General features: G+C 61.0%; 37 protein-coding genes and 1 tRNA gene (1 of these 38 running past the window's edge). 22 read left to right on the top strand and 16 right to left on the bottom strand.

Annotated elements, in window-relative coordinates; translation table 11 throughout:
• Nucleotides 1–611: site-2 protease family protein (locus ACILSE_RS16190; protein WP_395718456.1), on the bottom strand; the 611-nt coding region annotated here is incomplete at its 3' end.
• A 142-nt stretch (nucleotides 612–753) separates the two neighbouring features.
• On the opposite strand from ACILSE_RS16190, the gene ACILSE_RS16185 reads away from it, so the two are divergent.
• Nucleotides 754–4,740, top strand: coding sequence for a PQQ-binding-like beta-propeller repeat protein (locus tag ACILSE_RS16185; protein ID WP_395718455.1), 3,987 nt, complete (start codon nucleotides 754–756; stop codon nucleotides 4,738–4,740).
• A gap of 3 nt (nucleotides 4,741–4,743) precedes the next feature.
• Here the strand turns inward: ACILSE_RS16185 and ACILSE_RS16180 are convergent, their stop codons facing one another.
• A complete protein-coding gene (locus ACILSE_RS16180; RefSeq protein WP_395718454.1) occupies nucleotides 4,744–5,781 on the bottom strand; it encodes an aminopeptidase in 1,038 nt (345 codons plus the stop codon).
• A gap of 42 nt (nucleotides 5,782–5,823) precedes the next feature.
• On the opposite strand from ACILSE_RS16180, the gene uxaC reads away from it, so the two are divergent.
• Nucleotides 5,824–7,230, top strand: coding sequence for a glucuronate isomerase (uxaC, locus tag ACILSE_RS16175; protein WP_395718453.1), 1,407 nt, complete (start codon nucleotides 5,824–5,826; stop codon nucleotides 7,228–7,230).
• 12 nt (nucleotides 7,231–7,242) lie between these two features.
• On the opposite strand, the gene purH is transcribed toward uxaC, so the two are convergent.
• Both purH and ACILSE_RS16165 read right to left on the bottom strand, forming a co-directional pair.
• On the bottom strand, nucleotides 7,243–8,781 hold the full coding sequence (purH, locus tag ACILSE_RS16170) for a bifunctional phosphoribosylaminoimidazolecarboxamide formyltransferase/IMP cyclohydrolase (protein ID WP_395718452.1): 1,539 nt from the start codon (nucleotides 8,779–8,781) through the stop codon (nucleotides 7,243–7,245).
• A gap of 96 nt (nucleotides 8,782–8,877) precedes the next feature.
• Entirely contained in the window at nucleotides 8,878–9,309 is a 432-nt protein-coding gene (locus ACILSE_RS16165; RefSeq protein ID WP_395718451.1) for a hypothetical protein, read from the bottom strand.
• Between the two features lie 89 nt (nucleotides 9,310–9,398).
• Here ACILSE_RS16165 and ACILSE_RS16160 point away from each other — a divergent pair, with 89 nt between their 5' ends.
• Complete coding sequence (locus ACILSE_RS16160) at nucleotides 9,399–10,469, top strand: Gfo/Idh/MocA family protein (protein ID WP_395718450.1); 1,071 nt, start codon at nucleotides 9,399–9,401, stop codon at nucleotides 10,467–10,469.
• Here ACILSE_RS16160 and ACILSE_RS16155 read toward each other — a convergent pair.
• Entirely contained in the window at nucleotides 10,427–11,377 is a 951-nt protein-coding gene (locus ACILSE_RS16155; protein WP_395718449.1) for a LamG-like jellyroll fold domain-containing protein, read from the bottom strand. The genes ACILSE_RS16160 and ACILSE_RS16155 overlap by 43 nt on opposite strands.
• A gap of 110 nt (nucleotides 11,378–11,487) precedes the next feature.
• On the opposite strand from ACILSE_RS16155, the gene ACILSE_RS16150 reads away from it, so the two are divergent.
• Nucleotides 11,488–14,184 (top strand): DUF6797 domain-containing protein, encoded by a 2,697-nt coding sequence (locus tag ACILSE_RS16150; protein WP_395718448.1) that lies wholly within the window; start codon nucleotides 11,488–11,490, stop codon nucleotides 14,182–14,184.
• A 60-nt stretch (nucleotides 14,185–14,244) separates the two neighbouring features.
• Here ACILSE_RS16150 and ruvA read toward each other — a convergent pair whose 3' ends face one another.
• Entirely contained in the window at nucleotides 14,245–14,850 is a 606-nt protein-coding gene (gene ruvA / locus ACILSE_RS16145) for a Holliday junction branch migration protein RuvA (protein WP_395718447.1), read from the bottom strand.
• Nucleotides 14,851–14,952: 102 nt separating this feature from the next.
• Here ruvA and ACILSE_RS16140 point away from each other — a divergent pair, with 102 nt between their 5' ends.
• The gene (locus ACILSE_RS16140; RefSeq protein ID WP_395718446.1) at nucleotides 14,953–15,114 is read left to right on the top strand and encodes a hypothetical protein; all 162 of its coding nucleotides are present in this window, start codon (nucleotides 14,953–14,955) and stop codon (nucleotides 15,112–15,114) included.
• A 15-nt stretch (nucleotides 15,115–15,129) separates the two neighbouring features.
• Entirely contained in the window at nucleotides 15,130–15,567 is a 438-nt protein-coding gene (locus ACILSE_RS16135; RefSeq protein WP_395718457.1) for a class I SAM-dependent methyltransferase, read from the top strand.
• 61 nt (nucleotides 15,568–15,628) lie between these two features.
• Here ACILSE_RS16135 and htpG read toward each other — a convergent pair whose 3' ends face one another.
• Nucleotides 15,629–17,467 (bottom strand): molecular chaperone HtpG, encoded by a 1,839-nt coding sequence (gene htpG / locus ACILSE_RS16130; RefSeq protein ID WP_395718445.1) that lies wholly within the window; start codon nucleotides 17,465–17,467, stop codon nucleotides 15,629–15,631.
• A 114-nt stretch (nucleotides 17,468–17,581) separates the two neighbouring features.
• Here htpG and ACILSE_RS16125 point away from each other — a divergent pair, with 114 nt between their 5' ends.
• Together ACILSE_RS16125 and ACILSE_RS16120 are read left to right on the top strand one after the other, a co-directional pair.
• Entirely contained in the window at nucleotides 17,582–18,013 is a 432-nt protein-coding gene (locus ACILSE_RS16125) for a YidB family protein (protein ID WP_395718444.1), read from the top strand.
• A 42-nt stretch (nucleotides 18,014–18,055) separates the two neighbouring features.
• Nucleotides 18,056–19,246, top strand: coding sequence for an ABC transporter permease (locus tag ACILSE_RS16120; RefSeq protein ID WP_395718443.1), 1,191 nt, complete (start codon nucleotides 18,056–18,058; stop codon nucleotides 19,244–19,246).
• A 2-nt stretch (nucleotides 19,247–19,248) separates the two neighbouring features.
• Here ACILSE_RS16120 and ACILSE_RS16115 read toward each other — a convergent pair whose 3' ends face one another.
• Entirely contained in the window at nucleotides 19,249–21,030 is a 1,782-nt protein-coding gene (locus ACILSE_RS16115) for an ABC transporter ATP-binding protein (RefSeq protein WP_395718442.1), read from the bottom strand.
• Nucleotides 21,031–21,042: 12 nt separating this feature from the next.
• Complete coding sequence (locus ACILSE_RS16110; RefSeq protein ID WP_395718441.1) at nucleotides 21,043–23,247, bottom strand: hypothetical protein; 2,205 nt, start codon at nucleotides 23,245–23,247, stop codon at nucleotides 21,043–21,045.
• On the opposite strand from ACILSE_RS16110, the gene ACILSE_RS16105 reads away from it, so the two are divergent.
• On the top strand, nucleotides 23,246–23,560 hold the full coding sequence (locus tag ACILSE_RS16105) for a hypothetical protein (RefSeq protein ID WP_395718440.1): 315 nt from the start codon (nucleotides 23,246–23,248) through the stop codon (nucleotides 23,558–23,560). The genes ACILSE_RS16110 and ACILSE_RS16105 overlap by 2 nt on opposite strands.
• Before the next feature lie 9 nt (nucleotides 23,561–23,569).
• Nucleotides 23,570–24,685 carry a zinc-binding dehydrogenase gene (locus ACILSE_RS16100; protein WP_395718439.1) on the top strand — a complete coding sequence of 372 codons (1,116 nt, stop codon included), beginning with the start codon at nucleotides 23,570–23,572 and terminating at the stop codon, nucleotides 24,683–24,685.
• Between the two features lie 4 nt (nucleotides 24,686–24,689).
• Here ACILSE_RS16100 and ACILSE_RS16095 read toward each other — a convergent pair whose 3' ends face one another.
• Nucleotides 24,690–26,198: a N,N-dimethylformamidase beta subunit family domain-containing protein gene (locus tag ACILSE_RS16095; RefSeq protein WP_395718438.1), complete on the bottom strand. Its 1,509-nt coding sequence runs from the start codon at nucleotides 26,196–26,198 to the stop codon at nucleotides 24,690–24,692.
• A 34-nt stretch (nucleotides 26,199–26,232) separates the two neighbouring features.
• Here ACILSE_RS16095 and ACILSE_RS16090 point away from each other — a divergent pair, with 34 nt between their 5' ends.
• The 4 genes from ACILSE_RS16090 to ACILSE_RS16075 all read left to right on the top strand — a co-directional run bounded on the left by ACILSE_RS16090 (nucleotide 26,233) and on the right by ACILSE_RS16075 (nucleotide 30,882).
• The gene (locus tag ACILSE_RS16090) at nucleotides 26,233–28,074 is read left to right on the top strand and encodes a GDSL-type esterase/lipase family protein (protein ID WP_395718437.1); all 1,842 of its coding nucleotides are present in this window, start codon (nucleotides 26,233–26,235) and stop codon (nucleotides 28,072–28,074) included.
• 7 nt (nucleotides 28,075–28,081) lie between these two features.
• Nucleotides 28,082–28,975, top strand: coding sequence for a metallophosphoesterase family protein (locus tag ACILSE_RS16085; RefSeq protein WP_395718436.1), 894 nt, complete (start codon nucleotides 28,082–28,084; stop codon nucleotides 28,973–28,975).
• 92 nt (nucleotides 28,976–29,067) lie between these two features.
• Nucleotides 29,068–30,096: a sugar phosphate isomerase/epimerase family protein gene (locus ACILSE_RS16080; RefSeq protein WP_395718435.1), complete on the top strand. Its 1,029-nt coding sequence runs from the start codon at nucleotides 29,068–29,070 to the stop codon at nucleotides 30,094–30,096.
• Between the two features lie 66 nt (nucleotides 30,097–30,162).
• Nucleotides 30,163–30,882 carry a L,D-transpeptidase gene (locus ACILSE_RS16075; protein ID WP_395718434.1) on the top strand — a complete coding sequence of 240 codons (720 nt, stop codon included), beginning with the start codon at nucleotides 30,163–30,165 and terminating at the stop codon, nucleotides 30,880–30,882.
• A gap of 7 nt (nucleotides 30,883–30,889) precedes the next feature.
• On the opposite strand, the gene ACILSE_RS16070 is transcribed toward ACILSE_RS16075, so the two are convergent.
• Nucleotides 30,890–31,522, bottom strand: a complete 633-nt coding sequence (locus ACILSE_RS16070; protein WP_395718433.1) for an NAD(P)H-dependent oxidoreductase — start codon at nucleotides 31,520–31,522, stop codon at nucleotides 30,890–30,892.
• 163 nt (nucleotides 31,523–31,685) lie between these two features.
• On the opposite strand from ACILSE_RS16070, the gene ACILSE_RS16065 reads away from it, so the two are divergent.
• The 3 genes from ACILSE_RS16065 to ACILSE_RS16055 all read left to right on the top strand — a co-directional run bounded on the left by ACILSE_RS16065 (nucleotide 31,686) and on the right by ACILSE_RS16055 (nucleotide 35,853).
• Entirely contained in the window at nucleotides 31,686–32,249 is a 564-nt protein-coding gene (locus ACILSE_RS16065) for a DUF4339 domain-containing protein (protein WP_395718432.1), read from the top strand.
• Nucleotides 32,250–32,363: 114 nt separating this feature from the next.
• A complete protein-coding gene (locus tag ACILSE_RS16060; protein ID WP_395718431.1) occupies nucleotides 32,364–34,529 on the top strand; it encodes a DUF1549 domain-containing protein in 2,166 nt (721 codons plus the stop codon).
• A gap of 31 nt (nucleotides 34,530–34,560) precedes the next feature.
• The gene (locus ACILSE_RS16055; RefSeq protein WP_395718430.1) at nucleotides 34,561–35,853 is read left to right on the top strand and encodes a DUF1501 domain-containing protein; all 1,293 of its coding nucleotides are present in this window, start codon (nucleotides 34,561–34,563) and stop codon (nucleotides 35,851–35,853) included.
• A gap of 326 nt (nucleotides 35,854–36,179) precedes the next feature.
• Here the strand turns inward: ACILSE_RS16055 and ACILSE_RS16050 are convergent, their stop codons facing one another.
• Complete coding sequence (locus tag ACILSE_RS16050; RefSeq protein ID WP_395718429.1) at nucleotides 36,180–38,297, bottom strand: TonB-dependent siderophore receptor; 2,118 nt, start codon at nucleotides 38,295–38,297, stop codon at nucleotides 36,180–36,182.
• A 75-nt stretch (nucleotides 38,298–38,372) separates the two neighbouring features.
• Between ACILSE_RS16050 and ACILSE_RS16045 the strand changes: the two genes are divergently transcribed.
• From ACILSE_RS16045 to ACILSE_RS16035, 3 genes are read left to right on the top strand one after another with little or no spacing between them, the layout of a single operon-like run.
• Nucleotides 38,373–39,779, top strand: coding sequence for an ABC transporter permease (locus tag ACILSE_RS16045; RefSeq protein ID WP_395718428.1), 1,407 nt, complete (start codon nucleotides 38,373–38,375; stop codon nucleotides 39,777–39,779).
• Entirely contained in the window at nucleotides 39,776–41,137 is a 1,362-nt protein-coding gene (locus ACILSE_RS16040) for a DUF3526 domain-containing protein (protein ID WP_395718427.1), read from the top strand. The genes ACILSE_RS16045 and ACILSE_RS16040 overlap by 4 nt, the downstream gene beginning before the upstream one ends.
• Nucleotides 41,134–41,793 carry an ABC transporter ATP-binding protein gene (locus tag ACILSE_RS16035; RefSeq protein WP_395718426.1) on the top strand — a complete coding sequence of 220 codons (660 nt, stop codon included), beginning with the start codon at nucleotides 41,134–41,136 and terminating at the stop codon, nucleotides 41,791–41,793. Before ACILSE_RS16040 ends, ACILSE_RS16035 begins: the two co-directional genes overlap by 4 nt.
• A gap of 923 nt (nucleotides 41,794–42,716) precedes the next feature.
• Here ACILSE_RS16035 and ACILSE_RS16030 read toward each other — a convergent pair.
• A complete protein-coding gene (locus ACILSE_RS16030; protein ID WP_395718425.1) occupies nucleotides 42,717–44,153 on the bottom strand; it encodes a Gfo/Idh/MocA family protein in 1,437 nt (478 codons plus the stop codon).
• 153 nt (nucleotides 44,154–44,306) lie between these two features.
• Between ACILSE_RS16030 and ACILSE_RS16025 the strand changes: the two genes are divergently transcribed.
• Both ACILSE_RS16025 and ACILSE_RS16020 read left to right on the top strand, forming a co-directional pair.
• The gene (locus ACILSE_RS16025; RefSeq protein ID WP_395718424.1) at nucleotides 44,307–45,653 is read left to right on the top strand and encodes an alanine/glycine:cation symporter family protein; all 1,347 of its coding nucleotides are present in this window, start codon (nucleotides 44,307–44,309) and stop codon (nucleotides 45,651–45,653) included.
• Between the two features lie 64 nt (nucleotides 45,654–45,717).
• A tRNA-Gln gene (locus ACILSE_RS16020) sits at nucleotides 45,718–45,791 on the top strand.
• 18 nt (nucleotides 45,792–45,809) lie between these two features.
• Here ACILSE_RS16020 and ACILSE_RS16015 read toward each other — a convergent pair.
• The 3 genes from ACILSE_RS16015 to ACILSE_RS16005 form a co-directional block, all read right to left on the bottom strand.
• Complete coding sequence (locus ACILSE_RS16015; RefSeq protein ID WP_395718423.1) at nucleotides 45,810–46,079, bottom strand: hypothetical protein; 270 nt, start codon at nucleotides 46,077–46,079, stop codon at nucleotides 45,810–45,812.
• A gap of 152 nt (nucleotides 46,080–46,231) precedes the next feature.
• Nucleotides 46,232–46,510 carry a GIY-YIG nuclease family protein gene (locus ACILSE_RS16010; protein ID WP_395718422.1) on the bottom strand — a complete coding sequence of 93 codons (279 nt, stop codon included), beginning with the start codon at nucleotides 46,508–46,510 and terminating at the stop codon, nucleotides 46,232–46,234.
• A gap of 27 nt (nucleotides 46,511–46,537) precedes the next feature.
• Nucleotides 46,538–46,777, bottom strand: partial view of a DUF1501 domain-containing protein gene (locus tag ACILSE_RS16005; RefSeq protein ID WP_395718421.1) — the end only. Its footprint extends 1,113 nt past the window's final position; the window shows 240 of its 1,353 coding nt (coding positions 1,114–1,353); its start codon lies beyond the right edge, outside the window — the gene reads right to left on this strand; it ends in the stop codon at nucleotides 46,538–46,540.

Raw genomic sequence — 46,777 nt, 5'->3', positions numbered from 1 at the left:
GTGCGCGCATGGATGTCGAGCAGGGCCAGGACTCGATCCTGCAACCCCAGCCAGAAGGCGTTTTGAAATGAAAGCAACGCCAGCACCGCCGCGCAGACCAGGCTAATCACCAGCACCTGCCTTTGCCTGCCGGGACCGGCACTTGCCTGGCAGATGTGCCCGCCATCGAGCGGAACGACGGGCAGGAGATTGAGGAGCGCCCAGAAGATGCTGACGATGGTGAAGCCATCGAGCATGCGGTGCAGCCACTGATACGGCGGCTGCCAGAGCGTGATCGTCCAGCCGGCGGCGAGCCCGGCGAGGATTTGCAGCACGGGCCCGGCGGCGCTGACGATGAAATCCTCCCTCCGCGTGCGCCACTGGCTGCCCTGGGCGATGCCGCCGAAGGCGATCAACTGGATGACGACCCGGCGGTCGCCGAAGTTCCGCATCACCAGCGCATGGCCCAGCTCGTGAATGAGGATGGAAAGGAGCACCGCCACCATCCAGGCCAGCAGGGCGCTGAATTGAGCGGGCGTGGTGGCGTAAAGCGCGCCGCCCATGAGGGCGGTGTTCAACCAGAACATCCCGTGGATCAGAACAGGGAAACCAAAAAGGGTGAAACGCAGCATGGTCGGGGCAGGGCGGGGGATGGGGTGATTTCATCCCATAGAGCGCGCTGCAAATCCACCACTTCGTTGCGCGGCGGGAAAATGCCCGAAATGGCCGGAAACATCCGCAGTGTGGCGGGCGTTACGCGCCTTCCATCCTGCCATGAAACGACTTCTCTGCGCCCTCCTGCTCGCCACTCCACTCCTTGCCGACGAGGCATCCGACATCCTCGCTCAATCCGGCGTGAAGGGCGGCATCGTGGTCCATGTGGGCTGCGGGGACGGCACGGTGACGCAGAAACTGCGGGCGAATGATTCCTACCAAGTCCAGGGCCTCACGAAGGAGGCGGACAAGGTGCCCGCCATCCGCGATGCCATCTACAAGGCCGGGGTGAGCGGCGCGGTGGCGGTTTCGGAGTGGAACGGCCAGCACCTCCCCTACATCGAGAATTACGTGAACCTGCTCGTCATCGAGGACGCGGCTTCCGTTTCCAAAGAGGAGATCGACCGCGTGCTCACGCCGCTGGGCGTGGCGATGGTGAAAAAGGGCGGCGCGTGGGAAAAGATCACGAAGGCTTGGCCGAAGGACATGGATGAGTGGACGCACTACGCCTATGACTCGAAGGGGAACCCAACGTCGAAGGACATGCTCGTCGGGCCACCTTCGCGGATGCAGTGGGTGGGAAATCCGCGCTGGAGCCGCCATCACGACCGCATGTCGTCGGTGAGCGCGAAGGTTTCAGCGGGCGGGCGCATCTATTACATCATCGATGAGGGCAGCCGCATCTCGATCCTCATGCCCGCGAAGTTCATGCTCATCGCCCGCGATGCCTTCAATGGCACGGTGCTTTGGAAAAAGCCGATCCCCCAGTGGAGCACGCACCTCTGGCCGCTGAAATCCGGCCCCACGCAGCTCACGCGCCGCATCGTGGCGATGGGGGACAAGGTCTATGTGACCATGGGCATCACCGATCCGATTTCCTGCCTCGATGGAGCCACGGGCAAGGTCATCCGCGTGTATGACCAAACCAAAGGCGCTGAGGAGATCATCATGCGCAACGGCACCCTCTTTGCCCTGGTGAACAAGGACGCGGATCGCCTCAATAAAGAGTTCGCCGTGAAGCAGCAGAGCGATCAGAAGCGTGTGGAGACCGAGTTCAATTGGGACGGCAAGCCTCGTGAGCTTTTTGCCATCGAAGCCGAAAGCGGCAAGACGCTGTGGAAGCAGGAGGATCGCATCGCGCCGGTGACGATGGCGATTGATGACAAGCGCATCGTTTACTACAACGGCGACGGCATCGCCGCCCGCGATGTGAAGACCGGAGAAGTGAAGTTCACCACGGATCCCACGAAGCGCCGTGCGCTTTACGAGTTCAACTTTGCCCCGCGCATCATCCTGCATAACGACGTCATCATCTACGCCGGTGGCGATGGTGCGATGAAGGGCATGAACGCCGACACAGGCAAAGACATCTGGACCGCGCCGCATGAAAAGAGCGGCTACCGCAGCCTGGAGGACGTCATCGTCGCCCAGGGCCTCGTGTGGAATTCCGGCAACATGAACGGCAACCAAAGCGGCGAGTATCGCGGCTTTGATCCCATCACTGGCGAGAAAAAGAAGAGCTTCTTCCCCGACGTGCCAGAGGGCACCTACTGGTTCCATCACCGCTGCTACATGGGCAAGGCGACGGAGAAATACATCATCCCCAGCCGCACCGGCATCGAGTATGTCGATATGGAAAAGCAGCACTGGGATCTCAATCACTGGGTGCGTGGTGCCTGCCTCTATGGCGTGATGCCCGCGAACGGCCTCACCTATGCCGGACCTCACAACTGCGCCTGCTACCCCGAGGCAAAGCTCGACGGCATGGCCGTCATGGCGAGCGCTCCGCGTTACCCGATGCCTGCGAATACGCCCGATGATCAGCGCCTGGTGAGAGGCCCCGCGTATGCCGATGCCATCGACGAAAAAGAAGCCAGCAGCGAAGACTGGCCGACCTACCGCAGCGACAACGCCCGCAGCGGTGCGGCGAAGAGTGATCTGAAAAAGGATCTCGCCATGGCCTGGGAGGTCAAACTCACTCCCCCGCTCAGCACCACCACCACCGCCGCTGGCCTCACCTTTGTCAGCGAGGTCGATAAGCACACGCTGCATGCCTTTGACGCCGCCACCGGCAAACCCGCGTGGCATTTCATCGCCGGTGGCCGCATCGACTCACCGCCCACCTATTGGAAAGGCCGCGTGTTCTTTGGCGGCAAAGACGGCCAGGTCTATTGCGTCCGCGCCACTGATGGAGCGCTTATCTGGCGCTTCCAGGCCGCACCCGTCATGCTCAGCCATGGTGCCTGGGAAATGATGGAGAGCGTGTGGCCTGTGCATGGCAGCGTCCTGGTCGAAAACGGCCTTGTGAGCTGCGTTGCAGGTCATTCCTGCTTCCTCGACGGCGGCCTGTGGTTCTACCGACTCGACGCGAAAACCGGCGAGATGCGGGTGAAGCAAAACTACGACGACAAAGACCCCGAAACCGGCGGCGACCTCAATGATCGCCACAAGACGCTGCAAATGCCCGTCGCCCTCAACGACATCCTCAGCAGCGACGGCAAGTGGACCTACCTCCGCACGCAAAAAATCATCGCCGATGGCAAACGCGTCGAAATCGGTCCCGTGAGCGGTGATTTCGCGAAGCAGGGCGGCGCGCACAAGGGCGAGGGCGCGCATCTCTTCGCGCCGATGGGCTTCCTCGACGACTCGAACTTCCACCGCAGCTACTGGGTGTATGGCAAAAGCTTCGCCGGCGGTCACGGCGGTTATTATCAAGCCGGCAAATATGCCCCTGCGGGCCGCATCCTCGTTCACGACGACAAGAACGTGTACAGCTACGGACGCGAAGCCCAATATTACAAGTGGACTACCACCATGGAGTACACGCTCTTCTCCACGCCGAAAACGCCGCCGGAAGAGGCCTACAGCACTGAATCCGCCACCACGGCGCGTCAGGGCAACAGTCTCACACTTGGCCCCGACGGCCAGCCGCTGGCCGTGCAGCCGCCGAAATTGGAAAAGGAAGGCAAAAAGGCGGCGAAAGCCGAGGCCAAAGGGAAGGGGAAAGGCAAAGGCAAGGCAGGGGCCGCTCCCGCAAACGCCCCGGTTCCCGGCTCCGTGCTTTTCCCCGACCACGAGGTGCTGAATCCGGCGCAGACCGCGCTCAGCATCGAGGCGTGGGTGCTGCCGGACACCGCGAACGGCACGATCCTGCACCAAGGCGGCCCGCTGCAGGGTGTCGCGCTCGACATCCGCGAGAAAAAACCGCAATTCCATGTCCGCAGCGACAGCAAGCTGAGTTCCATCGTTTCAGCCGAGGCGCTCACCGAAGGGTGGCATCATCTCGTCGGCACGCTGGCCGCCGACAAGAAAATGAGCCTTTATCTTGATGGCAAACTCGTGGCCGAAGGAACGGGAGAACTCCTCACCGGCAAGCCCGCCCGTCCGATGTATCTCGGCAACGGCGAAGGAGCGGCCGAAGGCAGCGCCGGTGGTTTCAGCGGCCTGCTCGACCAGTTCGCGCTCTATCGCAAGGCGCTCACGCCCGCCGAGGTGCAGCAGCGCTTTGAAGCGCCCGACATGAAACCTGCGGATGCCGTTCTTGTCTGCAACTTCGACAACGGCGACTCACGTGACAGCTCCGGCAACTCCGCCCACGGCATCGGTGCCGGTGTGGAAACCGGCAAGGGCAAGGTGGGCGCCGCGCTCTGGTTCAAAGGCGGCGCTGGCGGCGGCAAGGGCGGCAGCAACACTCCCGGCAGCTTCGTGAAGCACACCTGGGACCGTTTCGTGCCCATTGTCGCGCGCAGCATGGCGCTCGCGGGCAAAACGGTGCTCGTCAGCGGCGCTCCCGACACCATTGATGAGGAATATGCCTTCGAACGCCTCGCCGCTCGTGATCCTGCAATCCTCAAAGAGCTCGAAGAACAAAACGAAGCCCTCGAAGGCCGTCGCGGTGCCAAGATGTGGGCCGTGAACACCGAAACCGGCGAGCAATCCACCGGCCTCGAACTCACCAGCCCTCCCGTCTGGGACGGCATCACCGTCGCCCAAGGCCGCGTCTATGTGAGCACGATGGACGGCCGCTTGCAGTGCTTTGGCAAATGATCCTCAGCGCTTCTGCGTTCCGAGAATCGTCAGTCGCTGCACGTCATCCAGCTTCTTCATGGCCGCGACCTCACGGTGGAATGCGTCAAGGTTTCCGCCGTGCTTCTTGAGCAGCCGCCCGAAGCCCGGCACGAGGGTGTGATAAGCGGCGATGGTGTTGAGCCGCGCGTTGTTCCATTTCTGCGCGGCGTTTTGCATGCTCATGCGCGACACAGGCGGATTCGCCCCCGCTTTTTTCAACATCTCCTCAAACACCCGCTGCTTGGCCAGACGCCGGTCGTCGGGCGTGGCAAAGTCCTGAAGAGTGTAAAGGGCGTTCAGCTTGTCCCGCGTGTCGAGCAGCAGGCGGACATTGCCCTGCTGCACTCTCAGGCTGGCTTCGTAGGCGCGCAGACCCGCCGCATCGCCTCTGGCGCGCAACCAGCGACGCACGCCTTCCTGCGCGTTGGCGGTGGCGAAGGCCTCGTTGAAGTCGGTGTCGCCGGGAATGAAGACTTTGGCATGCGTCAGCTCGTGGAAGATGAGCTCGGCCAGTTCGGCATCGCTGCGGTGCAGGAAGGTGTTGAACACGGGGTCTTTGAAATAACCGAGTGTCGAGTAGGCCTCCACGCCGCCGACGAAAACATCGAGGCCTTGTTTGCGCAGGCGTTCGCCCTCTTGTTGCGCGTCCTTCTCGTCAAAAAAGCCGCGATACTTCAGATGGCCGACGAGCGGATACCACCAGCGCTTCGCCTCCACGGAAAACTCCGGCGCGGCAAACACCACCCACACGACGTAGGGACGCTTCAGGTCGCAATACTTGCCAAAACTCTTCGTCGGCAGTCGCAGATCGCTCGCGGCGAAAGCGCGCAGCTCCTCGATGAGCCGCAGGCGTTGTTTCACCCGCTCCTCCACTTTTGAATCGGCCAGCGCGGCCGCATTTGGCCGCGATTTGCGCCAGATCTCCATCTGTCCGCCCGCCGCCTGCGTGTAAAAACGCACGGTGCCGCACGAGCAGACCAGCAAGGCCGGGAGGAGCGCGAACCAGTTGCGTGCGGGCATCATCGCTCCAGTTTAGCGGGTCATTTCCAACCGCAAACTGCAATGTCTTTCATCCACGACGATTTCCTGCTCAGCACCAAGTCCGCCAGCCGCCTGTATCACACGTTCGCCAAGGATGAGCCGATCCTCGATTACCACAACCACCTGCCGCCGAAGGACATCGCGCAGAACCGCCAGTTCAAGAACCTCTTTGAGATCTGGCTTGAAGGCGACCACTACAAATGGCGCGCGCTGCGCTGCAACGGCGTGCCGGAGGAGTTCATCACCGGCAAGGCCAGTCCGCGTGACAAGTTCCTCGCTTGGGCCAAAACGGTGCCGCACACGCTGCGCAATCCGCTCTACCACTGGACGCATCTCGAATTGAAGCGCTATTTCGGCATCGACACACTGCTGGATGAGAAGACCGCCCCGGCGATCTGGGAGCAGACCGAGGCGATGCTGGCGAAGCCGGAGATGAGCGCCCGAGGCATCCTGCGCACGCAAAAGGTGAAAGCGCTCTGCACCACGGACGATCCGATCGACAATCTCGAGCACCATCAAAAGTGCGCGGCAGATGGTTTTGAAGTGGGCGTTTATCCCACCTTCCGTCCCGACAAGGCACTGGCCGTGCATCAGCCCGAGGCCTGGAACGCGTGGTGTGATAAACTCAGCGCCGCCAGCGGCATCGAGGTGAAGAGTTATGCGTCATTGCTCGATGCGTTGAAGCAGCGTCACGATTTCTTCCACAGTGTCGGCGGTCGGTTGAGCGATCACGGACTAAACTACTGCCACGCGAATTTCATCAGCGACGCGGAGGCCGAGCGCATCTTCCAAAAGGCCCGCAGTGGCACTGCGGCGAGCGCGCAGGAGCAGGACCAGTTCGCCAGCAACATCATGCTGCACGTCGGCCGCTTGAACGCGGCGAAAGGCTGGACCATGCAGCTTCATCTCGGTCCGGTGCGCAACAACAACAGCCGCCTGGCCCGCGAGATCGGCGCGGATGTCGGCTGCGACAGCATCGGCGATTATTTGCAGGCGGAGACGCTGTCACGCTTCCTTGATCGTCTCGACACCGAGAACGCGCTGCCCAAAACGGTGCTCTACAACGTCAATCCGGCCCACAACTACGTCTTCGGCACCATGGCCGGCAATTTCGCTGACGGCACCACGCCGGGCAAAGTGCAGTTCGGCAGCGGTTGGTGGTTCGTGGATCAAAAGGAGGGCATGGAGTGGCAGATCAATGCGCTGAGCAACCTCGGCTTGCTGAGCCGCTTCATCGGCATGCTCACGGACAGCCGCAGCTTCATGAGCTTCCCGCGTCACGAGTACTTCCGCCGCACGCTGTGCAATCTTCTTGGCAACGACATCGAAGGCGGCCTTGTGCCCAATGACGACGCGCTTGTCGGCGGCATGATCCGCAACATCTGCTACGCCAACGTGAAGGCGTATCTGGGGCTGAAGGTTTCCTGACCTGCTGCGGGATCAATGCAGGAAGTGGCGGTGGCCGGTGAAGACCATGGCCATCTTGCGTTCGTCGGCGGCGGCGATGACTTCGGCGTCCTTGACCGATCCGCCGGGCTGAATGGCGGCGGTGGCACCGGCATCGGCGGCGGCGATGAGGCCGTCGGGGAAGGGGAACATGGCGTCGGAGGCGACAATGCTGCCTTTGAGTGACAGGCCGGCTTCCTTCGCCTTCCACACGGCGATGCGGCAGGAATCCACGCGGCTCATCTGACCAGCGCCGATGGCGAGGGTGCGGTCGTGTGTGGCGAAGACGATGGCGTTGGATTTGACGTTCTTCACGACGCGCCAGCCGAAGCGCATGGCCTCCAGCTCCTCACGCGTCGGCGGGCGGATGGTTTTCACCTTCGTTTCGAGGTCGTCGAGACCGAGGGCGCGTGAATCGGCGTCCATGACCATGACGCCGCCGGGGGCTGAGCGGATGACAGGCTCGGCGAGGGCTTCGGCGACGCCTTCACGCATCTGGATGAGGCGCAGGTTCTTTTTCTTCTGCAACAGAGCACGGGCATCGGCGTCGAAATCGGGGGCGATGATCACATCGGTGAAGATTTCGGAGATGATGCGGGCCAGGCCAAGCGTCATGCTGCGGTTGACGACGATGACGCCGCCAAACGGTGCCTGCTTGTCGGTCTCAAAGGCCTTCTGCCAGGCTTCGCGCAGGTCTTCATCGGCGCAGCCGACGCCGCAGGGGTTGGTGTGCTTCAGGATGGCGACGGTGGGACGACGGAATTCGAGCGCGATGCGGGCGGCAGACTCGATGTCGAGCACGTTGGTGTAGCTGAGGTCCTTGCCGTGCAGTTTGACGAAGTAGTCGCCAAAATTGCCGTAGAGGGAGGTCTTCTGGTGCGGGTTGTCGCCGTAGCGCAGCTCGGCGTAGAGGGGCAGGGAGAGGTTGAAGGTCTTCTGGGTGACCTGTTCCTTGTTCAGGTAGGCGGCGATGGCGTTGTCGTAGCTGCCGGTGCGCTGGAAGACCTTGCAGGCGAGGCGTTCGCGGGTGGCGAGGGTGGTGTCGCCCGCGTTTTCCTTCATCTCTTCGAGCACGACGGCGTAGTCGGCCGGATCCGTGATCACCGTGACCCAGCGGTGGTTTTTGGCCGCGGAGCGCAGCATGGACGGGCCGCCGATGTCGATGTTTTCGATGGCTTCCTCGAGGGTGACGTCCTTCTTGGCGACGGTCTGCTCAAAGGGGTAAAGATTGACGACGACGAGGTCGATGACGGGGATGTCGTGCTTCTTGGCGTTTTTCTTGTCCTCCTCGTTGTCGCGGCGTTGGAGGAGGCCGCCGTGGACTTTAGGATGCAGGGTTTTGACCCGGCCGTCGAACATTTCAGGAAAGCCGGTGTGCTCGGAGACGTCGATGACCTTCAGGCCGCCGTCCTTGAGGTGCTTCGCTGTTCCGCCGGTCGAAAGCAGCTCCACATTGAGCGCCGCGAGCCCCTTGGCGAAGTCGAGGAGGCCGGTTTTGTCGGAAACAGAAAGCAGGGCGCGGGCGATGGGCATGTGGGAAGGGGGAAGGGGGAAGGTTCGGGGGCGCGGAGTAAAGGGAGATTTGCCAGGGTGCCAAGAGCATTCTGTGCGCCGAAGTTGAGCCGGAGATCAGCGTGCCAGCGGCACAAAAGGCGGGTAGAACTTTCGCGCTCCGAACTCGATGTAGCGGTTTTCGGCGGCTTTGAGGTAAACAGCGGCTTTTCGGTCGCCAAAGTCCGCCGCCCGTTGATAAACGAAATGACCGCCAGTGCTGTCGAGCGCGAGCTTGAGCATGGTGGCGTCGTCGAATTCCACTGGGTCAGCCATGCGGCGATACAGGCCTTTGTTTTCACCGGAAAATCGTAAATTCGGCTCATAACGGTCTTCTGCGCCAATCGCGGAGTAGTATTTCGTGTCACCGAGCGCGGTGGGATACTCGGTCCAATCGTAAGCGGCGCGATTCAGATGGATGCGCCAGGAGAGAATGACCAGCGAAGTGAGCAATAGCGCCCAACCGAGCAGAAGACGGCCGGGCGTGTCACGGATTTCGTTGGCAGCCATGCGGGCTATGAAACGGCGCGGTCCGTGCACAGGCAACACTGGAGTTTCGGATTGTCATCGGCGACAGCTTCGGCTTCGATGCACGCCTTATGAGCAAAACTTGGCGTGTCGCAGGCATCAACTTCGATCACTTTCACATGGGCGACCTGCTGCGGCAGACCTTCGAGCATCAGAACGCGGAAATCGTCAGCATCTGCGATGAGCAACCGGAGCGCATGGTCGAGGCAAAGCGGAATTTCGGCCTGGGTGACACTCAGGTGTTCACCGACTACCGCGCCTGTCTGGAGCAAACCAAGCCTGACATCGTGATCCTTTGCCCGGCGGCCTCCAAACACGGCGAGTGGGTCGAAAAAGTCGCGCCTTTCGGCACGCACATCATCATGGAGAAGCCTTTTGCCGGTTCCTTGGCCGAGGCGGATGCCATGATCGCCGCCATGAAGCCGCACGGCAAGCTGCTGACCGTGAACTGGCCGCTGGTGTGGGATGCCGGACAGCAGACCGCGCACCGCTTGATCCAGGAAGGCGTCATCGGCGAAGTGTTGGAGTTTCATCACCACGGTGGGAACCGGGGACCGCTTTACCATGGGGCCGACAAGATCGAAAAAGAGCCCGGTGCCGCCGAAAAAGCTGCGAGCTGGTTTTACAGCAAGGCGCAGGGCGGGGGCTCGCTGCTCGACTACATGGGCTACGGCACCACGCTGGGCACCTGGCACCTCGGCGGCAAGATCCCGCTGGAAGTGACTTGCGCCTGGTCCACCACGCCGGGCCTGGAGGTGGACGAACACAGCATCACCGCGATCCGCTACGACTGCGGCATGAGCAAGACGGAGACGCGCTGGGGCACGTTCACGGATCCGTGGACATTCCAGCCACAGCCCAAGTGTGGATTCGTCCTCAAAGGCACGGATGGCACCATCTCATGCTTCGACTATGAGCCGACCATCCGCGTGCAGACCCGGCAGCGCCCTGAGGGTTTTGATCTCGCTGTGGATGAGATCAAAGCACCGAACAGCAACCCCGTGGAGCACGTCATCCACCACTTGGAAACCGGAGCACCGCTGATCGGCCCGCTGCGCCTGGACATCTCACACATTGGACAGAGGATCGTGGACACCGCTTACGCCAGCGCCCAGCAAGGTTGTAAATTGACTTTACATTGATTGTTTGTAGTTAATAAACACTGTCTCAGTCTGAAATTCTGAGGGTGATTTTGGCCGAATGGGCTCCGGGGTCCCCTTAACGCAGATTTTTGATGCCGCTGTCCAGTGTGAAGAACTTGCTCCACCTCCGCCTTGCTGAGGGCGAGATCAAACACGGCCAGATCATCCAAGTGCCCGACATACGACGCTCCGAGCACCAACGCCACGCTGGCGGGATCCCAGTCGAAGCTCAGGTCCCAGTTTTGGATCCTGCCTTGAGACTTTCCATTGAGGTAGAGGCTGCCAGAGGGCTTGGCCGCTTTGTCGTTCACTTTGTCCAGCGTGAACAGGACATGCGTCCAGGCATCCCGGCTGAAGGATGGCTTTGCCACCTGCACCATCGGGCGTTTCTCGAACGGAATGTCCGCCCACTGCACGTTCGTCGGGTTCCAGATGTGAAAAAGTGGACGGATCGCATACCGGAAAAAGCGCGGCGTCTCATCCTTCGAGAATTCCAGGAAGATGAAGCCCTTCTTGGAATCGTCGCCGGTAATCTGCACCGGATCGCAGTAGCCCGGCTCCAGGTCCTCGTCTGGCGTCAGCCGCAACCAGACCGACACCGTGGCGCTCCAACTCCGGCTGTTGTAGCCGATCACGTCCACGCCACTGAACTGCGGTCGGGTGACGCCTTTTTTCGGGAAATGCAGGCAGCCGCCGAATTTGCCTCCGCTGGCGACGACTTGGACGTCCTCATTCGGCACGCAGGGCGCAAACTCCTTCCCCTTCTTGATCACGCAGTCCTTGCTCCCCTTGCTGAAATCCGCGTTCAGTGATGAGTCAAACGACGCGTGGAAGGTCAGTGACGACTTGAGCGAATGCTGCGCGACCAGCGGCAGCGTGAGGCAGAAAAGAAAAACGAGCGGTTTCATGGCTGGATGCCATCAACGAAGACCGGGGGCCTGCCTTTGCGTAGCGAACCCGTTTTGCCGGGTTGATTGACAGATCCCCCCTGCCCCGCCTGTTCTCTGCCCTGTCCACCATGAAGTTACACACGCTCCTGGCGTCCCTGGCCCTCGCCGCACCGCTTTTCGCCCAAAAATCCGACACGCCGCCCACGCCCTCGCCGTGGGGTGACTTTGTGGAGAAGGATTTCCCCTTCTTCAGCAGCGTGCTCGATGCCCGCGATGTCGGCGAAGGTTTCCCGAAGGACAATCTCACGCCCCGCGGCCTCATCCTGAATCTCGGCCACAATCTCTGGGCCTGCTTCGACACCGACCTGCTCCGCATCGCCTGCATCTGGGAAGGCGAACCCGGCAAACCACCCGTCACCCCTGAAGCGCTCGCGCCCGGCTCGTATCATATCGCCGGCCAGAAGACCAAGGACGGCCAGGACTTTCTGCCGAAGCCGGTAGGCAAGGTGTGGCTCGCGAATGGCATCTATCCCGGGTGGCAGATCGGCGAAAAGCCCAGCTTCACCGATCCACGTGAGCCAGCGCCGAGCAAGGAGGAGGTGGGGAGAGGAAGCCTTGCCACCAGTCAACTCAGCAACATTCACTTCACTTACACTCACATGACTGACGAAGGTAAAAAGGGAGGTTGGTTTCTGGATTATTTGATCAATGGCACTCCCGTTTCAGAAAGCATTGGATCTAGTGTGGTGATTGGAGAACACCGCACTGTAAGTATAACACGCTCAATTCGCGTTGCGCCTCATAAAAGCGGGCTTCTGTTGATTGCCGGAACCTGTCTTTCCTCAAATCACTGTACAGCAGTCAGGTCGACGCCTACTGAAGGTAATCGATATGAGAATTTGGAAGTGCAAAACTCTGAAGGAGTTCAATGGCTGCGTTTGCCACCATCAGACAAACCAGATGAGATAGGAATTGATCTCAGCTTCACACCAAACAGCCCAGACAGCTTCGGCGGTGCCGGAACTATTGATGAACCGTTTTCTCTATATAGTTTGCCCCTCCTGTCGCCAAAAGCAAAACTCTCCACCAAACCGGACGCCTACGTCATCGACGACATTCCCCTGCCCCTCGACAATCCGTGGAAGCGCAATGTGCGGCTCGCGGATATCGCGTTCTTGAATGACCAGGGTGATGCGGCGGGTGTGACCTTCGATGGCGATGTGTGGCTGATCTCCGGCCTAAAGGGCGATTTAATCACAGTAACATGGAAACGCTTCGCCAGCGGACTGCATGAGCCGATGAGCATTGTGTCGCGCAACGGCGAGATCCTCGTCTTCGACCGCAACGGCATCTGGAAGCTCGTGGACTCGAACGGCGACAAGGAATGCGACCGCTATGAGATGTTCTGCAATCTCTTCGCGCAGACGGCGGAGACGCGGGAGTTTCCGAACTCGATGAAGCTGGGGCCGAAGGGCGAGCTCTACATCTCCAAAGGCGGCCAGGAGGGCACGACGCGTGGCAAACACAACGGCACGGTCATCAAAGTGGCGGCGGATGGAAGATCCTTCGAGGTCATCGGCTACGGCCTGCGCCAGCCGTTCATCGGCGTGAATCCGGTGACGGGACTCGTGACCGCGAGCGACCAGCAGGGCAATTACGTGCCCTCCACGCCACTGCACATCATCAGCGACCATCATTTCTACGGTCATTTGCCAACGATTGCGCCGAAGGAGCAGTTCCCCGAGACAATCACCGAGCCGCTGACATGGATTCCGCATCCGGTGAACCCGAGCGGCGTCACGCAGGCCTGGCTGATCGGCTCCAAGATGGGACCGCTGGATGGCGAACTGCTCCACATCGGCTACAACCGTCCGGAACTCTTCCGCGTGCTCATCAACTCGCGCTTTGCACGCCCACAGGCGGCGGTGACAAGTTTCTCCCGCAACTTCGACTTCCCCACGCTCAACGCGACGGTGAATCCCGCCGATGGGCAGCTCTATGTGGTCGGCTTCCAGGTCTGGGGCACGGTGGTGAAGAAAATCAGCGGCCTCGCCCGCGTGCGTTACACCGGTCAGCCACGCGTGCTGCTCAAGGAGGTCACGCCGACCGACAAAGGCGTCCTCCTGCGCTTCAATGCCAAGCTCGATCCCAAGCTCGCGACCAATCCCGACAGCTACAACGCCGAGCGATGGAACTACCGCCGCACACCCGACTACGGCAGCCCGCATTTGAAGCTCGATGGCAGCACCGGCCAGGAGTGGATGAACGCCAACAGCGCGTACCTGAGCGATGATGGCATGAGCGTGCTCGTCGGTTTCCCCGAAATGAAAGCCGGTGTGCATCAGATGCGCATCGGCTGGGGTTTGAAGAGCGCCGACGGCCTCAAAGCCGAGAATACCGCCTACTTCACGCCATGGGAACTTTTGGCCTTTGATCCGAAGAAGGAAGGCTTCGACGCGAATCTCAAAGTCGATCTCACGCCACGCACCTCTGCCATCGCCGCCGCGGTGAAGCCCACGGTCGAGGAAGGCGAGCGCCTATATCAAATGTTCGGCTGCATGGCCTGCCACAGCACCGATGGCACACTCGTCGGCAAGGTCGGCCCAAGCTGGAAAGGCCTCTTCGGCAGCGAACGTGACATCGCCAAAGGCCAGAAAGGCAAATTCAAGGCCGATGAAACCTACCTGCGCGAATCCATCGTCAATCCGAGCGCCAAAGTCGTGAAAGGCTTCGAGAAGTTCGACACCGGCATGCCCATCTACGCCGGCATCTTGAACGACTCACAGATCGAGAGCCTGATTCTTTACATCAAGAGTTTGAAGTAAGCAGGCCATTCCTGGCCCACTCTCATTTTGCAGGGGCACGAATGCCCCTTTTACAAAGACTCACCCCATGCTGCGCAGCGCCTCGCGGATGAGTTTATCCGTCGTGTCGAAGCCAGCCTGTTTCGCAGCCTCGTTCACGGCCTTCTGCGCCTCGCTTTGCTTGTAGCCGAGTGCGATGAGCGCGAGCACCGCGTCGCTCTGCGCCTCCTGCTTCGGATCGTGCGCTCCTTTAGCCGTGCGCGCGGCCTGCCAGGCATCGACCACGCCCACCTTGTCCTTCAGCTCCAAAACAATGCGTTCAGCGGTCTTTCCACCCACACCTTTGATGCGTGAGAGAGACTTCACATCGCCCGCGATCACCGCGTCTTTGAACGCCGCCACGGGCATGCCGCTGAGCACGCTGAGCGCCATCTTCGGCCCGATGCCAGACACGCGATCCATCAACAGGCGGAATAGATCGCGTTCGTCCGAGGTCATGAAACCAAACAATGTGTGATCACGGTCCGTCACATGGTAATGCGTCAGCAACTGCACCTCCACGCCGACCTGGGGCAGCTTGTCGAACGTCGTCAGCGGAATAAGTGCGACATAGCCGACGCCATGAACGTCAACGGTCACGCGATGAGGCAGGGCTTCGGCCAAAATTCCACGCAGAAAAGCAATCATGCGCCATGAAGGCGAGGACGCGGAGCTGGTGCAAGCAGAGGTTTGATCTCACCGACAGCAAAGTCTTGAAACTGGATGCGCATGCTGCCGAACCCGGCTTTGATGACTGAATCCGTCATGCACCCCGCCGAAGTCGCCACAAGCTACGATGCCATCGCATCGCAATGGTCGAGCCCTGGCTTTGATCGCGAAAATGGCATCGTTGCTCACCGTCGTGCCTTGCAATTCCTCGCACACACCGGTCGCGCTCTCGATGTCGGCTGAGGCAGCAGCGGACGCATCATTGACCTGCTGCTCGCACGCGGCTTCGAGGTCGAAGGACTCGACATTTCGGCGGAAATGATCCGGCTGGCCCGCGAACGGCATCCGCGGGTCGTTTTTCATCATGCCGATCTCGTCGAATGGACGCCACCACACGCTTACGACTTCATCAGCGCCTGGGACAGCGTCTGGCATGTGCCGCTGACGGCGCAGGAGCCGGTATGGAGCAAGCTCATGAACGCGCTCGCGCCCGGCGGCGTGCTCATTCTCACCACCGGCGGTCTGGACGAGCCTGGAGAGGTGCAGAACGACGCCCTGGGCGTCCCCATGTATCACGCCGCGCCTGGCATCCCCGCCCTCACCCGCCTCATCGACGCCTGTTGCTGCGTGATTCGTCATCTGGAATATGACCAGTGGCCGGAGGAGCATCTGGTCGTGGTTGTGCAACGCGTGTGACGAAAGAAAAAAGGGCGGGAATGAAATCCCGCCCTCCGTGGAGTGATGGAGTTCGCCTCGGTCAGCTCGCCAGCTTCTCCATGAGCTTCTGGGTGCGCTGGATGATGCGTTGAGGTTCATCGAGGAGGCCGGCGCTGAGGAGGGCGTTGTCGAGGATCTGCTCGGTGATGAGTCCGGCCGTGTCGGGATCGCTCTTTTGAAGCTTGGCGAGGCCTTTGACGAGCTGGTGGCGAGGATTGATCTCAAAGATGACTTTCGGGCCGGGCATGCCGCTTTCTTTGCCGAGGGCTTTCATCATCTGGCGCATCTGCGGGGTCATTTCGCCTTCGGGGGTCAAGACGAGGGCCGGTGAGCCGACGAGGCGCTTGCCGGGGCGGACGGAGTCCACGCTGGCGGTGAGGCGTTCCTTGATCCAGTCGCACAGAGAGGTCGTTTCGGCCTCGGGGAGGGCTTCGCCGTCGGCGTCGCTGTCGCCGAGGTCGATGTCGTCGGCATTGACGGCTTTGAGGTCCTTGTCGTCGAACTTGTTGAGGCTGGAAACGACGTATTCGTCGATGGTCTCGAACATGTAGAGCACCTCGATGCCCTTCGCTTTGAAGGCTTCGAGATACGGGCCGCTTTCGATGGCATCGCGCGACGGGGCGACTTGGTAGTAGATGGCTTTTTGCTCGGAGGCCATGCGCTTCACATACTCGGCCAGGCCGATGGTCTCGCCGGGCTGGGTCATGCTGGACTCAAAGCGCAGGAGCTTCGCGATGGCTTCGCGGTTGGTGAAATCGGTGGCGACGCCTTCTTTGAAGAAGCGGCTGAAGTCCTTGTAGAAGCCGTTCCACTTCGCGGCGTCATCGGAGGCTTCCTTGTCGAGCTGCTTGAGCAGGCGTTTCACGACGACCTCGCCGATTTTGCGCACGAGGGCGCTGTCCTGCATGCTTTCGCGGGAAATGTTCAGCGGCAGGTCCTCGCTGTCGATCACGCCGCGGACGAAACGCATCCATTCCGGCAGCAGCTTCTTCGGTTTCGGGTCGATGAGCACCTTTTTGCAGTAGAGCGACACGCCGGGCTCCATCTGGCCCATGCCAAAGGACTCCATGTTTTGCGTGGGCGTGAAGAGCAGCGCATTGATGACGATGGGGCTGTCCGCCTGGAAGTGCATGCGGTAGCTGGGATCGTCGAAGGCGTGCGCGGTGAACTTGTAGAACTCGTTGTATTGCTCGTCGGTGATGCTGTCCTTCGACTTCAGCCACAGCGCCTCGACGGTGTTGACGCGTTCGCCATTGAGCAGGAGCGGGAAGCTGACGAAGTTCGAGTGCTTCTCGATGATCTGCTTCACGGTGTGGGCCTTGCAGAAGTCTGTGGCGTCCTCTTTGAGGTGCAGCACGATCTTGCAGCCGCGGTTCTGGTCGGGCGCTTCCTCGATGGTGTAGCTGCTCTGGCCGTCGCTGGTCCACACGAGATGCTCGCCGTCGTTTTTCCAAGAGTGCGTGTACACCTGCACCTTGTCGGCGACCATGAAGGCGGAGTAGAAGCCGACGCCGAACTGGCCGATGAGCGTGGCATCGCCCTGCTTGCCGGCATTCTTCAAAGCGGCGGCGAAGGCTTTGGAGCCGCTGTGGGCGATGGTGCCGAGGTTTTCGACGAGCTCGGCGCGGGTCATGCCGATGCCGGCATCGGCGATGGTGATGGTTTTCGCCGTCTCGTCGGTGGTGATGCTGATCTGCAGCTCGGCCTTGGCATCGAAGACATCCTTCTCCGTGAGCTGCGTGAGGCGCATCTTCTCCATCGCGTCGGACGCGTTGGAGACGAGCTCACGCAGGAAGATCTCGCGGTCGGTGTAGAGCGAGTGGATGACGATATCGAGGACTTGTTTGACTTCGGCCTGGAATTCGTGGGTCTGGCTCATGGTGGTGTGTTTTTTAGGGTTTGGGGGTGGTGAAGTTAGCGGGTCGGAATGCAGGGTCAAGAGTCGCGGTTCTCAGTTTGACTTTGCGGCTCCCTCCCCCACACTCGCGCCGCCATGGGACTCTTCGATTCACTCGCCAAAAACGCGCTGGGCGGCATGCTCGGCGGCAAACAGGACCCCGCCGCGATGCTCTCCGGCCTGCTCAGCGACGCCGGTGGCCTGCAAGGTCTGATGAGCAAATTTCAGAGCGCCGGATTCGGCGAACACTTTTCCTCCTGGGTCGGCACCGGTGAAAACCAGCCGATGAATGTCGATGAAGTGCAAAACGCCGTGGGTCTGGATGAAATCCAGCGCTTGGCGAGCAAGCTGGGCATGCAGTCGCAGACCGTCGTGCCGCTGCTGGCGCAGTTTCTCCCGCAGGTGATCGACAAACTGACGCCGAAGGGCCAAATCGACGAAAATCTTCCAAGCGGAGCCCAGATCCAAAGCGTGCTGACCAGTGTGATCAGCAGCAGCCTAGGCGGCATGTTTGGCGGCAGACGCTAAATTTGGCGCGCCATGCGGCGCGCTACCCACGTAACAACGCCGATGCTCCGACTCGCCCTCAAGATGCTATTTGGTGACACGGCGAAGTACCTGATGCTCGTTGCAGGCCTCACCGTGGCCACATTTTTGATGGCGCAACAGACGGCGGTGTTCTGCGGGCTGATGAGCTGGACAAAATCCACTTTGAAAAATGTCCCTGCCCCAATCTGGGTGGTGGAGGAGAAAGTCGAGCAGGTGAACGAGACCAATCCCCTGCTCGACACCGACGTGGCCCGCGTGCGCAGCGTGAGCAGCGTGGCCTGGGCCGCGCCGATCTACTCCGGCATCCAGCGCGTGCGTTTGGAGAATGGAAACTTCAAAATCATCCAGCTCATCGGCATCGACGCGAACACACTCGCCGGTGCGCCAGCACGCATGCTGGAGGGTGATTTGATGAAGCTCCGGCTGCCGCATTCCGTGGTTGTCGATGATCTCGGCGTGCTGCGACTGGCCAAAAAACGCGGCGACAAGGTGAAGCTCAATGATGTCTTTGAGATCAACGACCAGGAGGCACGCGTGGTGGGTATCGCCGATGCGGTGAACTCGTTCACCGGCGGGCCGTATGTCTGGACGACGTATGAACGGGCGCTGCAATACGTTCCGGCACAGCGCAAGATGCTTCAGGCCGTGATTTGCGCGCCACGCGAAGGCGTGAGCCTCGAGGAAGCCATCGCGGCCATTCGCCGTGAAACGGGTTTGAAGGCCTTCATCAACCGCGAAGCAGGCTTTGGCGAGTTCATGGATCAATCACCGGAAAAGCCGACGACCAATTTCAACGTCTCGACCGTGTGGTGGTATGTGAAGAACACCGGCATCCCGATTTCCTTTGGCACCACGGTCATCATCGGCCTGCTGGTGGGCATGGCGGTGAGCTGCCAGACGTTTTACTCGTTCGTGCTGGAGAACATGCGGCATCTCGGAGCCTTGAAGGCCATGGGGGCCTCGAACGGCACGCTTTGCCTGATGTTGATCGTCCAGGCCTTCACCGTGGGTCTTGTTGGCTACGGCATCGGGCTTCTCGGAACGGCGGGGTTTGCGTTTGGAGCACTGGAGAATGAGCAGCCGCCGTTCTACATGCCTGAGTTCGTGCCATTCGCCGTTCTGGCGGTTGTTTTTGGCATCTGCATGCTCGCCGCGCTCATGGGCATCTGGCGTGTGAGCAAGCTGGAGCCCGCGATGGTTTTCAGAAGCTGAGGCTACTCCAACTGCAGTTTCGCGAGCGAGCCATACAGACCGCCTGGCTTCGCGACGAGTTCATCGTGTGTTCCGCGTTCGAGGATTGCGCCGACGGACATGACGAGAATCTGATCGCAGCGACGCACGGTGCTGAGGCGGTGGGCGATGATGATGCTAGTGCGGTTCTCCATCAGCTTGTCGAGAGCATCTTGAACGAGTCGCTCGCTCTCGGCGTCGAGGCTGCTGGTGGCCTCATCGAGCACGAGGATGGCTGGATCGGCGAGAATGGCGCGGGCGATGGCGATGCGCTGGCGTTGTCCGCCTGAAAGCTGGGTGCCGCGGTCTCCCACGAGCGTCTGGTAGCCGTCGGTGAGTCCTGTGATGAAGTCATGGGCGTTTGCCTTCTTCGCGGCGCTGATGATCTCCTCCTCGGTGGCCTCCGGTTTGCCGTAGGCGATGTTCTCTTTGATGCTGCCGCCGAAAAGCAGCACCTCCTGCGGCACGAGGGCGAGATTGCGGCGCAGCGTGGTGAGCGTCAGCTCACGGATGGGGCGGCCGTCGATGCGGATTTCACCGCTGGTCGGGTCGTAGAAGCGGAACAGCAGCGAGATGCTCGTCGATTTACCCGAACCGCTCGGGCCGACGAGGGCGATGCGCTGCCCTGCCTTCGCGGTGAGGTTGAAATCACGCAGCACCACGGCCTCAGGTCGTGTGGGATAGGAGAAGCCGACATCGCGCATCTCGATTTCCCCGCGGAAGCGGACGGAGGCGGCTTTTTCGCCGTCCTCGGGCTCGGTTTCATCACGCAGGATCTCGCGGACACGTTCCGTGGCTCCGAGCGAACGCTGGAGCTGCGTGATCAGCTCGGGAAACTGCATGAACGACGCCGCGATCATGCCGCTGAGGCCGGCGAACTGGGTGAGCTCCTCCTTGCCGATCTCGCCGAAGTTCAGCATGCGCATGGCGAACCAGGTGACGAGGATCAAGGCCACGCTGAAGGCGAAAATGATGAATGCGATGAACGAGGCGCGAGGAATCGCCGCGCGCAGCACCGTGCGGAGGTATTCGCCGAGGTTCTTGTCATAACGCGCCATTTCATGGGCCTCATTGCGGAAGGCTTTCACGCTGACGATGCTCTGCAGGCTTTCATCCACCACTACCTGAGACGCGGCGAGGTTGTCCTGCGCTTTTTTGGTCAGCTTGCGGATGCGCGCGCCAAAGACGGCGATCAGGACGATCACCACCGGAATGGTGCCGACCATGAAGAGCGAGAGCTTCACTGACATGTTTAAAATGAGGATGAGGCAGAGCGAGAGCATCACCGTGTGCCGGATGAGCATCGGGATTGTCACCACCAGCGTCTCGCGCATGGCCTCGACGTCGTTGGCGAGGCGTGAGGCCAGTTCGCCGACACGGCGCTGGTTCAGCGTGGCCATGGGCAGGCGGATGATGCGGCTGAAAGTGTCCATGCGCAGCGAAGCGAGGGCGCGCTCCGATGCCTTGGCGAAAAGCATGATTCGGAAGAAGGCGATCACGGCCTGGGCGGCCACGATGCCGACCAGCATCCAGGCGCTGTCATTGAGTTCCGCCATCCACTCCGGCCCCTTCGCGCCCCCGATCCCCTTACCGGCCAGCGCGGCCAGCTCCTTGATGAAGAGGATGGTCATGCCGCCCGTGATCGCCAGCGCGATGAGCGCCGGGATGAACACATTGAAATGCGGCCGCAGATAGGTCAGGAAAAAGCCGGCGTCTTTCCACGCGGCACGGTCCCACAGTTTTTTACTCGCTCTTTCTTCAGACATTCTCGGGTGTTTTTAGTCCACGCGCACGGTCCAGCGGCGGGTCGGTTTGTCGGTGAGTTCCAGGACGCTCAGGCTCTGCGCGTCATCGCCTTGGCGCGAGCTGCGGGTGAGGAAGTAGTCACGACCGCCGCCCTTGAGGCGAAGGTTGATGCCGAGCTCGCTGTTGCCGTTGCCGATGGCCCACTCGTGACGGTAGAGATAGCTCTTCGGCAGCGTGATCGTAAGCCTGCGGCCGCCATTCGCCGAGCTGCTGAGCACGGCCTGAATCTCCGCCGCGTCAAACTCCGCCGCGTAGCCGCTGCCGAAGGCCCACGGCGCGATTGGATCGACGGTTCCCGGTCCGTCACCCGCCTTGCCGGTGATTCGCAATGCCGCCGTCGCTCCGGGAGTGAGGCGCTCGCCATAGCTGCGGGCATCGAGATTCAAAAGCACCTCGTAGGCCGTGCCGGCGCTTGTGTCCTCGAGATCGACGCCGGCGAGATTGAGCGTCAAAAACAACTTCATGTTGTCCGCGTCCGCCCGCAGTGTGACTGAACTGGCTTGACCATCAGCGGCGGCCAGCGGCACGACTTCTTTCAGGCCAAAGTTTCGCGTGATCTCGAGATAACGGTCAAAAATCTGCCTCACGCCGTTCGCGGACACAGAAAAGTTCAACGGCACGCGCTGGCGGAAGGGAGCTGCGGAGTCCGCAGGCAGCGCTAAGGATAGCTGGAGCGTCTCCGAGCCATTGGCCTCCAATGACACCTTGCCTTCCTGAGTTTTCCCTGCCCATGAGGACTCCCATGTGGCCGCGAGCGATGCCCCTGTGCTGTTATCGATCTCCAGTTCGGGTTTGAAATCGGATTCCAAGTTGTAGGCCACACGGGCGTTCCAGGAAAGGCTGAAGGGCTTCAGCGGTGCCACGAGGTCTGTGATGCGTGACTCCTGGCCTGCGATCACGAGCACGGGGAGTCGCACTTTGCCGTCGTTGAGCGGCAGTTGCAGCGTGTCCGTGATCGTGTAGGCGACTGTCACATTTTCTTTCGCGCCGGCTGCCAGCGTGAGCTGCGGGTTCGCCTCCTTGAGCTTCAAGCCGCGCGGCACCAATGGCAGCACGGTCAGCGTTAGTGAATCGCGCGCGGTGTTGGTGATGTCGAATCCGAGCTTCAGCTTCCCCTGCCCTTCCAAAACGGCCTGCGCCTCGCCCAGTTTCCAGGTGACGGACGGCGCGCCGTTCATCACATCTTCATAAAGGATGCCGCCCATGGCCGCGTGCATCTCCGTCGAAGGAGTTGACGGTTTGTTGCCGCTGGAAGCGATGTTGAGACGACTCTGATACTGCTGGATCAAGGCCGGAAAGAGCAGGTGCGCCTCGCTGGTGCCTGATGGCAGCGAAATCAGGCGGGAGAAGTCGCCCAGATCGGAGAAAATGAGGCCTTCCTTCTCACAAAACTCACGCATCACACTGCTGGGGCCGCGGGTGAGGGCCAGGCTCTTTTCCTCGGGGTCGAAGGCCTGCGGCACAGGACCGGCCACAATGACCTCCAGGCGGTGCGTCCGCGCCGTGTCCAGCAGACTGCGCAGCGCGGCCGCCACATCGGCGGACGAAGCGCCCGCCAGGCCATCCTCCAGGCCGTGCGCGAGCAGAACGATGTCAGGGCTGCCTTGAAAGCCCGCCGTCGCCAGCGCGGAAGCCGCGGACACGATGCCCGTCGTGCGCACCGGTTGCAGCAGGATCTCCGGCCCCAGCATCATGCTTTCCTTGCTGCGGAGCTTCGAGCCCGGACGAATCACCAGCACGCCGCCCGTGTAGTAAAACTGGTTCGCCAGCGCCTTCGCGAACTCGCCCGCGAAGCTCCTCAGCAGCGGATCGACGTTCTTTTCGACTTTCGCCCCGTCGAGGATCGCATCCCCCAGCACCACGATCTGCACGCGCTCGCGCCGGGTCAGCTTGAGCAGCGTCCTGGGCAGGAATTTCTGCCAGCGGTCGCGCTGGACGGGCGACAGGTCGAAATACGTCTGCGGCTTCAGATCCGGCGTCGGCAGCCTGGCCTCGGCCTCGCGGGCGGCGGCCTGCAAGGCAGGCAGGTCGGGCTTTGCCTCGGCAGGAGCCGCCGCAGGGGGCACGGCGGGTGCGAGAGCGGCCGGCGGAACCTCCGGAGTCTGCGAGCGCAGGACATTCACCGCCAGCAGCGCCCAGGCGCTGAGAATGGGGAAAAGCGTTCGGTTGGAAAACATGCTTCCGCTATCTCAGCGAGACCGGCGGCGGCTGCAACCGGGGAGTGCGCCGCCTGCGGGAACATTCAGCTCATCAGCCGGCCTCATCTCAGCTTTTCCCTACAGAGAACTTGGTCCGCGAAACGCAAAAATTGTTCCCGTTGCTGATCTGCCGGACCGTCTCTCCCTGCTGGGGCTTTTGCCACAGGGCGGTCTTCTTTATCTCGCTTTGGACAAGTTCTGCGGTTACTCGACTCGCACCACGCTGAAGATCATGGGCTGGTTCATCGGCCTGCACCTGATATTGAGCTTGATCGTGTCATTCCTCTTTTAATCTCCTGCCATGTCCACGCTCGCCCCCGCCGCTGTTTTGTATGAAGCGAAGAAGCCGTTGAAGATCGAAGACGTCCGTGTCCTGCCGCCGCAGAAGGGCGAGGTGACGGTGCGCATGAAGGCGGCGGGTGTGTGCCACAGCGACCTGCATGTGATGAAGGGTGATCTTTCGATGCCCATGCCGATCATCCTCGGTCATGAGGGCTGCGGCGTGATCGAGGCCGTGGGCGAAGGCGTGACCGCCGTCGAAGTGGGAGATCACGTGATCCTGGTCTGGCGCGGCTCGTGCGGGAAATGCGAGTATTGCAGCTGCGGACGCCCCGCGTTGTGCGACATGGGCACGGCGATGCGCTTCACCGGCCTGATGCCCGACGGCACGACACGTTTTCAGAACTCCGCAGGCGAGAGCATCCGCCACTACGCGGGCGTCTCGGCCTTTTCCTCGCTCGCGACGATGCCGCAGGCCTCCGTGGTGAAGATTCCGAAGGAGTTCTCCTTTGAAAAGGCCGCGCTGATCGGCTGCGGCGTGATCACCGGCGTGGGTGCCGTGGAACGTGCCGCGAGGGTGCAGCCAAACAGCACCGTCGCCGTCATCGGCTGCGGCGGCATCGGCTTGAACATCGTCCAGGGCGCTCGCATGGCCGGGGCGCGGCAGATCATCGCGGTGGACAAATTTCCACGCAAGGAAGCCGACGCGCGGCAGTTCGGTGCCACGGATTACGTGGATGTGAATGCCGGTGATCCCGTGGAGGCGATCAAAGCGCTGACCGACGGCAAGGGCGTTGATTATGCCTTCGAGGCCTACGGATCAGGCAAAACGGCCGAGCAAGCCTTCGATGCCACCAAGAAGGGCGGCATGTGCGTGATGGTGGGCATCACCAGCGCGGCGGATCGGGCGGCCATCAACGTGAACCAGCTCGTCTATGCCGAGAAAACCCTGCGTGGCAGCCTTTACGGCAGCACCCAGCCGCGCACGGACCTTCTTCTGCTCATCGGCATGCACCAGTCTGGCCGCCTGATGCTCGACGAACTCGTGACGAAGCGCTACCCGCTCGAAGGCATCAACGACGCCTATGACGCGCTCCAGCGTGGCGAGGTGGCGCGGAGTTTGATTGTGTTTGAGTGAGGACTCACCCAATGGCCCGCTTCAAAGCGTTCTTCGTGATGCGCTGCACGCGATCATCAGGTCCATGCGGACGTGAGTAATGACTCCACGGGATCATGTGGCCGGGAGGATCGCTCAGGCCCTGGCTCCAGAAGATGGTGGTGGCGTTGAAGACGATGTTCTTTTTCGGACCTTCGAAAACGGTGGCCGCGTACTTGCCGAGGCGTGTGCCGCCGGCCCACACATTACCCTCGGCGATGACTTCGAGGCCGACGCGGGCGGTCTCGGGATCGCCGTGGAATTCCCAGCCGACGAGGCCGGGGATGCTATCGCCCATTTTCATGCCGGTGCCTTCGAAGAGCCAGTGATCGGGCTTCGCGCAGGTCCAGTCGCCGCCGCCGTTGAAGGGGACGATGGTGCGTGCGCCGATGATGTCGCGCTCGTCAGGGCCGGGGTTTTCAAAGGGGCCAAGCACCTTCGAGTAGGCCTCTTTTTCTTCCTCGCGGAACTCACCGAAGCAGGTTTCGCGGGTGAGGCGGCGGTTCGCGTCGCCCTTGGCGTTCGGAGTGAAGGGTGTGACCATGTACACGTCGTTCGCCGAGAGCCACAGCACGCTGAGGCCGTTGGCGATGGCCTGCTTGACGTTGTGGAACTGGCGTACGTCCCAGTATTCGTCGTGACCGATGCTGATCATCGTTTTGACGCGGCTCAGATTCGCGGGATCGAGATTATCGACGTTTGAGCAGTAGGTGACATCGTAGCCTTCCTTTTCGAGCCAGTAGCACAGCGGGTATTCCCACAGCAAAAACTCGCCGCTGCCCATGCTCTGCGGGTTGTCGAAGATCTGCACGTATTTGCCGTAAGGCCGGTCAAAGCTGACGCTGACGCCGGGTGCGTGAGCCGCACGCGGATCGGTGTAGAGCGACTCATGCACCGGCCATTGGTTGTAGGCCTGCCAGGTGTTGTCGCTGCATTGGAAGAGGATGTCGGCGGGACGGTCGTCTTTGACGATGAAGATGACGTAGCTTTGCCAATAAGGCTTGTCGGCGGCCTCCGGCACGGTGGAGAGACGACCGAGATAGACGCCGCTGGGCCAGTCGGCGGGAATGATGAGCGAGGTCGAGGCCTCCCACTGGCATTCGCGCAGGCGTTTGTCTCCCATCTCGGGCACGGGCTGTGTTTTACCTTCGAAGGGGCCGAGCGTGGTCATCAAACGCGAGCCGATGCCTTCGTAGTAGCCCATGCGGAAGATCTCGATCGTGAATTTCGCCGCTGGCTTGGTGCTGACGAAAATATCGAGCTTCTCACCCGCCTGCACCGACTGGCGGGAGCAGTAGCCTTCAATCAAGGAGGTTCGGTGGGACTTTGCGTCATCGGGACGCATGCGCGTGAGCTGGAAGCTGGTGCCGGGCTTGGCATTCTCGCTCTTGATGAGATCAGGCTGGCGTTTGTCGGAAGAGGCAGACATGAGTGCCCGAGTTCCCGTCGCGGCGGCGATGGCAGTAGTGGTCTTGAGGAAATCGCGGCGGTCCATGATGGGTAAACCTACGTCGCGTCGTTTGCTGGTCATGCTTCGCGCTCTCTTTCTCCTCGTCTTTTGCCCCTTAACGTTGGCGCAGGCCCTGGCACCTGTGAAAATCGTCCTCGCAGGTGATTCGACGGTGGCGAGTGTTCCATCCCCTCCGAGGGACCGTCCCACGCTGGCGGGCTGGGGCCAGATGCTGGGCGAGTTCCTGCCGCAGGCGCAGGTGGTCAACCATGCGCGCTCCGGCACGAGCACGAAGAGCTTCCGCGACCTCGGCTTGTGGGATCGCGTGCTCAAGGAGAAGCCGCAGTGGGTGCTGATCCAGTTCGGCCACAACGATCAAAAGGACGACCCGAAGCGCCACACCGATCCCGCAACGAGTTACCGTGAGAACTTGAAGACCTTCATCCGCGAAGTGCGTGAGAGCGGCGGCAAACCGGTGCTGGTCACCTCCGTGGCGCGGCGGGTTTATGTCGATGGGAAGATGACCACCTCACTCACGCCTTATGTCGAGGCAGCCAAAGCGGTCGCCAAAGAGACACAGACTCCAGTGATTGATCTGCATCAGGCCAGCTTCTCGTTGTTTGACCAGATGGGAGAAAAATTCTGCCAACTCTACGGACCGTCGTTGGAGGACCGGTCGCATTTTTCCGCCGTTGGTGCTCGCATGATCGCCCGGTTGGTGGCCGAAGGACTGGAGCGTGAAGTGCCTGAGTTGCGCCCGCATCTGCAACTACTGCCGCCGATGCCGAAAGGCGTGCCCTTAGAGCTGGATCGACGAATCGCGTCCGAAGGCTACGATGGCAAGACCTGCTGGGTGCATCCGCGTGCGGGCGCGATCCCAGGAAAGCCCTTAAGCGTGGTTCTCACGATGCAAAAACTGCTCCTGAGTGGCAGCGATGTGTTTTTCGCACTGAATGACACGCGCAGCGATGATCTCTGCAAAACGTGGAGTGCCATCACGGAACATGGAGACACATTGGGCCGGCGAAACGAGTCGGAGGGCGTCGTGGTGGCCACCTGTGACTTCACGCCGAAATGGCACGCTAAGAGCGGCAAACTGCTCGGCATCGGCCACACCGTCCGCTACAGCGGTGACAAGGTCATCCACGACCGCAAACGAGAGACCGCATGGTCGGTCTATGATGACCAAACACGCCAGTGGAGCGCGTGGACGACACTTGAGATGCCCGACGAGCCGCGATTCCACAGCGCGGGCGCTGGCAGTGTGCAACGTGTCGATCTCGACAACGGCGACATCCTGTTGCCCATCTATTTCAAAGGAAAAGCCGACAAATACTACTCCGTCACCGTGCTGCGCTGCTCCTTCGACGGCACGAAGTTGAAATATCTCGAGCATGGCGATGTTCTGACGCAGGAATCCGGCCGCGGCGTCTATGAGCCCTCGCTGATTCGCTGCGGCGGGCGATTTTACCTCACGATGCGCAACGACACGGCGGGTTACGTCTCCGTGAGCGACGACGGCATTCATTTCACCAAGCCATCAATGTGGTGCTGGGAGGACGGCAGCGAACTGGGCAATTACAACACGCAGCAGCACTGGGTGACGCACGGCGGGCGGCTGTATCTCGTTTACACACGCAAAGGCGCGCACAACGACCATATCTTCCGGCATCGCGCGCCGCTTTTCATGGCTGAGGTGAGCCAAGATAGGCTGCGTGTGAAACGAGACACCGAAGTCGTGCTCGTGCCGGATCGCGGCGCAAGGCTCGGCAATTTCGGCGTGTGCGAGGTTGGTGAGAACGAAACCTGGGTCACCGTGGCCGAGTGGATGCAAACTTGGTCGCCCAACGTGGTCATCAAACCTGGTCATCCACTGGGCGCGAACAACCGCGTGCATGCGGTGCGTATTCTTTGGAAATAACCCTGCCATGCCACTGCATCTCACCAACCGCCGTCAGTTCATCACCCAACTCGGAGCCGCCGTCGCGCTGGCGAACATCGAAACTGCAGCCGCGGAGGTGGACGCGGACTTGATCGCCATTTTGAACGACACACACATCGGCGCGCAACACCCGGCGGGAGCCTCGATCCCGACCAACCTCCGAAACACCATCGAATGGCTGCTGGCGCTGCCAAAGAGGCCCGCCGCAGTGATCATCAATGGCGATCTGGCCTTGAAGGACGGCCAGCGCGGCGATTACGAGCACTTTGCGCGATTGATCACACCACTGCGTGATGCGGGAGTGCCGCTGCATCTCACCATGGGCAACCACGATGACCGCGCCGTGTTTTACGACGTGCTGAAGACCGAAAAACCGGAGTCACCCGCCGTGGAGTCGAAACACGTCGGCGTGGTCCAACTTCCCGGCATGAACCTGTTTCTGCTCGACTCGCTGAAGGCCACGATGGTGACGCAGGGGCTCATCGGCGACATGCAGATGGCCTGGCTGACGAAACTGCTCGATCAGCATGCCGACAAGCCCGCGCTGCTCTTTGCGCATCACAATCCGCGCCTCGGCGGCGATCCCCTGCACTTCCCCGGCGGCCTCGAAGACTCGGAACCGCTGTGGAAGGCCATCGCGGCGCGGAAGCACGTCAAAGCCTACATTCACGGCCACATCCATCATCGCGACTTCTACGAACACGAAGGCGTCCACATCCTCAACACGCCTGCTACCTCGTATGTGGCCGACAAGAAGACTTCCACCACCGGCTGGACCATGCTGCGCCTGACGGCGGACGGAGCGGAGGTGACCACGCACACGCATCAGGGCGATCACGCGTGGAACGGCGCGAAGGTGCGGCTGAAGTGGCGGGTGTGACTTTTGCGTTCAATTCAACGCATTTTCCGCGTGCGTTCCAAACCGCACCCGCTAACCTCGTGGCTCCCGCTTCCCAAACCAAGCATTCAATCATGAGCAAATCCGCACCCAAACTTCACAACGCGATGTGGCCCGGCCTCGTCGGCAAAGGCACAGGCGAAGGTCAGGAACCCCCGATCAGCCTTGAGCGCATGCTCGACCTCACCGCCGCCGCCAACGTGAACGGCCAGAAATTCGAGGGCATCGATTACTTCCTGTTCCTGCCGCACACCGATCCGAATGCGAGCGATGACGAGTTGAAGAAGATCGCCGACCTCATCGCCTCAAAAGGCTTCACCGTCGGCTCCCTCGTGGCGCCGGTCTGGCCGGGCACCGTGGGTGACTCAGCGATGGGCGATGACGCGCAGCAGGAAAAATTCCTCAGCGCCGTGAAGATGGCCTGCCGCATCGCCAAGGTCTTCAACGCGCACGGCGTCCGCAAATACGGCGTCATCCGCATCGACTCCGCCGAGTTCGGCGTCGCCAAATGGCGTGAGAACCCGAAGGCGAATACCGCGCGCATCATTGACACCTTCAAGAAGGCCGCCGCCATCGCCGCTGACAGCGGTGAGCGTCTTGCCGCCGAAGGTGAAATCTGCTGGGCAGGCATGCACTCGTGGAAGGACATGCTCGACGTGCTCGAAGGAGTCGGCATGCCGAACGCGCTCGGTTTCCAGGCCGACCTGGCCCACACCTACCTCTACACTCTCGGCTACAATGCCCCCGAGCACGCTTTGCTCAAAGAAGGCTACAGCGATGCTGAGTTCTGGGCCGCCTACGAGAAGATGACCGATGCGCTGCGTCCCTGGACCATCGACTTCCACGTCGCGCAGAACGACGGCACCGTCCACGGCGCCGGCTCGCACGACAAGACCGGCAAGCACTGCCGCGCTGACGATCCGAACGGCAAGCTCGACATCACCAAGGCCTCCGGCTACTGGCTCAAGGACGCCGCCGCACGCGGCATCCAGCACATCTGCTGGGACGGCTGCATGTTCCCGAACGCCGTGCTCGAAACGCCGGATACCTGGAACAAGATCCTCGCCGCGATGATCAAGGTGCGCGATGCGCACGGCTGGTAAGCCTGAATGGGTTCCCAAACGCCGCAGAGGAAACTCTGCGGCGTTTTCATTTCCACCTCAGAACGCATGTATCGCCTGCTTGTCATGCTCCTCACGCTCGCCTCCTGTGCGGGCATGCCCACCCGTGCCACGCTGCCGTCTGAGATTACCGCCGTGCTGCCCGCAAGCTGCCAGCAGGTGCTCTTTGTCACCGCCGTCGACGACAAGACCAGGGCGGCGGAGTTGCTCCTATTTCACCGCAACTCGGCAGATGTCTGGAAGTGTTTTAGCAATGCGATTCCCGTGCGTATCGGCCGCCACGGGCTTGCCTGGGGACTTGGCGAGCCCGCTTTGCCAGTGCCTGATGGATTTCGTCTCAAACAGGAAGGAGACGGCTGCGCTCCGGCGGGCATCTTCCGCATCACGCAGGCCTTCGGCTCCGAGCCAAGGGCGAATTGGATCAAACTGCCCTACATTCACTGCACCTCACATCATTTCGGCATCGACGACATGCGTTCTCGTCACTACAACCAGATCGTTGATGCGCGTGAAGTGGTCTGCGACTGGAGCAGCCCTGAGACGATGGTGCCCGCCGGTGGCTGTTACAAACTCGGTGCCGTGATTGCCCACAATCCGCAGAACCTGCCCGGACGCGGCTCCTGCATATTCCTGCACCTCTGGCAGGGAGAAAACGTGCCCACCTCCGGCTGCACAGCAATGAGCGAGGAGAACCTGCGCTCCATTCTCATGTGGCTGGACCCCGAAAAAGATCCACGGCTGGTGCAACTGGTGCGGAGCCGGGAATGAGCAAGGATCAGCGATGTTCGATCACATCGTCTGATTGGAATCGGATCTTTGGCAGCGCCGCGTAGCGGTCGTCAGGGTGGCGATAGCCGGCGGGGCACAGCACGGCCGCAGTGAGACCTTGGGCTTCGAGACCGAGCAGCTCGTCGTACTTGGCCGCGACGAATCCTTCCATCGGACAGGTGTCGATACCGACCAATGCGCAGGTCGTCATGAACTGGCCGAGGGCGATGTAGGCCTGCATTTTGGCCCATTCCTTCGTCATGTAACCCTGCGCCTGGGTGCCAGCGACCATCTTGCGGAAGCCGGCGAGCGATTCAGCGCTGCCACCGCGGACCTCCACCATGCGGGCGATGAACGAATCGAGATCGTCGAGGCTGTAGGCTGTTTTCACGGCCATCACAACGAGGTGTGAACAGTCGGCCACCTGCCGCTGCCGCCACGAATGAGCGACCAACTGCTCACGCAGTTCCTGATCCCGCACCACGATGAATTTCCACGGCTGCAGGCCATAGCTCGACGGGGTGAGCACGAGGGACTCCTCCAGGGCGGACCATGTGTCGGCGGGAATTTTCTTCGTGGGGTCGAAAACCTTGGTGGCGTAGCGCCAGTTCAGGGCGGCGAGGATCTCGGAGGTGGTCATGCGCAGCTGTTTTGACACGCTACGGGCCGGTCTGCAAACAGAGATCGGCTCCCATGAAGTTCCGGGTCTGAAGAAAAACTTACATCTTGAGATGGCGTGGATATTGCACAGATGCCCGCTTCTGACTTATCTTTAAGCCAACCTTCCCCTGTTTGTGCAGTCCATGTATTACATCGCCAAAGGCCAGAAGACGCTCGGTCCCTGTTCCAAGGACGATCTGCGCAATTTTCTCGCTTATGGGTCGATCCGTGACAGCGATCTGGTGAAGCGGGAAGACGAGGAGCAGTGGCGGCCGGTATCGACACTGCTCGAACTGAACCTGACAGGCGAGGTTCTGGCTGACGGGCTCACCGTGAAGCCCGCCCGCCGCAGGGTGGCCCGCTACCGCGATTACGACCGCGTGCCCTACAACCAGCGCTGCGGCGCCGTGCTGAGGCGGATGTTCTTTGGCTTTTTGTTTCTACCGCCTCTGCTCTGGTGGGCGGCGGTGTCGATCTATTCAGACCATATCTTCCGCCGTAAAAAGGATGAAAACGGTTATCTCATGGTCTGGGGCCGTTGGGTGGAAGTCCTGGTGACCTTCATGATCATCATCAACGCCATTGCCTGGTGGGCGGGCATCACCTACGCCTCGTGGATTCTCGGCCCCGGCCTCACGGAGCTGGGCAAGGGCATGCGAGAGGCGTGGGATGTGATCAAAGGCCTTTTCAATGACATGGGCATGTGAATTCCGGTTCGGCCGGAAATGCCAGGCAAGACGCGGATTGGCATTCCCTGTGCAGGATTTGGCATCGTCGGGCTGATCTGACACGATGTCGATGAGGGCCGCGTTGGTTGCGCAATGAAAGCCACGCTGCATCTCCCGCTCGTCGCTGTCGCCGCCTGCTTGATCGCGCCATTGCAGGCCGCTGACACTTCCGCCGCTTCCAAACAAATTGACGTTCTTCTGGCTCAAAGCTGGAAGAAGAACCACATCACGCCAAACCCGCTCGTTGATGACGCCACGTTTCTACGACGTGCTTATCTGACCGTCGCCGGTCGAATACCCACCCTGGACGAAGCAAAAGCCTTTCATGCGTGCCAGGCGCCCGACAAGCGCTCCAAGCTCATCGACTGCCTGCTCGGAAGCGAGGGTTATGTGCATCACGCCTTCAACTATTGGGCCGACGTGCTTCGCGCCCAGAGCTTGGGCGTCGGCGGCAGCACCACGGCGCAGCAATACCTGAACTTCATCCGCGAATCCCTGCGCACGAACAAACCATGGGACCAAATGGCCCGCGAACTGGTTTCCAGTGAAGGAACCTGCTTCGACACCGGCGCGATCGGCTACTACATGCGCGACCGCGGCATGCCGCTCGACAATTTGTCCAACACGACGCGCATCTTCCTCGGCACGCGCATGGAATGCGCGCAGTGCCACGACCATCCCTTCGACAGATGGACGCAGAAGCAGTTCTACGAGATGGCTGCCTTCACCCACAACATGAGCGCCACCAGCTACCGCTCGAAGGGCAATGACGAGGTGCAGAAAATGATGCGCGCTGACAAGACGCTCGACAGCCAGACGCGCGACCTCATGCGTCAGGCGCTCAACGAGGCGTTCCGGCCGCTGCGGGACACGCTTGTGGTGCAAAACAAGGGCAGCCTCCGTCTGCCACACGACTACAAGTACTCCGACGCGAAGCCGAAGGATGTGGTGCAGGCCTCGGTGATGTTCGGCAAGCCGGTGACGATGACAAAGGAATCGAATGCCATCGACGAGTTCGGAAAATGGCTCACCTCGCCGGAGAATCCACGTTTCACCACGATCATCGCCAACCGCCTGTGGAAGCGTGTCTTCGGAGCGGGCATTTACGAGCAGGTCGATGAGATGATGGACAACAGCGTGGCCTCGAATCCCGAATTGATGAGCTTTTTGGAGAAGCAGATGGTCGCTCTGAAATACGACATGAAGGCCTACTTGCGCATGCTGCTGAACACCCAGCTCTTTGCCCGTGAGAGCACGAAGGAAATCAGCCCCGGCGTACCTTACTACTTCCAGGGGCCGGTTTTCCGCCGCATGACGGCCGAGCAGGTGTGGGACTCGCTTGTCGCCCTCGTCAGCCCCGATCCCGAGCAGCCGAACTGGACGGCCCGCGAGCGTGAGAAGCGCGATCTCGAAAACCGCCGTCGCTTGGCGCAAATCCTCGACCAAACCGAGGCACCACTGCTCTTTGAAGCCTCCAAGGCCGTCGCAGATGCCATGCGCGAGCAGAACAAGGAGTTCGACGCGCTGCGCAAGGAACTCGACGAGGCCCGTGGGAAGGACCACAAGGAAAAGGCCAAGGATATCCAGCGCCGTCTCGGTCAGAGCCAGCGCATCTTGCGTGAGAACGTCTCGAAGCATTTCTATGCCGCCGCGAAGAAGTCCGGCAACGAGAAGATCCAGGCCGAATTGGCCGCCGTGAGCGGTGGTGGCTCGATGGACATGGCGATGATGAATTTGATGGAAGACACACGCGTTGATGCCCGCGACATGCCGCTTGATCCCAAGCTCATAGCTCGCGTCAAGGCAGACGAGCAGGTTCTCGGCATCAAGGATGCAAAAAGCGCCAAGAGTTACGAAAACTACCAGAAGACACTGCACCAAACTTGGAGCCGTGCATCTGAGCAGCCCTCCCCCGCGCCACGCGGTCACTTCCTGCGTGAGTTTGGCCAGAGCGACCGCGAGATCATCGAAAACGCCAGCGACGAGGCCAGTGTGCCGCAGGCCCTGACCATGATGAACGGCTCGCTCTTGAGCCAGATCACCAGCGCGTGGTCCGCGCTCAGCATCAACCTCCGCAAAGCGACGACGAACGAGGACAAGATCAACACCTTCTTCCTAAGCCTCTATTCCCGCCTCCCCAACGCCAAGGAAAAAGCCCAGATGCTGCAAACCCTCGAATCCTACGCCTCCAACAAGAACCTGTGGGAGGACATCACCTTGGCTGCCCTTAGCACCCAGCGCTTCATCTTCGTCGAATAGCTCCACTTGAAACTTTATACCTGAAACTCTTATGAACTCCGATCTTTCCCGCCGCTCCGTGATGACCCGCATGGCGCAATCCTGCCTCGGCGTCGGCCTGCTTCCTTCCATGGAGCATCTTTTCTCGTCCAAAGCTCTCGCAGCTGGCGAAGGAGCCGCTGTGGCGAAGCAGGCGGCCACGGCGCACAATGTCATCTTCCTCTACATGACCGGTGGACAGAGCCATCTGGACACGTGGGATCCGAAACCGGACAACAAGGAGGTCGCCGGGCCGGTAAAGGCCATCAAGACAAGCGCGGATGGAGTTCAGATCAGCGAATACCTGCCGCGCATGGCAAAGCAGATGCACCACGCCTGTGTCATCAACTCCATGGCCACCAACACGGCCGCGCACGAGCAGGCGAATTACTTCATGCACACCAGCTTTGGCCTGCGCAGCACCATCAAGCATCCCGGCATGGGCGCGTGGCTGAGTTTCTTCCAGGGCAGTGGCAATCCGGCCCTACCGGCTTATGTTTACGTCGGAAACGACAGCCGCCATCCCGGCGCGGGATTCTTCGCGAAGAAACACGGTCCTCTCATGGTCAACAACCCAGAGGCCGGCCTGCAAAACGTGCGTCCACCCAAAGGTGTGACCGACGAACGCTTCGCCATGCGCCGCGAGCTCGCAGGCGCTCTCGATGCGGAGTTTCAGGGCAAATGGGACACGCGCGGCGTGAAGGCGTATGCCGACATGTATGATGACGCGGTCAAACTCATGAAGAGCGAGGACCTCGTGGCCTTCGATTTGACCAAGGAACCGGATGATCTCCGTCAGGCCTATGGCAAAGACACCTTCGGCCAGGGCTGCCTGCTCGCCCGTCGTCTCGTCGAGCACGGCGTGCGCTTTATCGAGGTCAGTTTCGGCAGTTGGGACACGCATGTGGCCAATTTCATCAACACGCCGCGTCTCTGCGACACGCTCGACACAGCGCTCTCCGCGCTCGTCACCGATCTGGAGCGTCGCGGTATGCTCGACAGCACGATGATCGTTGTCAGCTCCGAGTTCGGTCGCACGCCAAAGATCAATCAGAACCAGGGGCGCGACCACTATCCTGTCTTCAGCTCGGTCATCATCGGCGGCGGCATCAAGGGCGGCATGAAATACGGTGCCACTGACAAGGACGGTGCCCAGGTCGCCGCCGACAAAGTCGGCCCGCCTGATCTCAATGCCACCATCGGTTACGCGCTCGGTCTTCCGCTGGACCAGGTGATCTTCAGCCCCAGCAAGCGCCCCTTCACCGTCGCCGACAAAGGCCAGCCGCTGACGCATCTCTTTGCTTGAGAGGGCTGCTCTTTAGTGGCCTTGGCCACGGTGTCGCCTTATTCTGGTTGGTTGACTCAATGGATATCGTCTTCGATCCGCGAAACTTCCTCAACGATTACCATAGAGCCTACGACCTCCAAGGAGAGCACGGCTACGATCGCACCGAACCCGTCATCATCGGTCTCGACATGAACAAGCACGCGCTCTCGTGGCTTAATTGGACTCCTCCTTGTCCAATGACGACGAGCCGCGGGAATCTTCACCGCAGACGCATAGCCTGAGAAAAAACGCCGCCCCGGTTCCCCGGAGCGGCGTTTTTTTGCGAACGATCCTCGACCAACCGATCAGAACGAAATCTGCACGCCGGCCATGAAGGTGCGGGCGGCGCCGGGGACGACGATGTGTTGATTCACGGAGCCGGTGTAGAAGGTGGAGTCGAAGAGATTGTCCACGTCGAAGGTGACGCGGACATTTTTTGTGGCCTGCCAGTAGGAGAGGGCGCGGACGGTGGTGTAGTCTGGCAGGTCAAAGGTGCCGGCGTCATTGCCGGTGCGCTCGCCGACGTAGGACACGCCGCCGCCGATGCCTAGCTTGCCGTATTTGCCGAGGTCAAACTCCTGCACGGCGAGCATGTTGGCGGTGATGCTGGGGATGTTCAGCAAAGCGGTGCCGGTGGCAAAGGCCTCGCTTTCGTCGATCTTCGCGTGCTGGTAGGTGACGCTGGCAGAGAGGCGGAAGCTGTCGGTGAGGTTGCCATTGAGATCGAATTCCACACCGCGGCTGTTTACCTGACCGCCGTTGATCATGAAGTTGCCGAGCGGGTCGGTGGGATCAAAGCGCAGGACGTTGCGCTTCTGGATGTCAAAGAGCGAAAAGGAGGCACCCCAGCGGCCCTCCTTGTCCTGATAGCGGGCACCGATCTCGACGGCGCGACCGGCTTCCGGTGCGAAGGGGCTGAGCGAGGAGTCGCTGCCGAAGTTCGGGCGGAAGGACTGGCTGTAGCTCGCGAAGGCACTCCACTCTTCCGTCGGCAGCCAGGTGAGGCCGACGCGCGGTGTCCACGCGCCCTGCTCCTGGGTGATGTTGCGGTTGTTGGCACGATCGTAGAGGATCTGCTGGAAGCTGTCGTAACGACCGCCGAGCAGCAGTTTCCAGTGTTTGCCAAACGAGATCTGGTCCTGGAGGTAGAAGGCGAGGCCCTGGCTTTTTTCCGTGCGGTCAAAGACCCTGCCCAGAGCTGGTTTGGCCTGACCGTAGATGGGATTGTCGATGAGGAGGTTGGTGGCGTAGTTCCCGCTCAGGAGGATCTGGTCCAGTTCGAACCAGTAGTATTCGCTGCCAAAGAGGATGCTGTGTTCAAGAGCACCGGTGGTGAATTTCCCGGCCACCTCGGCTTGGATGGACCAGTCGGTGCTGTCGTAATCGCGGAAGCGGTAGCGGCGGCGCATCTGCGTGCCACCGGCCACGACATCACGCGTCTCGCTGGCGAAGCCGCTGAGGCGGTTGATCTTGTGGGAGACACCGAGACGGAAGAACCAGTCGTCATTGAACTCATGGGTGAGGCGGAGCTGGTTGGTGTAGTTCTTGATATTGATCGGCGCATCGCCGGGCTCGCCAAAGAAGCGCTCACGCGGCACGCTGCCGAGACCGAGATTGATGGCCGGGATGCCACGATCAAACATCACCTCGCTGATGAGGAACTCGCCGGTGTATTCGAGCGTTGTGTCTTCGGTGATTTTCCAGGTGAAGGCCGGGGCGTAGAGCTGGCGACTGCTGCCGACGAAGTCACGGAAGCTGTTTCCATCCTCGTAGGCGTAATTGAAGCGGTAGGCGAAGTTGTCCGTGAGTGGGCCGGTGCTGTCGATGGTGTGGCGGAAGGTGTCAAAACTGCCCGCGAGGCTTTGCAGCGAGTGTTTCCACTCCCACAGCGGTTTTTTGGTCACGACGTTGATGGTGCCGCCGGGATCGCCTGCGCCGAAAAGGGCCGCCGTGGGGCCTTTGAGGAATTCGATGGCCTCGATGTTCGCCGCGTCACGCGGGGCGTTGAAGCCGCGATTCGCGGCGAAGCCATTCAGCATGTAACCGATGCCGCTGTTGTTCGAATCGCCGGTGAAGCCGCGAATGGCGTAGTTCTCCCACAGGCCGCCGAAGGGCTGCTGCTGGCTCACGCCGCTCACATAATCAAAGCTGTCCTGCATGCGCACCGCCGTGATGTCCTGAAGCTGCTGGCGGGACATGACGCGGATGTTCTGCGGCAGCTCGCGGTTCGGGATGTTCGTACGGGAGCCGCCGAAGCTCTGCGGAATGAAAAACGCCTTCTCCGCATCGGCGGTGATGAACACCTCGCCGAGTTCCTCGACTTTCGTTTCCGCGGGTTGGGCGGTGGCTGTTTGCTGCGACATGGCGGGCAAGGCGCAGGCGAGAAAAACCAGGGAGGTGATGGAAGACGTGATGGGCTTCATGGGTGAACGAAGGAGCGCTTTGAAGCGCAAATCATTTGCATGTGCAACTGGTTTGCGTCAAAAACTCAGGCCGCCATGCCCGTCTCCTCTCCCATCCTTCCACTCGCTCGCCTGGAGGCCCGTCTCATCTGGCGGCGGCGGGCGTCGTGGCTGCTACTGGGGCTTTTCACCGGGCTGATGCTGCTCGCGGGCCTTCTCAGTGGGCTGCGCCAGACGCGGGAGCGTGAGCAACAGGCCGCGTATCAAAAACTCGTGCGCCAGCAGTGGGAATCTCAGCCAGACCGGCATCCGCACCGTGCCGCTCACTACGGCACCTTTGCCTTCAAGCCCCGCAGCCTCCTCGCGGCCTATGAGCCGGGCATCGAAGCCTATGCGGGCCGCATCCAGTTCCTCGAAGCCCACCGGCAAAATGGAGCGAACTTCGCCGAGGCATCCACGCTTTCCTCCGCCTCGCGGCTGGGTGAACTGTCTCCCGCCTTCCTCGTCGAGTGCGTGTTGGCGCTTGTCATCATCGTGCTGGGTCATGGCGTCTTCGCGGCGGAGGTGGAAAGCGGCCGCGAAAGGCTGCTGCGGGCGCAGATCGGCCCGCGTGGTGGTTTGTGGGCGGGAAAAACGCTCGGGCTCTGGCTCGGCATCTCGCCCTTCGTGCTCATCGCGGCGCTGGTGCCGCTGACCTTGCTCTTTTTCGGCGAGAGCGGTCTCGCTGATCGTGCGGGTATGCTGATGGCGGCGCTGCTGCTCTACAGCGTGCTGTGGGTGCTGCTGGTGGCGGCCGTTTCGTCCGTATGCCGCACGTCACAGGCGGCGCTGGCCGTGCTCATTTGCCTCTGGCTCGGCGGTGGTGTGTTGCTGCCACGAGCAGCGGCAGGTCTCGCCTCAGCGGCGCATCCGCTGCCGGATAAAAGCGAGTTCAATGCCCGCCTCGGCGAGGAAATCGCGAAGTTGGGAGATTCCCACAACGACAAAGATCCCGCCTTCATCGCCCTCAAAGAGGAGACGCTGCGCAAGCATGGCGTGAGCCGCGTGGAAGACCTGCCCTTCAATTACAAAGGCCAGCTCATGATGGCCGGCGAGGAGCAATCGGCCAAGGTCTTCGCTCAAGAGCATGCGAAAATCGAAGCTGTGCTCGATCAGCAGACCGCTCTCGTGCGTCGGCTCGCGTGGCTTTCCCCTTCGCTCGCTTTGCGTGATCTCGCCATGCGACTCTGCGGCACGGATGCCGCCTCCCAGCAGCGCTTCATCCGCGAAGCAGAGGCCTATCGCTTCTCCTTCATCCAGCATCTGAACCACCTCCAGCGTGACCACACCGCCTACGCGGAAAAAAATGTCCAGCGCATCGACGAGCACTTTTTCGATGAGATCGAGGATTTCAAACCCACGCCGCACACGCTTTCGCTCGCCCTCGCAGGTTCCGCCGCCTCCTGGGGCGTTTTGGGCCTGTGGATCGCTCTCGCGGCTCTATTCGGAAGGAGGTTCGCATGAAGACTCTCTGGCATCTCGACTGGTTGCGACTTCGTCGTCAGGCAGCGACGTGGTTCCTGCTCGGTGGGCTCTTCCTCGCCGGACTCACCGCCATTTATCTCGGTAAAAAATTCCAAGAGCAGCAACAGGCCGAGATCAGCCGCCTCGACGCTCAATTCCAGGCGCAGTGCGACCGACTGGAGCATCGCTACCGCGAGAAAGGCGAGCACAGCGGCTACTGGAGCTACTACAGCTTTTACCCCGTGCATCAGCCACCGCGACCGCTCGCCGCGCTGAGCTGGGGTCTGCGTGACGTGGCGCCCTTTGTCACCTGGGTGCGACTGCTTGGCGTAGAGCAGCAGCTTTACGAATCCTCGCTCGCCAATCCGCTGCTGCAATCGCTCGGGCAGTTTGATCTGGCCTTCGTGCTCGGTGTTTTGGCTCCGCTCGTGCTGCTGCTGCTCGGCCATGACGTGCTCAGCCGCGACCGACAGCTCGGCGTGCTGCCCCTGCTCGCCGCTCAGGGCGGTGGCGGACTGCTGCGCGTGCTCGCCGCCCGTCTGCTGCTGCGTCTCGTGCTCGTCGTCATCATTTGCAGCCTGCTGTTTGGCATCGCCATGATCGTTTTGCAGCTCCCGACCGGCTTCGATACCTTCGCATGGCTTTTCATCGCCCTGCTCGGCCTTCTGCCATGGCTGGCGATCACCGCCATCATCGCCGCCCGCAGCCGCAGCGCCACCGGCAGCCTCGCTGCGGCCATGACGGCCTTTGTGAGCCTCGTGCTGCTCATGCCAGCCCTGGTGAATCTGGCCCTCAGCACCCTCTTTCCTGTGCCCGAGGGACTCGAGCTCACCGTGCGCCAACGCCAAGTCATGCATGACGGCTGGGATCAGCCCCGCCAGCCAAACTACGACCGCTTCCTCGCCGAGCGGCCTGAGTATCGAAAATGGCCCACCGTGCCGGAGAAGGACTTCACCTGGCGATGGTATTACGCCATGCACGAGGTCGCCGACCGTTCCGTGGCCGAACTGGTCAATCAACACACGCAGCACCTGCGCCAGCGTCATGCGTGGTCACAACGTCTCGCCTGGCTCTCACCGCCTGCTTTGACGCAGAGCCTGCTCAGCGGTCACAGCGGCACGGATCTCGATGCGCATCTGCTGCACCTCGAAACGACGCGAAAATTTCACGAGCATCTCAAGGCACACTTTTTCCCGCTCATCTTCGACGAGACGCACTTCACCGCCGGAGCCACGAAAAGCTTCCCACGCTTCCAAAACGCCGCTCCAGCCCCAGCGGCCCCATTTAATCCGCTGCCACCACTGCTGCTCGCCGCCTTGCTGCTGCCCTTTGCCCGTCCACGCCCTGTTTTGTCATGATCCAGCTCCAAAACATATCCAAAGCCTTTGGCTCACGACCCGTGTTGCAAGATCTCAGCCTTCAGGTCGATCGCGGGCGCATCCTCGGCCTCCTCGGTGGCAATGGCGCTGGCAAAACCACCACGCTGAACCTCATCCTCGGCTTCCTCCAGCCGGACAGCGGCACCATCACCGTCACCGGCGAGACCGCCTACATTCCCGAAAACGTCGCGCTCTATCCCGAACTCAGCGGCCTGGAAAATCTACGCGCCTTCGCCGCACTCGCCGGTCGCGATTTGAGCACGCAGGAAGGCGAAAGCCTCCTCGCCCGCGTCAAACTGCCCGCCGAGGCCATGAGCCGCCGACTCGCCTCCTACTCCAAAGGCATGCGGCAACGCGTCGCCATCGCCATCGCTTTGGCCCGGCAGGCCCAGGTCTTCCTGCTCGACGAACCCACCACCGGCCTCGACCCCGCCGCCGTGCAGGACCTCGCCACGCTGCTGCGCCAGCTCGCCCAGGACGGAGCCGCCATCCTCCTCACCACCCACGATCTCTGGCATCTCTCCATCGATAGCGATGAAGTCGCCATCCTCTCCGCCGGCCGCCTCGTGGACCGCTTCGAAGTCGCCGGCCAGGACGCCGCGCAACTCGCCGAACGATACCTGAAAGCCCGCTGACCGGCACGAAAGCGGATATTCAGATTGGCGTCAGACCGAGTTCAAAGTGAACGGGAAACTGCTGCGTGTCCTTAACGAGGCGCAGAGGATTTTTTCCACCCGCCAATCGGCCAACAGTCGGCAGCGTTTGAGAGCGTCCTAAGTGGGCATCTCAAGCCGCGTCCAGCATGCCGGACGCTGCGCATTCGGCTGCGATCTGCAGTGGCAGGTGTTCTGGCAACAGCCTTCGCCGAACTTGTAACCGTCGGCACAACCTTCGCTGTAGTATTATTTGCCGTTTTTCTCAGCGTGGGGTCCCGTGCTGGCTTCACATTTGCAGCCGGGCCAGGCGCATTTGGTGTGTGGGATAGTGCTTATTGCAACAATATCAGAACATCAGTTCAAATATAAGACGGAATCCGCCATTTCCGATCAACTCCGCTCCCTGCGGGCCGAACGCAACGTCAGTTACCGCAAAGAGGGCCGCCAAGTTTTTTTACCGCTTGCACGACCACTACTCACCGGAGCTCAGAGCGTGCGCGAGCATCTGGCGGAGAGAAGGCACCACTTGCCCCCCTGCAGGCCTGCCCTGCCGTTTGGAGCTTTCTCGATGCTGATTCAACAGCATCGGGACCGGCGCGAAGTGCTTCCTTCCTTTCGAGACATGGCGAATTTTGCTTTTTTGTAATGGCTGCGATTCCGCCTGGTGTCTCATCGAACGCCGCTCTTCAGAAAGCGGCGATACCTTCCTGACATTACCAGTCGGCGTGTTCGCAGAGGGTGACAGGACTCCCTTTGCCGTCCTGCTGGCCTTGCTGTGCAAGGATTTCCCCCGAAAATTCACCAATTGAAAGCCGCACAAAAAAACGCCCGGCGGCATGAACCACCGGGCGTTGAGTTGGGATCTGCGGAAACAGGCTGGCGTCTGCCTCGGCGACACACGCTTAAATGCTGTCGGCGCTGTATTCCCAACCCTGACGCACGGCGGCCCGCTTGATGAGCTTGTTCGCGTCCTCGTTGTCGGTGGTCTGGGTGGCGCTGTCCCATTTGATGACCTTGCCGGGGTTGGTAATGCCGAAGTTGCCAAAGAGGCAAAGCTTCGTGAGCGGGACGGAGTAGTCGAAGTTGCTGCCCGCAGTCTTGTTCTGCTCGATGGCCTTGACGAGTTCGAGCTGCGGCTTGCCTGGGGCGAGGCTGCGTTCGAGCGTTTTGGGCGTTTCTTTGAAGAACTTGGCGAGCTTCGGACGGTTGCCGACGACTTCCAACGCCTCGCAGTAGTCGCCAGGATTGAGGATGCTGTCCTCGTCGCCGACGATGAGGAAGCCGCCCCTCATCTTGTCGAAATCGCGTTCGGCCTCCAGCTTCGCCGGACGCTCGGGCTTCATCGGCTTGCCGTCCTTCGTGCCTTCATACCAATGCAGCTTGATGTCGCCGTATTTGGCGTGCTTGAAGGAGCAGATCACATGCGACCAGGCGGGCCAGCTCAGGTCGGTCAATTCTCCGACCTCGGCCTCGATTTGATACGGCTCGCCGAGCTCGCAGGCCCAGAAGGGACCGTCCATGATGTGGCAGCCCATGTCGCCCATGGCACCAGCACCGAACTCACGGTGGCCGCGCCAGGCGAACGGATGCAGGCCGGGGATGTAAGGATGATCCGGCACTTGGGCGAGCCACTGCTGCCAGTTCACATGTGCTGGAGCCTGGCCGACTCCTTCGGCGGCCTCGTTGGACTCTTCCTTGCGACGTGGTTTCGGAGCGGTCTTGCCGGTGTAGATGTCCTTGGCGGCGTTGCCCTGCGGCCAGATGGGGCGGTTCGTCCAGACATGGATTTCTTTAACGTTGCCGACAACGCCGGCATTCATCCATTCCTTGAGCTGACGGATCTGCTCGCCGGTGTGGCCCTGGTTGCCCATGTTCGTCTTCACGCCTTTTTTCTTGGCGGCTTCGTGGAGCTGGTTGGCCTCCCAGATGCGGTTCACAAGAGGTTTCTGCACGCAGACGTGCTTGCCCCGCTTGATGGCCTCCATCGCGGCCGGGTAGTGCGCGTGGTCAGGCGTGGAGACGGTGACCATGTCGATCTTGTCGCCCATCGTTTCGAACATCTCCTTGAAAGAGGTGAACATCTTCGCGTCAGGGTACTTCGTCTGCGCGTCCTTGAGGCGGTTGCTGTCGATGTCGCAGATGGCGACAACGTTCGCGCCCTCGCCAGCGATGGCGATGTCAGACGCGCCTTTGCCGCCAGCTCCACCGATGCCGGCGACGTTGAGTTTTTTGACACCGCCTGCCTGGCCGAGCAGGAGGTTCGGGAAGAAAATGCCACCGGCGGTGGCGGCGGTGCCACGCAGGAAGGCGCGGCGGTTGGGGAAGAGTGTGGGCTTCATGGTTTGGTTTGAGGGCCGCGAGGATAGCGGTGAGGCCGCTTAAAACGCAATGGGAATGTCATCTTCCGAAGAAAATCCTCCCGGCGTCAAAGAAACACGTCCGGGGCATTCTTTGTGCTTGTCGTGTGCACGACAATCCCGCTAAAACGCCACATGGATTTTGCCAAATTCGCCTCCGAACTCTCCAGCCTCGTCTGGGGACTACCGCTCATCGTGCTGCTCTTCGGCACTCATCTGTTCCTGACCTTACGCACCGGTTTCATCCAGCGCTTCCTGCCGCAGGCGATCAAAATCTCGTTTTCGCGTGAGAAAGAAGGCGACGGTGATGTCTCGCAGTTCGGTGCCTTGATGACAGCGCTTGCCGCGACGATCGGCACGGGAAACATCGTCGGCGTGGCGGGAGCCGTCGCCACAGGTGGACCGGGCGCGGTGCTGTGGATGTGGCTCACGGGTGTCTTTGGCATCGCCACAAAGTACTCCGAGGCGGTGCTCGCGGTGAAGTATCGCGTTCAAATGCCTGACGGCAGCATGGCAGGCGGACCGATGTATGCGCTGGAGCGCGGCATGAATGCCAAGTGGCTCGGCGTGATCTTCGCCATCTTCACCTGCGTCGCCGCGTTTGGCATCGGCAACATGACGCAGGCCAACAGCATCGTCGAACTCCTGCGCGAGCACATCAAACCGGATTCGGACGTGGTTTTGCGCTGGGTGGCGGGCAGCGTGATGGCCGTCCTGACCGCCGCCGTCGTGCTTGGTGGCGTGAAGAGCATCGCCAAGGTGTGCGAGTTCCTCGTGCCGATCATGGCGGTCGGTTATGTCATCGGGTGTGCGCTTGTTTTGATCAAAAACCACGCCGCCCTGCCCCAGGCATTCGCGGACATCTGGAATGGCGCATGGAGCGGTCAGGCCGCAGTGGGCGGCTTCGTCGGTGCCACGCTCAAGCAGGTGGCGCAGGCCGGCATTGCCCGCGGTCTGTTCTCCAACGAGTCAGGACTCGGCTCCGCCCCCATCGTGGCGGCGGCGGCACAGACGCGGAATCCAGTCCGACAGGCGCTGGTAAGCAGCACGGCCACCTTTTGGGACACCGTCGTCGTGTGCCTCATGACAGGTCTCGTCGTCGTGAGCAGCGGCCATTGGAAGGAGGGGCTCGCCAAAGCCGCGCTTACCAGCGCCGCCTTCAACGACCTGCATGACGTCGGACCGATCTTCCTGCTCTTCGGTCTGATGACGTTCGTCTTCTCCACCATTCTTGGCTGGGGCTACTACGGTGAAAAAGCCGCCGAATACCTCATGGGCAGCCGGGCGGTAAAGCCCTACCGCATTCTCTGGGTACTCGCAGTGCTCTTTGGCTCCGTGCAGCCGGCGCAGGCTGTGTGGGACTTCGCGGATGCAGCCAATGGCCTCATGGCCATCCCTAACCTCATCTGCCTGATCTGCCTCAGCGGGGTCATCGTGGCCGAAACAAGGGCCCACCGGGCTGATTTGACCGGCAAAGCCTGAAAAAATACGCCCTCACGCTTGCAACATCGTCAGCGGCCTTTATTCTGGGCGCCCCTTCGATCACTGCCTCATGGTGTAATGGTAACACAGCAGATTCTGAATCTGTTATTCAAGGTTCGAATCCTTGTGAGGCAACCATCTCCCCAGTAGCACTCTTCAAGCTTTTGCCTGCGCGGCGAGGATGGCCGAATCCAGACGCGCCAGACGATGCGCGCTTGAGGCCGTCTCGATTCCTTCTAGGGCCCGGTAGGTCTTGCCAACTTTCTGCACGAGTCCGCAGTTGGTCAGTTTGAGGATCTTTTCATACGAGCGCAGTCGGAGCATCTCCTCACCCCCGCTCACCGCGTTCTTGAGCTTCAATCCTTCAAACACTTTCGCGAAGAGACTTTTGAACTCAAAGGTCTCACCACTGGAGAGAACGTTCACCAACTCATCCGTGACATGATCAACTACCCGGCGGGAAAAAGGCGCTTTCTTCGTGACTGCTTTTTGAGGAACCATCGTCCCCGATACCACACGAGTCATTCCCTGTCTTGGAAACCTCTCCCAAGATGATGATTTATCGGTCTTTGAGTGATTCAGGAGGCGAGAAACGCCTCTTTGGCCGTTCGGCTGAGCCTTTTGAAGGCAAGTTCGGCCTTCAATGCGGCAGAGTGGTTCCTCTGCGTCCAGCAGCGCAGGAGTTTCACCGGTCCCCTTCCCCGCGTGTAACGCGCACCTTTTCCTGCATTGTGCCGCGCCACTCGTCGCTGCAGGTCATTCGTGATGCCGCAGTAGAACGTACCATCGCTGCAAAGAAGGACGTACAGGCACCACTTTTTCACGGGCCTGGATTTGGTGGCTGACTTCTTCGACACACGTCACCTCTACAGCGATGATCAGGCTCAAAACAACTCAGGAATCATCACGCCATCCGTCAGCGGCACGGGGCGACCATCGGCGGAGCGGTATTCGATCTCGCGGTAGTCGTAGCCGAGGGCGGCGTAGATGCTGGCGTGGATGTCCGACGGGGAGATGGGGCGGTCTTTGGGATAGGCACCGGTGGCATCGCTGCTGCCGATGACCTGCCCGCCGCGCACGCCACCGCCGGCGAGGAGCACGCTGTAGCAGCCAGGCCAGTGATC

Origin of the sequence: Prosthecobacter sp., assembly GCF_044236155.1 — a bacterium.
In the GTDB taxonomy this organism is placed as follows: domain Bacteria; phylum Verrucomicrobiota; class Verrucomicrobiia; order Verrucomicrobiales; family Verrucomicrobiaceae; genus Prosthecobacter.
This window is presented reverse-complemented; position numbering and strand designations above follow the sequence as displayed.

Excerpts from the sequence above, each read along its gene's own strand:
- ruvA (WP_395718447.1), bottom strand. The coding sequence starts at position 14,850 with ATGATTGCTTTTCTGCGTGGAATTTTGGCCGAAGCCCTGCCTCATCGC.
- ACILSE_RS16115 (WP_395718442.1), bottom strand. The coding sequence starts at position 21,030 with ATGTCTGAAGAAAGAGCGAGTAAAAAACTGTGGGACCGTGCCGCGTGG.
- ACILSE_RS16080 (WP_395718435.1), top strand. The coding sequence starts at position 29,068 with ATGAGCAAATCCGCACCCAAACTTCACAACGCGATGTGGCCCGGCCTC.
- ACILSE_RS16065 (WP_395718432.1), top strand. The coding sequence starts at position 31,686 with ATGTATTACATCGCCAAAGGCCAGAAGACGCTCGGTCCCTGTTCCAAG.
- ACILSE_RS16120 (WP_395718443.1), top strand. The coding sequence starts at position 18,056 with ATGCTCCGACTCGCCCTCAAGATGCTATTTGGTGACACGGCGAAGTAC.
- ACILSE_RS16165 (WP_395718451.1), bottom strand. The coding sequence starts at position 9,309 with ATGGCTGCCAACGAAATCCGTGACACGCCCGGCCGTCTTCTGCTCGGT.
- ACILSE_RS16055 (WP_395718430.1), top strand. The coding sequence starts at position 34,561 with ATGAACTCCGATCTTTCCCGCCGCTCCGTGATGACCCGCATGGCGCAA.
- ACILSE_RS16155 (WP_395718449.1), bottom strand. The coding sequence starts at position 11,377 with ATGAAACCGCTCGTTTTTCTTTTCTGCCTCACGCTGCCGCTGGTCGCG.
- purH (WP_395718452.1), bottom strand. The coding sequence starts at position 8,781 with ATGCCCATCGCCCGCGCCCTGCTTTCTGTTTCCGACAAAACCGGCCTC.
- uxaC (WP_395718453.1), top strand. The coding sequence starts at position 5,824 with ATGTCTTTCATCCACGACGATTTCCTGCTCAGCACCAAGTCCGCCAGC.
- ACILSE_RS16090 (WP_395718437.1), top strand. The coding sequence starts at position 26,233 with ATGCTTCGCGCTCTCTTTCTCCTCGTCTTTTGCCCCTTAACGTTGGCG.
- ACILSE_RS16110 (WP_395718441.1), bottom strand. The coding sequence starts at position 23,247 with ATGTTTTCCAACCGAACGCTTTTCCCCATTCTCAGCGCCTGGGCGCTG.
- ACILSE_RS16045 (WP_395718428.1), top strand. The coding sequence starts at position 38,373 with ATGCCCGTCTCCTCTCCCATCCTTCCACTCGCTCGCCTGGAGGCCCGT.
- ACILSE_RS16125 (WP_395718444.1), top strand. The coding sequence starts at position 17,582 with ATGGGACTCTTCGATTCACTCGCCAAAAACGCGCTGGGCGGCATGCTC.
- ACILSE_RS16100 (WP_395718439.1), top strand. The coding sequence starts at position 23,570 with ATGTCCACGCTCGCCCCCGCCGCTGTTTTGTATGAAGCGAAGAAGCCG.
- htpG (WP_395718445.1), bottom strand. The coding sequence starts at position 17,467 with ATGAGCCAGACCCACGAATTCCAGGCCGAAGTCAAACAAGTCCTCGAT.
- ACILSE_RS16025 (WP_395718424.1), top strand. The coding sequence starts at position 44,307 with ATGGATTTTGCCAAATTCGCCTCCGAACTCTCCAGCCTCGTCTGGGGA.
- ACILSE_RS16095 (WP_395718438.1), bottom strand. The coding sequence starts at position 26,198 with ATGGACCGCCGCGATTTCCTCAAGACCACTACTGCCATCGCCGCCGCG.
- ACILSE_RS16060 (WP_395718431.1), top strand. The coding sequence starts at position 32,364 with ATGAAAGCCACGCTGCATCTCCCGCTCGTCGCTGTCGCCGCCTGCTTG.
- ACILSE_RS16140 (WP_395718446.1), top strand. The coding sequence starts at position 14,953 with ATGACTGAATCCGTCATGCACCCCGCCGAAGTCGCCACAAGCTACGAT.
- ACILSE_RS16105 (WP_395718440.1), top strand. The coding sequence starts at position 23,246 with ATGCTTCCGCTATCTCAGCGAGACCGGCGGCGGCTGCAACCGGGGAGT.
- ACILSE_RS16075 (WP_395718434.1), top strand. The coding sequence starts at position 30,163 with ATGTATCGCCTGCTTGTCATGCTCCTCACGCTCGCCTCCTGTGCGGGC.
- ACILSE_RS16050 (WP_395718429.1), bottom strand. The coding sequence starts at position 38,297 with ATGAAGCCCATCACGTCTTCCATCACCTCCCTGGTTTTTCTCGCCTGC.
- ACILSE_RS16160 (WP_395718450.1), top strand. The coding sequence starts at position 9,399 with ATGAGCAAAACTTGGCGTGTCGCAGGCATCAACTTCGATCACTTTCAC.
- ACILSE_RS16035 (WP_395718426.1), top strand. The coding sequence starts at position 41,134 with ATGATCCAGCTCCAAAACATATCCAAAGCCTTTGGCTCACGACCCGTG.
- ACILSE_RS16185 (WP_395718455.1), top strand. The coding sequence starts at position 754 with ATGAAACGACTTCTCTGCGCCCTCCTGCTCGCCACTCCACTCCTTGCC.
- ACILSE_RS16040 (WP_395718427.1), top strand. The coding sequence starts at position 39,776 with ATGAAGACTCTCTGGCATCTCGACTGGTTGCGACTTCGTCGTCAGGCA.
- ACILSE_RS16180 (WP_395718454.1), bottom strand. The coding sequence starts at position 5,781 with ATGCCCGCACGCAACTGGTTCGCGCTCCTCCCGGCCTTGCTGGTCTGC.
- ACILSE_RS16030 (WP_395718425.1), bottom strand. The coding sequence starts at position 44,153 with ATGAAGCCCACACTCTTCCCCAACCGCCGCGCCTTCCTGCGTGGCACC.
- ACILSE_RS16150 (WP_395718448.1), top strand. The coding sequence starts at position 11,488 with ATGAAGTTACACACGCTCCTGGCGTCCCTGGCCCTCGCCGCACCGCTT.
- ACILSE_RS16085 (WP_395718436.1), top strand. The coding sequence starts at position 28,082 with ATGCCACTGCATCTCACCAACCGCCGTCAGTTCATCACCCAACTCGGA.
- ACILSE_RS16070 (WP_395718433.1), bottom strand. The coding sequence starts at position 31,522 with ATGACCACCTCCGAGATCCTCGCCGCCCTGAACTGGCGCTACGCCACC.